Source organism: Leucobacter sp. WKLB1, assembly GCF_059696215.1.
The window spans coordinates 2,915,618-2,972,681 of record NZ_AP046115.1 but is presented as its reverse complement, the minus strand read 5'-3'; the positions used below and the strand labels follow the sequence as shown (position 1 = coordinate 2,972,681).

At 68.3% G+C, this 57,064-nt stretch carries 51 protein-coding genes (2 of these 51 cut by a window edge); 27 read left to right on the top strand and 24 right to left on the bottom strand.

Annotation, left to right across the window (positions count from 1 at the left end; all coding sequences use genetic code 11):
* On the bottom strand, window positions 1-1,692 hold the 5' portion of the coding sequence (locus ACZF5Y_RS13620; protein ID WP_497533211.1) for a phospho-sugar mutase. The gene continues 165 nt to the left of window position 1, outside the view; 1,692 of the gene's 1,857 nt are visible here — the first part of the coding sequence; the start codon lies at window positions 1,690-1,692; the stop codon falls past the left edge of the window.
* On the opposite strand from ACZF5Y_RS13620, the gene ACZF5Y_RS13615 reads away from it, so the two are divergent.
* Complete coding sequence (locus tag ACZF5Y_RS13615; RefSeq protein WP_497533209.1) at window positions 1,691-1,924, top strand: DUF8730 family Cys-rich protein; 234 nt, start codon at window positions 1,691-1,693, stop codon at window positions 1,922-1,924. The two genes, ACZF5Y_RS13620 and ACZF5Y_RS13615, sit on opposite strands and share 2 nt — an antisense overlap.
* Window positions 1,925-1,936: 12 nt before the next feature.
* Here ACZF5Y_RS13615 and ACZF5Y_RS13610 read toward each other — a convergent pair whose 3' ends face one another.
* The 8 genes from ACZF5Y_RS13610 to ACZF5Y_RS13575 form a co-directional block, all read right to left on the bottom strand.
* Window positions 1,937-2,245 carry a putative quinol monooxygenase gene (locus ACZF5Y_RS13610; RefSeq protein ID WP_497533207.1) on the bottom strand — a complete coding sequence of 103 codons (309 nt, stop codon included), beginning with the start codon at window positions 2,243-2,245 and terminating at the stop codon, window positions 1,937-1,939.
* A 1-nt stretch (window position 2,246) separates the two neighbouring features.
* Entirely contained in the window at window positions 2,247-3,119 is an 873-nt protein-coding gene (locus tag ACZF5Y_RS13605) for a class II fructose-bisphosphate aldolase (RefSeq protein WP_497533206.1), read from the bottom strand.
* Window positions 3,116-4,435, bottom strand: a complete 1,320-nt coding sequence (locus tag ACZF5Y_RS13600; RefSeq protein ID WP_497533204.1) for a four-carbon acid sugar kinase family protein — start codon at window positions 4,433-4,435, stop codon at window positions 3,116-3,118. The genes ACZF5Y_RS13605 and ACZF5Y_RS13600 overlap by 4 nt, the downstream gene beginning before the upstream one ends.
* A 57-nt stretch (window positions 4,436-4,492) precedes the next feature.
* Complete coding sequence (locus tag ACZF5Y_RS13595; protein WP_497533202.1) at window positions 4,493-5,827, bottom strand: MFS transporter; 1,335 nt, start codon at window positions 5,825-5,827, stop codon at window positions 4,493-4,495.
* A gap of 63 nt (window positions 5,828-5,890) precedes the next feature.
* A complete protein-coding gene (locus tag ACZF5Y_RS13590; RefSeq protein WP_497533200.1) occupies window positions 5,891-6,634 on the bottom strand; it encodes a FadR/GntR family transcriptional regulator in 744 nt (247 codons plus the stop codon).
* Window positions 6,635-6,712: 78 nt separating this feature from the next.
* Window positions 6,713-8,083 (bottom strand): NAD(P)H-dependent oxidoreductase, encoded by a 1,371-nt coding sequence (locus tag ACZF5Y_RS13585; RefSeq protein ID WP_497533199.1) that lies wholly within the window; start codon window positions 8,081-8,083, stop codon window positions 6,713-6,715.
* Between the two features lie 354 nt (window positions 8,084-8,437).
* Window positions 8,438-9,667 (bottom strand): flavin monoamine oxidase family protein, encoded by a 1,230-nt coding sequence (locus ACZF5Y_RS13580; RefSeq protein ID WP_497533197.1) that lies wholly within the window; start codon window positions 9,665-9,667, stop codon window positions 8,438-8,440.
* 160 nt (window positions 9,668-9,827) lie between these two features.
* A complete protein-coding gene (locus ACZF5Y_RS13575) occupies window positions 9,828-11,231 on the bottom strand; it encodes an MFS transporter (protein WP_497533196.1) in 1,404 nt (467 codons plus the stop codon).
* 265 nt (window positions 11,232-11,496) lie between these two features.
* Here ACZF5Y_RS13575 and ACZF5Y_RS13570 point away from each other — a divergent pair, with 265 nt between their 5' ends.
* From ACZF5Y_RS13570 to ACZF5Y_RS13530, 9 genes are all read left to right on the top strand, one after another.
* Window positions 11,497-12,075 (top strand): helix-turn-helix domain-containing protein, encoded by a 579-nt coding sequence (locus tag ACZF5Y_RS13570; protein ID WP_497533195.1) that lies wholly within the window; start codon window positions 11,497-11,499, stop codon window positions 12,073-12,075.
* A gap of 230 nt (window positions 12,076-12,305) precedes the next feature.
* On the top strand, window positions 12,306-13,250 hold the full coding sequence (locus ACZF5Y_RS13565; protein ID WP_497533193.1) for an ABC transporter substrate-binding protein: 945 nt from the start codon (window positions 12,306-12,308) through the stop codon (window positions 13,248-13,250).
* 11 nt (window positions 13,251-13,261) lie between these two features.
* On the top strand, window positions 13,262-14,143 hold the full coding sequence (locus ACZF5Y_RS13560; RefSeq protein WP_497533191.1) for an ABC transporter permease: 882 nt from the start codon (window positions 13,262-13,264) through the stop codon (window positions 14,141-14,143).
* Window positions 14,143-14,949 carry an ABC transporter permease gene (locus ACZF5Y_RS13555; protein WP_497533189.1) on the top strand — a complete coding sequence of 269 codons (807 nt, stop codon included), beginning with the start codon at window positions 14,143-14,145 and terminating at the stop codon, window positions 14,947-14,949. The genes ACZF5Y_RS13560 and ACZF5Y_RS13555 overlap by 1 nt, the downstream gene beginning before the upstream one ends.
* On the top strand, window positions 14,933-15,955 hold the full coding sequence (locus ACZF5Y_RS13550) for an ABC transporter ATP-binding protein (protein ID WP_497533187.1): 1,023 nt from the start codon (window positions 14,933-14,935) through the stop codon (window positions 15,953-15,955). Before ACZF5Y_RS13555 ends, ACZF5Y_RS13550 begins: the two co-directional genes overlap by 17 nt.
* Before the next feature lie 78 nt (window positions 15,956-16,033).
* Complete coding sequence (locus tag ACZF5Y_RS13545) at window positions 16,034-17,404, top strand: NAD(P)/FAD-dependent oxidoreductase (RefSeq protein WP_497533186.1); 1,371 nt, start codon at window positions 16,034-16,036, stop codon at window positions 17,402-17,404.
* Window positions 17,405-17,445: 41 nt separating this feature from the next.
* On the top strand, window positions 17,446-17,808 hold the full coding sequence (locus ACZF5Y_RS13540; protein ID WP_497533185.1) for a cupin domain-containing protein: 363 nt from the start codon (window positions 17,446-17,448) through the stop codon (window positions 17,806-17,808).
* Window positions 17,809-17,812: 4 nt separating this feature from the next.
* Window positions 17,813-19,036, top strand: a complete 1,224-nt coding sequence (locus ACZF5Y_RS13535; RefSeq protein WP_497533183.1) for an NAD(P)/FAD-dependent oxidoreductase — start codon at window positions 17,813-17,815, stop codon at window positions 19,034-19,036.
* A gap of 86 nt (window positions 19,037-19,122) precedes the next feature.
* Window positions 19,123-20,739 (top strand): amidohydrolase, encoded by a 1,617-nt coding sequence (locus ACZF5Y_RS13530; RefSeq protein WP_497533181.1) that lies wholly within the window; start codon window positions 19,123-19,125, stop codon window positions 20,737-20,739.
* Between the two features lie 40 nt (window positions 20,740-20,779).
* On the opposite strand, the gene ACZF5Y_RS13525 is transcribed toward ACZF5Y_RS13530, so the two are convergent.
* From ACZF5Y_RS13525 to ACZF5Y_RS13515, 3 genes are read right to left on the bottom strand one after another with little or no spacing between them, the layout of a single operon-like run.
* Window positions 20,780-22,087 (bottom strand): flavin monoamine oxidase family protein, encoded by a 1,308-nt coding sequence (locus ACZF5Y_RS13525; protein WP_497533179.1) that lies wholly within the window; start codon window positions 22,085-22,087, stop codon window positions 20,780-20,782.
* Window positions 22,088-22,142: 55 nt separating this feature from the next.
* Window positions 22,143-22,967 carry a purine-nucleoside phosphorylase gene (locus ACZF5Y_RS13520; RefSeq protein ID WP_497533178.1) on the bottom strand — a complete coding sequence of 275 codons (825 nt, stop codon included), beginning with the start codon at window positions 22,965-22,967 and terminating at the stop codon, window positions 22,143-22,145.
* Window positions 22,968-22,998: 31 nt separating this feature from the next.
* The gene (locus ACZF5Y_RS13515) at window positions 22,999-25,719 is read right to left on the bottom strand and encodes an aminotransferase class I/II-fold pyridoxal phosphate-dependent enzyme (RefSeq protein ID WP_497535339.1); all 2,721 of its coding nucleotides are present in this window, start codon (window positions 25,717-25,719) and stop codon (window positions 22,999-23,001) included.
* A 315-nt stretch (window positions 25,720-26,034) separates the two neighbouring features.
* Between ACZF5Y_RS13515 and ACZF5Y_RS13510 the strand changes: the two genes are divergently transcribed.
* The 3 genes from ACZF5Y_RS13510 to ACZF5Y_RS13500 are packed head-to-tail and all read left to right on the top strand — an operon-like array spanning window position 26,035 to window position 28,388.
* Window positions 26,035-26,520: an SIP domain-containing protein gene (locus ACZF5Y_RS13510; protein ID WP_053387183.1), complete on the top strand. Its 486-nt coding sequence runs from the start codon at window positions 26,035-26,037 to the stop codon at window positions 26,518-26,520.
* A gap of 37 nt (window positions 26,521-26,557) precedes the next feature.
* A complete protein-coding gene (locus ACZF5Y_RS13505) occupies window positions 26,558-27,991 on the top strand; it encodes an NAD(P)H-quinone dehydrogenase (RefSeq protein WP_497533176.1) in 1,434 nt (477 codons plus the stop codon).
* Window positions 27,992-28,004: 13 nt separating this feature from the next.
* A complete protein-coding gene (locus ACZF5Y_RS13500; protein ID WP_497533175.1) occupies window positions 28,005-28,388 on the top strand; it encodes a cupredoxin domain-containing protein in 384 nt (127 codons plus the stop codon).
* On the opposite strand, the gene ACZF5Y_RS13495 is transcribed toward ACZF5Y_RS13500, so the two are convergent.
* The 6 genes from ACZF5Y_RS13495 to ACZF5Y_RS13470 form a co-directional block, all read right to left on the bottom strand.
* On the bottom strand, window positions 28,346-29,899 hold the full coding sequence (locus ACZF5Y_RS13495) for an amidase (protein ID WP_497533174.1): 1,554 nt from the start codon (window positions 29,897-29,899) through the stop codon (window positions 28,346-28,348). The two genes, ACZF5Y_RS13500 and ACZF5Y_RS13495, sit on opposite strands and share 43 nt — an antisense overlap.
* A 10-nt stretch (window positions 29,900-29,909) precedes the next feature.
* Complete coding sequence (locus ACZF5Y_RS13490; protein ID WP_497533173.1) at window positions 29,910-31,196, bottom strand: M20 family metallo-hydrolase; 1,287 nt, start codon at window positions 31,194-31,196, stop codon at window positions 29,910-29,912.
* Complete coding sequence (locus ACZF5Y_RS13485) at window positions 31,193-32,635, bottom strand: MFS transporter (protein WP_497533171.1); 1,443 nt, start codon at window positions 32,633-32,635, stop codon at window positions 31,193-31,195. Before ACZF5Y_RS13485 ends, ACZF5Y_RS13490 begins: the two co-directional genes overlap by 4 nt.
* Before the next feature lie 95 nt (window positions 32,636-32,730).
* A complete protein-coding gene (locus ACZF5Y_RS13480) occupies window positions 32,731-33,687 on the bottom strand; it encodes a LysR family transcriptional regulator (RefSeq protein WP_497533170.1) in 957 nt (318 codons plus the stop codon).
* Between the two features lie 88 nt (window positions 33,688-33,775).
* The gene (locus ACZF5Y_RS13475) at window positions 33,776-35,125 is read right to left on the bottom strand and encodes a class I SAM-dependent RNA methyltransferase (protein ID WP_497533168.1); all 1,350 of its coding nucleotides are present in this window, start codon (window positions 35,123-35,125) and stop codon (window positions 33,776-33,778) included.
* Between the two features lie 52 nt (window positions 35,126-35,177).
* Window positions 35,178-35,450, bottom strand: coding sequence for a GlsB/YeaQ/YmgE family stress response membrane protein (locus ACZF5Y_RS13470; protein WP_497533167.1), 273 nt, complete (start codon window positions 35,448-35,450; stop codon window positions 35,178-35,180).
* A 153-nt stretch (window positions 35,451-35,603) separates the two neighbouring features.
* Here ACZF5Y_RS13470 and ACZF5Y_RS13465 point away from each other — a divergent pair, with 153 nt between their 5' ends.
* Window positions 35,604-36,251, top strand: coding sequence for a Maf family protein (locus tag ACZF5Y_RS13465; protein WP_497533166.1), 648 nt, complete (start codon window positions 35,604-35,606; stop codon window positions 36,249-36,251).
* Window positions 36,252-36,288: 37 nt separating this feature from the next.
* Here ACZF5Y_RS13465 and ACZF5Y_RS13460 read toward each other — a convergent pair whose 3' ends face one another.
* Window positions 36,289-37,977, bottom strand: coding sequence for a PucR family transcriptional regulator (locus ACZF5Y_RS13460; protein WP_497533164.1), 1,689 nt, complete (start codon window positions 37,975-37,977; stop codon window positions 36,289-36,291).
* A gap of 160 nt (window positions 37,978-38,137) precedes the next feature.
* On the opposite strand from ACZF5Y_RS13460, the gene ACZF5Y_RS13455 reads away from it, so the two are divergent.
* The 4 genes from ACZF5Y_RS13455 (at window position 38,138) to ACZF5Y_RS13440 (ending at window position 43,091) form a co-directional block, all read left to right on the top strand.
* Complete coding sequence (locus ACZF5Y_RS13455) at window positions 38,138-39,622, top strand: CoA-acylating methylmalonate-semialdehyde dehydrogenase (RefSeq protein WP_484502147.1); 1,485 nt, start codon at window positions 38,138-38,140, stop codon at window positions 39,620-39,622.
* A gap of 12 nt (window positions 39,623-39,634) precedes the next feature.
* Window positions 39,635-41,023 (top strand): aspartate aminotransferase family protein, encoded by a 1,389-nt coding sequence (locus ACZF5Y_RS13450; RefSeq protein WP_497533162.1) that lies wholly within the window; start codon window positions 39,635-39,637, stop codon window positions 41,021-41,023.
* A 132-nt stretch (window positions 41,024-41,155) separates the two neighbouring features.
* Window positions 41,156-41,623: a hypothetical protein gene (locus ACZF5Y_RS13445; RefSeq protein WP_497533160.1), complete on the top strand. Its 468-nt coding sequence runs from the start codon at window positions 41,156-41,158 to the stop codon at window positions 41,621-41,623.
* Entirely contained in the window at window positions 41,550-43,091 is a 1,542-nt protein-coding gene (locus ACZF5Y_RS13440; RefSeq protein WP_497533158.1) for a hypothetical protein, read from the top strand. Before ACZF5Y_RS13445 ends, ACZF5Y_RS13440 begins: the two co-directional genes overlap by 74 nt.
* 27 nt (window positions 43,092-43,118) lie before the next feature.
* On the opposite strand, the gene ACZF5Y_RS13435 is transcribed toward ACZF5Y_RS13440, so the two are convergent.
* Entirely contained in the window at window positions 43,119-43,787 is a 669-nt protein-coding gene (locus ACZF5Y_RS13435; protein ID WP_497533156.1) for a dihydrofolate reductase family protein, read from the bottom strand.
* 161 nt (window positions 43,788-43,948) lie between these two features.
* On the opposite strand from ACZF5Y_RS13435, the gene ACZF5Y_RS13430 reads away from it, so the two are divergent.
* The 8 genes from ACZF5Y_RS13430 to ACZF5Y_RS13395 all read left to right on the top strand — a co-directional run bounded on the left by ACZF5Y_RS13430 (window position 43,949) and on the right by ACZF5Y_RS13395 (window position 52,426).
* Window positions 43,949-44,410: a MarR family winged helix-turn-helix transcriptional regulator gene (locus ACZF5Y_RS13430; RefSeq protein ID WP_497533155.1), complete on the top strand. Its 462-nt coding sequence runs from the start codon at window positions 43,949-43,951 to the stop codon at window positions 44,408-44,410.
* Window positions 44,407-45,792 (top strand): MFS transporter, encoded by a 1,386-nt coding sequence (locus ACZF5Y_RS13425; protein WP_497533153.1) that lies wholly within the window; start codon window positions 44,407-44,409, stop codon window positions 45,790-45,792. The genes ACZF5Y_RS13430 and ACZF5Y_RS13425 overlap by 4 nt, the downstream gene beginning before the upstream one ends.
* 144 nt (window positions 45,793-45,936) lie before the next feature.
* The gene (locus ACZF5Y_RS13420) at window positions 45,937-47,100 is read left to right on the top strand and encodes a nucleoside hydrolase (RefSeq protein WP_497533151.1); all 1,164 of its coding nucleotides are present in this window, start codon (window positions 45,937-45,939) and stop codon (window positions 47,098-47,100) included.
* Window positions 47,084-47,962 (top strand): histidine kinase, encoded by an 879-nt coding sequence (locus ACZF5Y_RS13415; RefSeq protein ID WP_497533149.1) that lies wholly within the window; start codon window positions 47,084-47,086, stop codon window positions 47,960-47,962. The genes ACZF5Y_RS13420 and ACZF5Y_RS13415 overlap by 17 nt, the downstream gene beginning before the upstream one ends.
* Window positions 47,963-47,970: 8 nt before the next feature.
* Entirely contained in the window at window positions 47,971-48,906 is a 936-nt protein-coding gene (locus tag ACZF5Y_RS13410) for an energy-coupling factor transporter transmembrane component T family protein (protein ID WP_497533148.1), read from the top strand.
* Window positions 48,899-50,422 carry an ATP-binding cassette domain-containing protein gene (locus tag ACZF5Y_RS13405; protein ID WP_497533147.1) on the top strand — a complete coding sequence of 508 codons (1,524 nt, stop codon included), beginning with the start codon at window positions 48,899-48,901 and terminating at the stop codon, window positions 50,420-50,422. Before ACZF5Y_RS13410 ends, ACZF5Y_RS13405 begins: the two co-directional genes overlap by 8 nt.
* Window positions 50,423-50,450: 28 nt before the next feature.
* Window positions 50,451-51,209 (top strand): dienelactone hydrolase family protein, encoded by a 759-nt coding sequence (locus ACZF5Y_RS13400; RefSeq protein WP_497533145.1) that lies wholly within the window; start codon window positions 50,451-50,453, stop codon window positions 51,207-51,209.
* A 92-nt stretch (window positions 51,210-51,301) separates the two neighbouring features.
* Entirely contained in the window at window positions 51,302-52,426 is a 1,125-nt protein-coding gene (locus ACZF5Y_RS13395; RefSeq protein ID WP_497533144.1) for a magnesium and cobalt transport protein CorA, read from the top strand.
* A gap of 72 nt (window positions 52,427-52,498) precedes the next feature.
* On the opposite strand, the gene ACZF5Y_RS13390 is transcribed toward ACZF5Y_RS13395, so the two are convergent.
* From ACZF5Y_RS13390 to ACZF5Y_RS13380, 3 genes are all read right to left on the bottom strand, one after another.
* A complete protein-coding gene (locus ACZF5Y_RS13390) occupies window positions 52,499-53,200 on the bottom strand; it encodes a CE1759 family FMN reductase (protein ID WP_497533142.1) in 702 nt (233 codons plus the stop codon).
* 48 nt (window positions 53,201-53,248) lie between these two features.
* Complete coding sequence (locus tag ACZF5Y_RS13385; protein WP_497533140.1) at window positions 53,249-53,704, bottom strand: MarR family winged helix-turn-helix transcriptional regulator; 456 nt, start codon at window positions 53,702-53,704, stop codon at window positions 53,249-53,251.
* 70 nt (window positions 53,705-53,774) lie between these two features.
* Window positions 53,775-54,962, bottom strand: a complete 1,188-nt coding sequence (locus tag ACZF5Y_RS13380; RefSeq protein ID WP_497533138.1) for a CE1758 family FMN-dependent luciferase-like monooxygenase — start codon at window positions 54,960-54,962, stop codon at window positions 53,775-53,777.
* A gap of 124 nt (window positions 54,963-55,086) precedes the next feature.
* Between ACZF5Y_RS13380 and ACZF5Y_RS13375 the strand changes: the two genes are divergently transcribed.
* A complete protein-coding gene (locus ACZF5Y_RS13375; RefSeq protein ID WP_497533137.1) occupies window positions 55,087-55,911 on the top strand; it encodes a lytic transglycosylase domain-containing protein in 825 nt (274 codons plus the stop codon).
* A gap of 118 nt (window positions 55,912-56,029) precedes the next feature.
* Here the strand turns inward: ACZF5Y_RS13375 and ACZF5Y_RS13370 are convergent, their stop codons facing one another.
* Window positions 56,030-57,064, bottom strand: partial view of a pyridoxal phosphate-dependent aminotransferase gene (locus ACZF5Y_RS13370; RefSeq protein WP_497533135.1) — the 3' portion only. It continues 171 nt past the right edge of the window; only the last 1,035 of its 1,206 coding nucleotides appear in the window; its start codon lies beyond the right edge, outside the window; the stop codon is at window positions 56,030-56,032.

Here is a 57,064-nt window from a genome sequence, read left to right as displayed (position 1 = left end):
GATCATGACGCGCGAGCCGTCGGCGAGGTCGTAGCGGAGCACGTCGGCGGGAATCTCAGCCGCGCCCGGGGTGAGGAGGTCGTGCGCCGCAGTGACGGCGACGCCGCCAAAGTCCGTCGGCGGGTGCTGCCGGATGCGCGCGGTGAGCGAGGAAGCCGCAGGCATCGACGGCAGCCGGAGGGTGACCTGCCCGCTGGCGAAGTGCCCGAAGCGCTCGCTGGCATCGTCGAGCAAGTCCCAGATCGTGCGACCCGCGGCGGCGAGCTCGCGCGCCATCGCGATCGCGTCGGCACTCGCCGAGATCCCGTCTTTGTCGCGCACCGTGCGCGGGTGGGTGAGATAGCCGAGCGCCTCTTCGAATCCGAAGATCAGCCCCGGTACGCGGGAGACCCATTTGAACCCGGACAGCGTCTCGGCGTAGGTGAGCCCGTACGCCTGGGCGACCGCGCGCAGTGCGGGCGACGACACGATCGTGCACGCGAGCGCGCCCTGCGCCGTCGTTCCCAGCTGCGCGGCCGAGGTGGTGGCACGCTCGGCCGCCCGCCACCCGAGCAGCAGCCCGAGCTCATTGCCTGTCAGCATGCGGTAGCCAGAAGGATCGTCCGAATGCGGTGCGGCGATCGCCAGGCGGTCGGCGTCGGGGTCGTGCGCGACGATGAGATCGGCTCGAGCTGCACGTGCCGTGCGCGTCGCCAAATCGAGCGCGCCCGGCTCTTCGGGGTTCGGGAAGTCGACGGTCGGAAATGCGCCGTCGGGGTGCAATTGCTCGATCACCGGGATGACGCGGGGGAGACCGGTCGCGTTGAAGACCCGCTGGGCGACGGCGGCGCCGACGCCGTGCATCGCCGTGTAGACGATGCGCAGATCAGTGTCAGAGCCCAGGGCGATACCCGGAGCGTCCGGGCGCTGAGGCAGCCCGGCGAGCACCGCGGCGGCGATCTCCGAGACGTAGGCGTCGGCGACGCCCGACCCCAGCGTCGAGAATCCGAGTGATCGCGGCAGCTCACCGACGGGTGTCTGCGCGATGCGATCGATATGCGCAGCGATCGCGGCGTCGGTTGGAGGCACGATCTGCGATCCGGCGTCGTCATCACCGAGATACACCTTGTAGCCGTTGTCGCGCGGCGGGTTGTGGCTCGCGGTGATCATGATGCCCGCCGAGACATCGAGGTGCCGCACCGCGAACGCGGTGAGCGGCGTTGGACCGGCCTCGGGCAGCAGATACACCTGCAGGCCCGCGCCGCTCATGATCTCTGCGGCATCGCGCGCGAAGATCGCGGAGCCCACGCGGCCGTCGTACCCGATCACTACGGAGGGCGCGTCGGTCGAGCCGCGTCGAGCCGCCGCATCGCGAAGATACGCGGCAAACCCCGCGCTCGTCTGCGAGACGACGACACGGTTCATGCGCTTGGGGCCGGCGCCGAGACGACCGCGGAGCCCGGCGGTGCCGAACGCGAGCCGACCGCCGAACGCCGCTTCGAGCTCGGCGGCGGCCTCGGCCGACCCGGCGGAGGCGCGCTCCACGAGGCCGCGCGCCTCGGCTCGCGTGCCCGCATCGATGTCGTGCTGCGCCCAGGTCGTCGCCTCGGCGATCAGCGCCTCGAGTGCGGCGTTCGTCTCGCTCGACGAGCGCGTCGCGCCCTCGGCCTCACGCGCCTCGCGGCGCCGCGATCCTGCCCCCGACTGCCTCATGCGGAGTCTCCCTTCACCCGGTGCATACCGAGTTCAAGCTACCACTCTGCTCCGCGTGCGAAAATGGAAGCACGGCGCCGCGAAGCGCAGTGCCCGACGAAAGGAATCGCCCATGTGCTCACCGATCCGTTGCTCGACGTGCAGCAAGGTGACGTGGCAGGGCTGCGGCTTGCACATCGAAGAGGCGCTCGCCGGGTTCTCCGCAGAGCAGCGCTGCACCTGCGAGCGCTAGCTCCTCACCGCGTCAGAGCGTTCCGGCGGTTCCGCCGCTCGGCAGCGCCGTCATGCGCGTGACGACGACGGGGCGCGCGAGCAGCCCGTCGATATCGGCATTGAGCACGCCGATCGCCGTTCCGATGGCGTGCGCATCGAGTTCTGCGGCGCTGCTCCATTTCTCGAGCATTGTCACGGTGCCGTCTTCGGCGTCGTGGATCGCGTAGAGTTCGCATCCCGATTCCTCGTGCACCGCTGCGATGCCGCGCTGCATGGCGGCGACGAGATCCGACTTGCGGCCCGGGGTGGGGTGGAAGACTGCGGTGACGATGACGGTCATTTCAGTGGTCTCCTGATGGGGTGATGGGACGGGATGTGCGCAACGCGGCAAGTGAATCAGCGACGAATGCGGAGACGGCTTCGGCTGCGGCTGCGGTGAGGCTGGCGACGTCGTCACCAGCGAGGCGCGCGGGGACGAGACCGGCAGACACGGCGTCGAGCAGGCGGCCGCGCAGTTCAGTGTTGACATTGACCTTTCCGACGCCTCTGGCCGCCGCGGCGCGCAGGTCGGCCGTCGAGATGCCGGATGCGCCGTGCAGCACCAGTGGCACCTCCGTGGCCTGCCGAATGCGTGCAAGACGGTCGTGGTCGATGCGCGGTGCTCCACGATAGGCGCCGTGCACGTTTCCGATCGACACCGCGAGCAACTGGGCTCCCGACTGCGCCACGAATCGACCGGCCTCGGCAGGGTCGGTGAACTCCGATGCATCGGCTTCCAGCTCGATCGACCGATCTTCATCGCCGGCGAGCGCGCCGAGTTCGGCCTCGATCACGGTCTGCTGCGGCAGCCGTGACCGCATCCCAGTGACGAAGGCGGCATTTTCGGCGGTACTCAGGGCGGACCCGTCGACGAGCACCGCGTCGGCTCCCGCCGCGACGGACCGCGCGATCAGATCGCCGTCGGTCGCGTGATCCAACTGCACGCAGACCGCGACCGACGCGGCATCCGCCATGCCGCGCAGCGCGGAGATCAGCGCGGCGCCCCGCTCTCGCCCCGCGGCGACGGGAGGCACGAGCAGCACGACGGGGGTGCCCGCGCGCTCGGCGCCGCCGATGATCGCATCTGCGGTGGCGAGGTCGTAGCAGGTGTAGGCGCCGAGCGCTCCGTGATCAGCAATCGCCGCACGCGCGAGGGCGTCGAGGCGAGCCCTCACGCGTGCAGGCCGACCGCGTCGAGCACGTCGAGCAGTGCGTCGGGGCCGCCGACATTGCCCGGCACGACCACATACCGCAGGCTGCGCCCATCGCGGCCGATCATCTGCCACACGGAGATTCCGGGGAGCACCTGGCCGAGCACGCGTGCGCGCCGGGCCCCCAGCCCGCTCGTCGCCACCTCAGCCGAGGTGATGCCGCCCTTCGAGATCACGGTCGTGACATGCGGCTGCAGGTCGCTGACGGCGGTCGTCAGCGCCGTCATGACGCGCTCGCCGTGATCGAGCGTGCCGTGCGCCGCGGAGCGCTTGCGCTCGGTCATGACGAACGCGAGCGGGCGCGAGGCGAGCGCCGACTCGGCCGCGGCCGCGGCTGCGTGCCCGGCGGTGGCGGCGTCGTCGAGCGCCAGTTCGGTCGATACGATTGCGGGATCGCCGAAGCGGTCGATCACGCCGGCGATCTGCGCACTCGCACCATCGGTGTGCGATCCGCAGACGAGCAGCACGTTGCCCGGTTCGCGCTCGATCGGCGTTGGGAGCAGCCCGGCACTCACTACGCCGGCCAACTCGGCGGCGAGTGGAGACGCCGAGCGCACCACGATGCGGGCTCCCGCGTGGGCGGCGGCGTCGGTGGCCAGTGCGATGAGGTGGATGTCGCCATTGGTGACGGCATCGGGAATGACGACCGAGCCGGGGGCGGCCGACGTGAGGATGTCGGCGAAGCGCCCCTCACGGACGTCGGCCAGTGTGGCGGCCACTGCTGGGCGTGACGACTTTTCGGTGACGTAGTCGGCGAGCACGCCGGTCGAGAACGGGAACACGGGATCTGCCGCGTATTCGCTCTCGTGAGCGGGGACATCGACGCCGTCGATGCGCACGTAGTGCACGCCGTCGCGCGTCGTGCGCCCTCCATCGGGGAACGACGGGACGAAGAGCATCACCGAGCGATCGTCGAGCAGCACCTCGGTCTCTGCGAACACGTGACCGCGCAGCGTCGAGTCGCCGCGCAGCACGAAGCGCACCTCGGCGCCGAGCCGCTCAGCCGCAGCGAGTCCGTCTGCGCGCACGCGCTCGACGAACGCGACCGCCTCGTGCTCAGGAAGCGCGCGACTGTTGGTCTGCACGTACACCGCGTCTTCGCTCGACAGCACGTCGAAGATGGCGTCGGCGTCGCTCTGCAGCAGAACGGTCGCGTCGGTCACCGACTGCGTGCCGGTCGGGTCGTCGTCGAGCACGATGGTCTTCATGGGGTCCTTCTTCGCTGCTGGGGTGCGGAACACCGCCTCGGGGATGCCCGAGGCGGAAGCGGCCGGGTGCATTCCCGTGCCTGAGGGCCCTGGTGCGGAGCCTGCCCGCTCCGCACCAGGGGGATCGGGCTACTTGCCCGCGATGATGGCGTCGACTTCAGCGCGTTCGCGCTTGCCCCAGGTCTCCTTGGTGACGAGGGCGCCGATGAGGCCGAGCACGCCGCAACCGGCGTAGACGAGGGCGACGCCGCCCCACCCGAGGGGAATGGCGATGGCCGCGGCGATCATCGGGATGAAGCCCGAGATGGCTGCCGAGAACTGGTAGCCGATCGATGCGCCGGAGGTGCGGGTGTTCGCGTTGAAGAGCTCCGAGAACCAGGCGCCCTGGGTGCCGGCGAGCGAATCGTGCACGATCGCCATACCGAAGATGTAGACGAAGACGATCAGGTAGGGAATGCCGGTGTTGACCAGGAGGAACATCGGGAACGCGAACGCGATCAGCGCGAGCGTGCCGAAGATGTAGACCGGACGGCGACCGATGCGATCGGAGAGCGCACCGAAGAGAATCGTCGTGCCGAGGCCGAGCGCGGCGGCGATGATGAGGCCGGTGAGCGCGATCGCGCGCTCGGTAATGGGCTGATCGCCGCTCGTCAGGTACGACAGCATGTAGGTCACGATGACGTAGAAGCCGCCCGACTCGGCGAGGCGCAGCGCGATGACGCGCAGCACGGTGCGCCAGTCCTTGCGGAAGACCTCGATGATGGGGTTCTTCACCGTCTCACCGGCGGCCTTGACCTCTTCGAACTCGGGGGATTCGGAGACCTTGGCGCGGATGATGAGGCCGGCGATGATGAGCACGGCCGAGAGCAGGAAGGGCAGACGCCAGGCGAGCTCGCTGTCGAGCGTCGACGACCACAGGAAGACGAGGTTCGCGAGCAGCAGACCGAGTGGCACACCGGCCTGGGGAATGGCGGTGTACTTGCCGCGCTTCTTCCACGGCGCGTGCTCGAAGGTCATCAGGATCGCGCCGCCCCATTCGGCACCGAATGCGATGCCCTGGATGACGCGGATGAGGGTGAGGAGGATCGGCGCAAGGAGGCCCACCTGCGCGTAGGTCGGCAGCACGCCGATGAGCACCGTCGAGATGCCCATGAGCAGGAGTGCGCCGACGAGCACCGGTTTGCGGCCGATGCGGTCGCCGAGGTAGCCGCCGATGAGGCCGCCGAGGGGGCGCATGGCGAAGCCGATCCCGAACGTACCGAAGGCCAGCAGCACACCCATGACCGGATCTTCTGCGTGGAAGAAGGCGTCGTTGAAGTAGAGCGCGGCTGCGGTGCCGTAGGCCAGGAAGTCGTAGTTCTCGATCGTCGTGCCGACGGCACTGCCGATCGCGGTGCGCATCTTGTCGGGCGAACCGTCGCGTGCGCGATCGCGCGCTGGCGCGGTGGTCGTGGTGGCGGTCATTCGGTATCTCCTTTGATAGTGAGCCGGTCGGCTCCTGTGCAGTACAGGTGCCGACCGCTTGACTCACGTCAGGGAGGCACCCTCGTCACGAAGGTTGAAGTTGTAGAAATCTGCGATGTGGCGGCGAACGAGCTGTTTCGCCCCGTTCGCGTCACGATCGGTGATGGCCTGGAGGATGGCCCGGTGCTCCGACCGGACCGTCTTGGCGGTGTGCCGCCAATCTTCGAGTTGCGCGTAGACCTCGACCATCTGGAGGTGGATGGCCGATCTCAGCGAGCCCATGAAGTGAGCGGTGAGGCGGTTGCCCGCGGACTGGGCGATTCTCAGATGGAATAGGGCATCGAGCCGGTTGAATTCAGCCGAATCGATGTCGCTGCTGTCCATCTGGTCGAGGATCGCGGCGAGCTCGTTGAGGTCAGCGTCTTCGGCGCGATAGGCGGCTTCCTCCACGCTCCATGACTCGAGAGTCATGCGGGTCTCGAGAATCTCTTGCCAGCTGAAATGCGCGAGCGCGATCTCCAGCTTGAGGAGGTTCACCAGGCCACCGCCCGGCGAGCCCTCGAGCACCGCACCCCCGTCGGCTCCACCGCGGCGGATGTCGACGACCCCGAGCGCTTCGAGCACTCGGAGCGACTCCCGCAGCGACGGCCGAGAGACCCCCAGGGAGGAGGCCAGCTCCCGCTCGCTGGGGAGCCGGTCTCCTGCCTTCAGTCTCCCGTCGAGGATTCGCTCCTCGATCTGGCCCATGACCTGTTCGTAGGTGCGGATGCGCTGAACTGGTTCCCATCCATCGTTCGCGTCGGCCACGCAGGGACTCCTTCGATTCCTGGTTGCCGAAAGTGGCAACCGTTCGCGAACCCATCGTAGTCAACGCTCGGATCGCGACTAGTTCGCAGCGGTGTTCAGTGCGGCGTGCTCGGCGCGGAACTCGGTTTCGAGCTGGCGACGGATCTGCACTGCGAACTGAGACTCGTCGAGCTCGACGTCGTTCCACGACACGATCGCGTCCTTGGGGACATCGCGGATGAGCTTCGCGCCGTGCGCGAGGCCGAGGGGCAGCGCGTGGTGCTCCAGCGACTTCGATGCGGGAGCGAGCTTGCCGAAGACGGTGTAGCCGCCCTCGCCGTCGAGCGTCTCGCCAGCGCGCAGATCCTTCTTCGCAGTCGTGACCACGTCGCCGCGGAAGCCCGTCGGTGCGCCGGTGGCCTCGCCGCGAGTCACCGCAGCGGCGATCGAGACGCCGAGCTCCAGTCCGATCATGTGGTACGGGCGGTAGAGCGAGCCGTAGCGACCGGTGGCATCGGTGTGCACGCCGTACTCGGCGAAGCACTGCACGGCGTAGTCGGTGACCGCCTCGAAGGTGACGTAGACGCCCCAACGCAGGTTGTCGGGGACCTCGGTGCCGTCGCGGTACATGCTCGATGCGATTTCAACCGTGCCGCGGCGGCTCAGCGAGCCTCCGAGCGCCTGCTCGCGGAAGACCGTGGGCAGATCATCCTTGCTGGCGGCGGGGAAGAGCAGGCCCTCTTCCTGCGGCAGCAGACCGGTACCGTTGGCGACGGCGGCCATTTCAATCGCCGACTTCGTGCCGTCGAGGAACGAGTTGAACATCTTCGGGTTGTAGTCGCCCGACGCGAGCTGCTCGTCGGTGAAGCCGTAGTAGTCCCACACGGTGTCGGGGGTGGAGTAGTTGTACTCGGGGAGGTACTTGGTGCCCTTGCCGGCAGCAACGACGTCGAAGCCCACCATGCGGCACCAGTCGACGAGCTCGCAGATCAGCGCGGGCTGGTCGCCGTACGCCATCGAGTAGATGACGCCCTTCTCCTGCGCGCGGCGCTGCAGGATCGGCCCCACCATGCAGTCGGCCTCCACGTTGACCATGACGACGTGCTTGCCGTGGTCGATCGCGGTGACGGCGTGGTAGGTGCCGACGAGCGGGTTGCCGGTGATCTCGAGGATGACCTCGACGGCTGGGTGGGTAATGAGCGCCGTCGAATCATCGATGACGGCGGTGCCGCCAGTGCGCACGGCCTCGTCGAGCGACGCTGCGGCGTAGCGCTCAGCGGGCCAGCCGGTGCGATCGAGCGCTGCCTTCGCCTTGGGGACGTTGATGTCGGCGACGCCGACCACGTGGATTGTGGGGGAGCCCACGGCCTGCGTGAGGAACATGGATGCGAACTTGCCGGCGCCGATGACGCCGACCCGAACGGGTCCGGATGCAGCGGTGCGCTGCTGCATGAGGCTGAAGAGATTCATCGTTGGACTCCTTACCGTCGCCGAAGCGAAATGCTGTTCGATGAGGCGGAAAAGTCGTCTCGATCGCTCGTTGGTCAATGGTCAAACCATCGATCACTGATGTTAGGTGATGGTCTGACCATCAGCAAGATGTCGAAAGTGTTGCGAATGCGTTTCCGGCAGAAAGACGCGGATCTCTCGCAAAAGTTGTCCGGGGGTGTGCGAAGCGAACGGATCTTGCCAATGTCCGAACATATGTGGTCGCGGGGAGGTGATGAAGCCCCCGGTGTTGTGCGGAGTGGAGGTCTGCGCAGACACGAAAACGGGCCCGGTGCACCTGATGCGGTGCTCCGGGCCCGGAGTGTCTCGGCCGAACTATTCGGCGAGCACGACGCTCAATGCGGTTGCCGCGCGATACCCCGACGCGACCGCGCCCGAGAGCGATTGCGCGAGGCCGGTGTGCTCGCCGGCGATGGCGACGCGGCCGGCGGCTTGTTCGAAGACGCGCGCGTCGTCTTCGCTCCAGTCCAGGCCGGGCGCGGTGTATGAGCCCTGCGTCCACGGGTCGTCGGCCAAGGTGGTCAAGAGCACATCTCCGTCGATCTCGAGCTCGGGGCGCATGCTGCGGAGCGCCGCGGTCCATCCCTGCGGCCCGTGCTCGACATCGAGCGCATCGAGCGCGAACGGGCCGCCCGCGAACGACGAGAGCGCGTTGATGCGGTGCTCTCCGTCTTGCGAGAGGGATCGCCAGGACCACCAGGTGTGGTCGGGGTTTTGAAGCGCGATGTCGTCATCGACGCGCGACAACGGCACGCCGAGTTTCGCGGCCACGCCCATGAATCGATGGTCGAGCGCTGTCTGCTGGTCTGCGGGGAGCGCGAAGCCGAGATCGAGCGTGCGAAGTATGGGGAGCGGAACGGCGATGACCGCTGCGTCGCCGTCGAGGCGGGACCCGTCGGCGAGGTGCACCTGCACGCCCGAAGCCGACTGTTCCACGCCCGTGATGGGGTGCTCGCGGCGCACGCGATCTCCGAGTCGACGCGCCAGCTCGATCGCCAGCGATTGGTTGCCGCCGAACAAGCGGCCCCCGTCTTCGATGTAGCCGTCGACCGTCGATGACTCGTGCAGCAGCACGGCTTCGGCGCTCACGCGCGAGGGGTCGGCGGCGGCGGAGGTCGTTGTTCGGCGGTAGACCGGGTCGAGTCGATACTCGTTCCCGAGCGCCTCCGCGAATGCGCGCTCCAGTGATACCCGCTCTTCTCCATCGGCGAGCATGCGCTGCAGGGTGGCGGTAATGCGCGCGGTGGTGCTGCCGAGCTCGGCGAAGTCGATGATGAGGCCGTTGACGGTGCGCCGACCGTAGCGCACGTTGTGGGAGAGGATCGGAACCCCGACTTCTGCGGCCAGTCGCCTGATGGGAAATTCGGTCGGAAAGATGTACTCGCCGCCGCGTTCGGTGATCTCGCCGTTGCCGAGCCGCTCGGACCAGGTACGGCCCCCGACCCGGTCGCGTGCCTCGAGCACTGTGCACCGGTGCCCCGACTTCTCGAGTTCCCAGGCAGCGGTGAGGCCTGCCAGGCCGGCTCCGATGACGACGACGTGCATGTCGATTCCTCCTTGAATCGTGACGCGTTTCGCTGAACGTTCTGTTCAGTGGTATGCGGCTCACTGTACAGTCGGCGTTCTGCATCCGCAATGACGAACGCCCGCGGGGCCACCGGTTCGGCGGCTCCGCGGGCGTTCTCGCTCGTGCGGGGCGGTGAGATCAGGCCTCGATGTCGACGCCCTTGGTCTCGCGGGTGAGGAGCAGTGACACGAACGTCACCAGCGCTGCCGCTGAGAGGTAGATGCCGACGAGCAGCGGGCTGCCGTCTGCGAGCCCCCACAGCCACACGGCGACGATGGGTGCGAGGGCGGCGCCGAGAATCGACGACACGTTGTAGGCGACGGCCGAACCGGTGTAGCGCACGTTGGTCGGGAACATCTCGGGCAGGAACGCGCCCATCGGCCCGAAGGTGAGCCCCATGAGGGTGAAGCCGAGTGCCAGGAAGAACATGACGAGCGGGGTGCTGCCGCCACCGAGCAGTGGCACGAACGTGAACCCGAACACCACGATTGCGGCGGTGACCACGAGCAGCGTCTTGCGTCGGCCGAAGCGATCGGCGAAGGGCCCGGAGACGAGCGTGAAGATGCCGAAGAAGATCACGCCGAAGACGAGCATCAGGATGAACTCGTTGTAGGTGTAGCCGAGGCCCGGCACGTAGCTCGCAGCGTCGAAGGGCGTACCGGCTGCCTCGGCTGCCTTCTGGGCGGCTTCGGCGCCTGGGCGGGTGCCGTAGGTCAGCGTGAACGAGGTCATGAGGTAGAAGAGCACGTAGGTCGCGAGCATCGCAAAGGTGCCGAGGATCAGGCCCTTCCAGTGGAAGCGGAACGCGGTGGCGATCGGCATGCGCTTGACCTCGCCCGTCTGCTTCGCCTGCTCGAATGCCTTCGATTCGACGAGCTTCAGGCGCACCCAGAGGCCCACGATCACCATGACGGCGGAGAACAGGAACGGGATTCGCCAGCCCCACTCAAGGAATGCGGTCGAGGGCTGGCCGGGGTTTGCCGGGTCGGCGAGCAGGTGATTGATCACGAAGAACAGCATGTTCGCGATGATGAAGCCGATGGGGGCACCGAGCTGCGGGAAGGTGCCGTACCAGGCACGCTTGCCCTCAGGGGCGTTCTCGGTCGCCACGAGGGCGGCGCCCGACCACTCGCCGCCCAGGGCGAACCCCTGTGCGAGACGCATGATCAGCAGCAGGGCTGCGGCCCAGGCCCCGACCTGCGCGTGGGTGGGGAGAATGCCGATGGCGAAGGTCGCAATGCCCATGGTGATGAGCGAGGCGACCAAGGTTGTCTTGCGGCCGAGCCGGTCGCCGAGGTGCCCGAAGAAGATGGCGCCGACGGGGCGCGCGAGCATGGCGGCGCCGAAGGTCGCGAACGAGGCGAGCAGTGCCGTCGTCTCGTTGCCGGTCGGGAAGAAGAGGTGCGGGAACACGAGTACGGCGGCGGTCGCGTAGACGTAGAAGTCGTAGAACTCGATCGTCGTGCCGACGAGGCTCGCGAGAATGACGCGCGCCGGCGTATTGCGCGGCTGGGTCGGGGCAGAAGAAGTGGTGGCTGACACGGTATGGCTTTCAGAGCGATTGCGTAAGTGCGTGCAGCTCAGTCCCGGATCAGGCTCAGTGCGCGACGTCGGGCGTGTGTGCTTGTGGCAGACCACGCCATGATACGCGCGATTCACGTCGAATTCACATCTGGGGGTCCCGCCGCATCACGTTTGCATCACGTGCTTGCAGGAGTGGAGTCGCGACTGTACAGTGATGCGAAAGTCACTGAACATGATGTTCAGTATCCGCGACGATGCGGTGCAGCGGTTCGAGGAGGAACCCATGACGTCAGATCACGCGCTCGAACTCGGCAAGCGTGTCGCAGCGCTCCGCGAGGTTCGGGGAATGAGTCTCCGCTCGCTCGCCGCCGCCGCCGGAGTCAGCTCCAGCTTCCTCAGTCAACTCGAGAATGCGCGCACCAATGCCAGCGTCGCGTCGCTGCGCAAGATCGCGGTGGCACTCGGCGTCTCGCCGGCGCAGCTGCTCGACGACAAGCTCGTGCACACACGTGGCGTGCTGCGCGCGGCGGACCGCCCGACCTATCCACTGGAAGGCGCTGACAAGTACGTGATCTCGCTCCCGCCGCTGCGCAATCTCGAGATTTACGCGGGTCACTTCGAACCCGGGAGCTCGACGGGAGCCGACCCCTACACCCACGGTCAGTCCCAGGAATTCCTCCTCGTGACCGCGGGCGAAGTGGAGCTCGAACTCGGAGACGAGCGGTACACCCTGCGCGAGGACGACTCGATCGAGTTCTTGAGCTCCGTGCCGCACCGCGTCGCCAATGTTTCGGACGCCTCCGCGAAGGTGATCTGGATCAACAGTCCGCCGACACCCGTGGAGGACGCGCACGGCGACTGACGCACGACCGCACCACCCCTGCTGCACCGACATGACCATCAATGGAGAGGCCACATCATGAAGACAGGAATCATTCGGAAGTTTACGACCGGCGTCGCGATGCTCGGAGCCGGAGCGCTGCTCGTCGGCTGTTCGGCCGGCGGCCCGGCCGCCGATATCGATCTCGGCGATGGCCCGGCTGAGGCCGGCGTCGTCAAGGAAGGCGCTCTCGACGGCCCAACCTCACGTTCGTGTCGTGGGGTGGAGTGTTCCAGGAAGGCCAGATGGAGGCTGCGGGCACGCCGTTCGCGCAGGCATCGGGAGCAAACGTGCTGGAGGACGGCCCGACGGAGTACGCGAAGGTCAAAGCGCAGGTCGACAACAACGCCGTGACCTGGGACGTCGTCGACACCGACATCATTTGGGCGCAGAAGCAGTGCGGCGAAGACGGCCTGCTGCAAGACATCGACACGAGCATCGTCGACGTGTCGAAGGTGCCGGAAGGTCTGGTGGGCGACTGCTACGTGCCGGCGATGCAGTACGGCTACGTCATCTTGTACAACGCAGACAAGTACCCGACGGCTCCGACCGGCTGGGCCGACTTCTACGACACCGAGAAGTTCCCGGGCAAGCGGGCGATCGCGGGGTTCGAAGACATCGGGCCGGGCGTGTACGAGGGCGCGTTGCTGGCCGACGGAGTCGCTCCCGACGACCTGTACCCGCTCGACATGGATCGCGCCTACCAGGGGCTCGATAAAATCCGCGACAGCCTGATCTACTGGAAGACGGGTGCCGAGTCGCAGCAGATGATCGAGTCGGGGGAGGCCGATATGGCGCTCGTCTGGTCGGGTCGCGGCTACGCCGCTGTGGCGAACGGCGCGAACTACAAGCCGATCTGGAACCAGGCACTGCAGATCACCGAGGCGCTGGGTGTGCCGAAGGGTGCCGCGAACCCGCAGGCGTCGATGGCGTTCCTGAACTACTACCTCGGCAAGGAGCAGCAGGAGAAGCTCACCGAGCTCACCTCGTACTCGCCCGTCAACACCGATGCGCAGCCGAACCTCGACGCGCTCGGCAAGGAGTTCCTGACGACCGAGCCCGCGATCGCCGAGCAGATGGTCGCAACCGACGCGAAGTGGTGGGCCGAGAACTACGACTCCGAGCTCGAGCGCTGGATGACCTGGCTGCAGGGATGAGCTGGTAACCCGTGACCACCACGAACCTTCCCGTGGTGCGCGCCGCGAACACCTCGCGGCGCGCACCCTACCGGGCGCTGCTCCTGCTGCTGCCCGCCTACGCGCTCCTCGTCGGGGTGTTCGCGTACCCCGTGTTCGAGAGTATGTGGCGCAGCGTGAGCGAACCCGAGCTCGGTTTCGGCAACTACTCCTGGGCGCTGCAGAACCCGCAGAACCTCGAAATATTGGGTCGTACCTTCGGCAACGCGTTTCTCGCGACCGTGATCTGCCTGGTGCTCGCCTACCCCTACGCCTTCCTCATGACGGTCGTCGGCCCGAAGGCGCGCATGGTGCTGGTGGTCATCTCTCTGATCCCGTTCTGGACGTCGCTGATGATTCGCACGTTCGCCTGGATCGTGCTGCTGCAGGATTCGGGCGTCGTGAACTCGTTTTTCGAGATGCTCGGCCTCGGGCCCTTCCAATTGATCCGCAGCAACACCGGCGTGCTCATCGGGCTCAGCCAGGTGCTCATGCCGTTCATGGTGCTGCCGCTCTACGCGGTGATGAACGGCATCGACGGGCGCCTCGTCACCGCGGCTCGCTCGCTCGGTGCGAAGCCGTCGGTCGCCTTCTTCCGCATCTTCGTGCCGCTGTCGATCCCCGGGATCGCCGCGGGCTCGCTCATGGTCTTCATCCAGTCGCTCGGGTTCTACGTGACGCCCGCGCTGCTCGGCTCGCCGTCTGACAGCATGCTCGCACAGGCGATCTACGCGCAGGTCAGCAGTCTGCTGCAGTGGGGTCGAGGCGGGGCGCTCGGCGTGATCCTGCTCGTGGCGACGTTCCTGCTGCTCGGGCTCGTGGGTTTGATATTGAGATCGGCGCGGCGCCGCGGTCTCGCGGTGGAGGCGTTCTGATGATCAAACTGCACCCCGCGACGCGGGTCATCTTGTGGATCTTCAGCGCGCTCATCGCGCTCTGGCTCATCGCCCCGACGCTCGTCGTGATCCCGCTGAGCTTCACCGGTAAGGCGTCGTTCGTCTTTCCGCCCGACTCGTGGTCGCTGCAGTGGTACGAGTCGTTCTTCTCGAATCGGGCCTGGACCTCCGCGCTGTCGAACTCGCTGCTCGTCGGCTTGCTCGTCGCACTCCTCGCGACGGTGCTCGGTCTGCTCGCGGCGCTCGGCCTGCGGGCGCTCGTGAACAAGCGCCTGTCGACGACGCTGCGCGTCGGGCTCCTCGCCCCGATGGTGGTGCCGGGCATCGTGGTGGCGATCGGCATCTACGCGGTTTTCCTGAAGCTCGGGCTCGTCGGCACGGTCGTCGGGTTCGTGCTGGCGCACACCGTGCTCGCACTCCCGTTCACCGTGATCGCGATCACGGCCGGGTTTGCCGGGTTCGACGACCGCCTCGAACTGGCATCGCTCAGCCTGGGCGCCGGGCAGCTCAAGACGTTCCTCACTGTTACGCTGCCCAACATCGTGCCCGGCATCGTCTCGGGAGCACTGTTCGCCTTCGTGACGTCGTTCGACGAGGTCGTGCTCTCCCTCTTCATCAAGAGCCCGTACCTCAATACCCTCCCTGTACTCATGTACGCGAGTGTCACTCGCGATACCGACCCGACGCTCGCGGCAGCAGCGACCGTCATTCTCGTGTTCACCACCGTGCTCGTCATCGGCGCGCTGGTGCTGACCGGAAGGAAATCCCGTGGCCGTCGAGCATAACCAGCGCGGTGCCGAGATCTCGCTCATGGGCGTCTCGAAGCACTACCCGAAGTCCATCGCCCTCGACGACGTGTCGCTCGAGGTGAAAGCGGGCGAATTCATGACCTTCCTCGGCCCGTCGGGGTCGGGCAAGACGACGACGCTGAACCTCATCGCGGGGTTCACCGACCTCACCAGCGGCTACGTCGAGATCGATGGCGCACGGATGGATGACGTGCCCGTGCACAAGCGCGGCCTCGGCATCGTCTTCCAGCACTACGCCCTCTTTCCGCACCTCTCGGTGCTCGATAACGTGCTGTTCCCGCTGAAGCAGCGCAAGGTGCCGAAGGCGGAGGCCGTGAAGCGGGCTCGCGAGTCGCTCGCGACCGCCGGGCTCGAGGGGTACGAGGATCGCAGCCCGAAGGAACTCTCAGGCGGGCAGCAGCAGCGCGTTGCGCTGGCCCGTGCGCTCGTCTTCGAACCGAAGGTGCTGCTGCTCGACGAACCGCTCGGCGCGCTCGATAAACAGCTGCGCGAGCGCCTGCAGCTCGAGTTGCGACGCGTGCATCGCGAGGTGGGCCGCACGTTCATCTTCGTGACGCACGATCAAGAGGAGGCGTTGACGCTGTCGGATCGCATCGCCGTGTTCAACGAGGGCCGCATCGAGCAGGTCGGCACGTCGAAAGACCTCTACGAGCGGCCCGCGTCACTGTTCGTCGCCGGGTTCATCGGTGAGTCGACGAAGATCACGAGCGACGACGGGCAGACGATCACGGTCGTGCGCCCCGAGCACGGCGAGCTCCACGCTTCGGCGGAGGCCATCGGTGCCGGGCGGCCCGCGGTGCGGGTGACGGTGCGGCAGGCCATCTATCTCGGGTCGGGGTGGAAGTACGAGATCGTGCTGCCTGATGAGTCGACCGGTGTCGTGCGCGGTGCGCGCGGTCTCGATTGGTTGCACGGTGAGAACGAGACGGCCTGGCTGAGCTGGGATCCCGCAGCCGCCTCGGTCTTCCCCGCAGCGCGGTAGCGCGCCCCCTATCACTCCGCGCGGTGCTCGAACGGGCCCCGCGATTTCGCAGCACTGATGCAGAAGGACCGAATACCCATGATCAACGGCAATGTTTCGCACTGGTGGCAGCAGATCGGTCAGCCGACGCCCCGCCCGGAGCTCCCGGGAGATCTCACGGCCGACGTCGCGATCGTCGGCGCTGGCTACACCGGCCTGTGGACGGCTTACTACCTGAAGCAGGCCCGCCCCGACCTGCGGGTCGTCGTGGTCGAGCAGCGGCACGCCGGCTATGGCGCCTCGGGGCGCAACGGTGGGTGGCTCACGAACGCGATTACGGGTGGGCGCGGACAGTACGAGAAGTCCCACGGGCGCGATGCTGCCGAGCGCTTCCAGCGCGCCATGAACGAGACCGTCGACGAAGTGATTCGTGTGACGGAGGCGGAGGGGATCGACGCCGACATCAAGCGCGGCGGCGAGTTCAACGTGGCGTACACGCCGGCCCAGGAGGCGCGCATCCGCGCGTTCGCCGCGTCGGAGCAGTCGTGGAAGTACACCGATCTCGAGTTGCTGGAAGCGACCGAGGCTCAGGCGAAGATCAATGTCGCGGATACGCGTGCGGCCGTGTGGCACCCGCACTGCGCGCGCATTCAGCCGGCCAAACTGGCGTCGGGTCTGGCCGCTGCGGCGGAGCGACTCGGGGTCGAGATCTACGAGCGCACGCGCGTTGTCGAGATCGAGCCGCACCGCCTGCGCACGACCCACGGCACGGTATCGGCGGAGTACATCGTGCGCGCAACGGAGGGCTTCACCGCCAACCTGAAAGGCCTGCACCGGCTCTGGCTGCCGATGAACTCCTCACTGATCGCGACCGAGCCGCTGTCGCGTGAGGTGTGGGATGAGCTGCACTGGAGCGAGGGCGAGGTGCTGGGTGATTTCGCGCACGTCTACATGTACGCGCAGCGCACGGCCGACGACCGCATCGCGATCGGTGGGCGCGGGGTGCCGTACCAGTTCGGGTCGAAGACGGACACGGACGGGCAGACGCCGGCGGTCACCGTCGAGACGTTGAGCGAGATCCTGCACCGCTTCTTCCCGGCTACTCGGGGTGCGGCGATCGACCACGTGTGGTCGGGCGTACTCGGGGTGCCGCGCGACTGGGCGGCGACCGTCGGTCTCGACCGCGAGACCGGGATCGCGTGGGGCGGCGGCTACGTCGGCACCGGGGTCACGTCGACGAACCTTGCCGGCCGCACGATCACCGACCTCATTCTCGGCAACGATTCCGAGATCGCGGGCCTGCCCTGGGTGAATCACCGCGTCCGCAAGTGGGAGCCGGAGCCGCTGCGCTGGTTGGCGACGAAGGGGCTGTACGCGGCGTACGGCATGGCGGATCGTGCCGAGCTCGGTGGTCGCCAGCAGACCTCGCCGATCGCCCACATCGCTGACGTCGTCACCGGCCGGCACTGATCCCGCCCCGCGCCCCCTCTCGAACCACAGGAGATCCCCACATGAGCACCGCCAGCACCATTCGTACTCTCGCCGCCCACGACACCGGCGCCATCGCCCTCGGTGAGCACGCACCGAAACCCACCGCGATCACTCCGGGCCAGACCGAGGCGTTTCTCGACGTCTGGACCGAGGGCCGCATCAGCACCGGGCTCTGGGAGTGCACGCCCGGTGATTTCACCGCAGAGCGTCTCGGCTACTCCGAGGTGTGCACGATCCTCTCGGGGCGCGTGACCGTCGAGGTTGCCGGGTCCGAGCCCGAGGAGTTCGGCCCCGGCGACGTCATGGTCATGCCCTCCGGCTGGGCTGGAGTCTGGCGCGTCCATGAGCCGCTGCGCAAGCACTTCACGACGATTGACGACTGACATCGTGGCTGCAGTCGATTCGGGATCGGCGATCGTCGTCGGCGGGGGCGCCTGGGGCCTCCCCGCCGCGCTTCGGCTGCAGGATTGCGGCTGGCGCGTCACGCTCGTCGACCGCTTCGCGCCGGGTAACCCGTCGGCCTCCACCGGCGGCAGCACTCGTTTGTGGCGGCTCGCAGACACGCAGCCGTGGCGCGCCCGGTCGCTGGTCGCGGCGCGCGACGCGATGGAACGGCTCGGCGAACGGCTGGGGGCACCGGTGTTCCGCCGCACCGGGGTACTGTGGCGCGATGACGCCTCCCTCGCGGATGTGGGGGCGTCGCTCGCAGCGATCGGGCAGCCGGTCGAGCGCATCGCGGCCGATCGCGTTTCGGAGGCATTCCCCGGGCTGCGGCCCGACGGTCGCGACGCACTCTGGATCGGCGAAGCCGGAGTCGTGCACCTCGACCGTCTGCTCTCGGGCGCGCTCGGCTCCTTCATCACCGCGGGCGGCGAATACCTGCCCGATACCCGCGTGATCGGAATCGCGCCGGGGGCGACGTCGGCGCGCGTGCGCTTTGCCGACGGTACCGAGCGCGCAGCCGACCAGGTGCTGATCGCTGCGGGGCCGGGCACCGCCGAACTGCTGCCCGGGCTCGATCTCACGCTGCCCCTCACGCCCTACATCGAGCAGGTGGCGTACGTCGGCGATCCCGAACTCGCGACAAGAACAGCCGGGGCGTCGCACCCGGCCCCCGACCTGCCGAGCCTCGTCGATTGCATGCCCGCGGCGCCCGACGCAACAGGTGCGTATTCTGCCGGCGTCTACGCAATGCCGAATGGTGCCCGCGGCTATAAGATCGGGCTCGACCGCCCACTCCGGGCGCTGCGTGGCGGGTCGCTCGGCGATGATCTCGATCGCACCGCCGACCCCGAGCGTACCGAAGCGATCCGCGCACGGGTCGCACGAGACCTCACCGCCATCGTGCCGCGCGTGCTTGGCACGCAGGTGTGCACCTGGACCGACTCGGGCGACGGCGATTTCATCGTCGGTCGCACGCACCCGAGTGTCGTGCTCGCGTGCGGCGACTCGGGAGAGGGCGCGAAGTACGCCGCGTTCATGGGTGAGCATCTCGCCGCGCTCGTCAACGGAGCCGACACCGACGCCGAGCTCGATCGGCACTGGCATCCACGGCGCTTCGACGGGGCATCCCCAGCGCGTTCCGGATACAGTGCGATCGGGCGGCACTGACGCACACCCCCGACCATCGATTTCCGACCCCGCACATGGCCCGACGCCGGGCCGGGCGGCGCACCTCCCCGCAGAAACGGAGCACCATGGACCACCACGGAGGCGATCTCGCCCTCATCGGCGCACACCTGCGCACCCAGACCGCAGTCGACGGCCCTGCCACCGCCCTGCTGATCCGCGCCGGGCGCATCGAAGCGCTCGGCACTGACGCTGAGATCACCGAGATTGCCGAGTCGCTGGGCGTCGAGGTGCGCGACGTCGCCGGAGCGACCGTCACCCCCGGCCTCTTCGACTCCCACACCCATCCGCACTGGGCCGCCTCGGTCACGGCCGGCATCGACCTCGGCGGGCTCGAGACCGTCGACGCGCTGCGCGCCGCCATCGCCGCCGAGCACGCGCGCCTGCCCGAGGGCGCCTGGCTGCGCGGCTGGAACCTCGAGTACGAGGCGTTCGAGCACACCGGACTGCGCGGCGATCTCCTCGCCGACGCCGCCCCGGGCCGACCCGTCGTGCTCATCTGCTACGACCTGCACACCGCGCTCGCGACGGCTCCCGCGCTCGCCGCAGCCGGGGTGACGGGTGCCCGCGCGTTCGACGACGCGAGCGAGGTCGTGGTCGATTCCGACGGTACCCCCACCGGCGAACTGCGCGAACCCACCGCCTACAACCTGGTGTTCGACGCCGTGCCGCAGCCCGACCACGACGATGAGCGCGATGCCCTGCGCGACATGTTCCGGCGGCTCACCGCAGTCGGGCTCACCGGCGGCGCGATTATGGATGGCAAGGATCGCACGGTCGAGATGCTCGCCGAGCTTGAAGATCGGGGCGAGCTCGATCACCGCCTCACCGTGCATCACTGGCACGCGGTGGGCGACACCGACGCCGACGTGCAGCGCGTGATCGGGGCGAAGGATCGAGCCGGCCGCCTGTGGGCGACCGGCGCCATCAAGCTCTTCAGCGACGGCGTGATCGACACGGGTACCGCCTGGCTGCACGCGCCCGACGCGTGCGGTGACGGCAGGGTGCCGTTCTGGCCGTCGTGGGAGCGCTACGGCGAGGTGGTGCGGGCGTATCACGACGCGGGCATGCTTATCGCGACGCACGCCGTCGGCGACTACGCGGTGAGCCGCGTGCTCGACGTGTACGCGACGCTGCCCGAGCGGCCGGGGCTGCCGTTCCACACGATCGAGCACCTCGAGGTGCTCTCGGACGCCGATGTGCAGCAGCTGCGGGGGAGTGGCGTGACCGCCTCGATGCAGCCGCTCCACATGCAGTGGCGCGCGCCCGACAACAGCGATGGCTGGGCCACGCGTCTCGGCACGGACCGCCACGACACCGGGTATCGTGTGCGCGACGTGCTCGACGCCGGCGTCACACTCGCGCTCGGATCTGACTGGCCGGTGGCGCAGTACGACCCGCGACTCGGCATGGCGTGGGCGCGCGGGCGGCATACGCCGGGCGATCCGTCGGCGAACGTCTTCGAGCCGTCGCAGCGGCTGACTGGCGAGGAAGCGCTGCTCGCCTACACGCTGTGGCCGGCGCAGGCCCGCGGACATGTTGATCGCGGCACGCTCGAGCCGGGCGCCGTGGGAGACCTCACGGTGTGGGCCGCCGACCCGGTCGAGGCTGATGTCGACGCGCTTCCCGAGCTGCCGATCGTGCTGACCGTCGTCGACGGCCGCGTGGTGCACGCGGCCGGGTAGCACGGGAGCGAAGACCGGCGGGTGCCGGGGCTCCCGCCGGTCAGCCGCCGGCGAGTTCCCGCCGCACCCGCCGTGCCTCGCGCAGCCCGCTCTCGATCGCACCATCGATGAACCCGCCCCAGAGGTTCGCGTTGTCGGTGGTCGCGAAGTGGAGCGCCCCCTGCGGCTCCTGCAGCTCGAGCAGGTCGCGGGTGAGCTGCGCCGGGCGATGCGTCATCCAGGTGTTCTGCGAGAGCGGGTCGGTCATCCAGTCGTGGGCCGTGGCGCCGGTGACGGTGATGCCGGGGCGGAACACGTCGACCGCGGCCTGCACCGCCTCGAGATCTTCGAGGTTGATGCGCTCGTGGTCGGGGCCGAACGCGACGAGCAGGGTGAAATCGCCATCCGCGTCGCTTCCGTAATACTCAGCCTTGAGCACCGAGAGCGGATCGTGCTGGCTGGCGTAGGCGAAGAAGCGCGGCACATGTCCCCGCGCACGAATCCAGGCCTTCGTACCGCGTGACGCGACTCGCTCATCGCCGAGGCGCCGCCAGACGTCGGGCAGCGGGGGCGTGAATGCGATGGTCGAGATGGCGTTTGCGGGGAGCGTGCTGATAACGCGACGGCTGCGGATCAGCGAGCCGTCGGCGAGTTCCACCGTCGCGGCTCCGTCGGCCTGAGTCACCGCGGCGACGGTCGCGCCGAGTCGGATATCGCCGGGGACGTCTCGCGCGATCTCCGCCGTGAACACGCTCATGCCGCCGACGACCCGATAGGTGGCCGAGGCCTCGTGCATGAGCTGCCAGTGGCCTCCGGTCGCCGCGACCCAGCGCAGCGCGCTGGCGAGGCCGACCGTGTCGAGCGGCGCATTGACGTGCCCGACCCAGACCGACTCGTTGGCCGCCCGCGCCTCGGGATCGAGCCCGAGTGCGTCGATGCGATCCTGCACACTCAACCCGTCGAGGTCGCCGATCGAGCCGACCGTAGGCGCGACCCCTCGGGGGATCGCGTCGCGCACATCGTCGATGATGCGCTGCTGGCCGTCGTCGATGAGCGTCATGAACTCCTCGAGCGTGCCCTGACGCGGCGTACCATCGGCGCCCTGCCAGTAGGCCTCGTCGGCCCGTGGGCTGCGCTCGATGTCGCGGTCGTACCGCGTGAGCTCGGCCCAGGTGTGCGGCTGCACCCAGTGCACCCACGTGCCGCCGAGTTCGAGGTCGTGCCCGAAGCGGTGGTCGGTCCAAGTGCGCCCGCCGACACGGTCGCGTGCCTCGAGCACGATCACCGAGTGCCCGGCCCGCCCGAGCTCGCGAGCAGCCACGAGACCGGCGAAGCCCGCTCCGATGATGACGACGTCGACCGATTCCATGCGCTCCTCCTCGAGTGCCGCGCGAGACGCGCTGCCCCGAGCCTAGCCGCGCGGCCTACAGCTGCGCGACGACGCGCGAGAGCAGTTCGGCGAGGCGCGGCTCGGCGGCCTTCCCCTCGGCGAGCACCTCGGCGTGGCTCAGGGGATCCCCCATGCCCGCGGCCGGGTTCGTGATGAGCGACAGGCCCAGCACCTCCATGCCCGCCTCGCGCGCGGCGATCGCCTCGAGCGCGGTCGACATGCCCACGATCTGGCCGCCGATGGTGCGCAGGTAGTGAATCTCGGCGGGGGTCTCGTAGTGCGGCCCGGGCAGTTGCACGTAGACGCCCTGTTGCAGCGACCGCTCGACCGAGCGCGCGATGTCGCGCAGCCGCGAGGCGTACAGGTCGGTGAGATCGATGAAGTTGGCGCCCTCGATGGGTGACACGGCGGTGAGGTTCAGGTGATCGCTGATGAGCACGGGTTCACCGGCCTTGAACGCCGGGTCGACGCCGCCGGCACCGTTCGTGAGGATCATGATCTGCGCTCCGGCAGCCGCCGCAGTGCGCACGCCGTGCACGACTGAGCGCACGCCGCGACCTTCGTAGTAGTGGGTGCGCGCCCCGATGACGAGGGCGTGCTTGCCGCTGGCCAGGCGAATGGAGCGCAGCGTGCCCGAGTGGCCGGGCACCCCCGAGACATGGAACCCGGGCACCTCGGTCGCGGGCACCACCGCGACCGTCTCGCCGATGACGTCGGCGGCCTTGCCCCAGCCGCTGCCGAGCGTCAGCGCGATGTCGTGGCGCTCGACGCCGGTGAGGCGAGCGATGGCGTCGGCGGCCTCGGTGGCGAGGGCGACGGGTTCGGAGGCTGCGGCGGTCTCAGCTGGTGCGTTGCTCATGCGCACCAGCTTAGGCGGCTTGAGGCGCCTGTCACGCCTCCGGGCGGAGGATGCGGTAGCCGCGGCGCGCGTCGTATCCGTGGATCTCGCGCGTATCGAGCACCGCCATGAAGTCGAGCACCTCGCCGGTGATGACCTGCCCCGGCACGAGCACCGGGAACCCGGGCGGGTAGGGCGTCACGAACCCGGCCGAGACCGGCGCATCACCACCGTCGGCCGCAGCACGCTCGACTCGGGCACGCAACTCGGCGGGCAACACGTGCTCGACCGCGCCGCGCTTCTGCCCGAGGAAGAACGCGGTGCGCACATCACCGTCGGGCAGCGCATCCGCATTCGTGTATTCGGCCGCGAACTCGCTGAAATCGGGCAGGGGCGGCATCGGGGTCTCGACGACCGGGCGGTCTTCGGGATCGTGCTGGGCCTGATCCTCTTCGAACCGCTCCGCGAGCTTCACGAGCACCTCGATGAGGTACGCGATCGCGCTGCGCGAGGTGCCGATGTTCGTCATGAAGAGCACCGTGTTGCGACTGGTCTTGTTGACCTGGATGCCGTATCGATCCATCAAGTACTCGTGCTTGAACGTATCGCCGTCGACACCCGTGCGACTGATCTCGATCGTGATGCGCGACGGGTCGACCACGAACTCGTCGGTCGCCCACGCCTGCCACATCGACGCGAGCCCGTCGCGCAGCGGCATCGGCCTGCCCGACTCGCGATTCGCTGCGGGCACGAGGTCGTGCGCGGTCAGCACGCGGAACGTGCGGCGCAACAGCGGATGGCGAGCGATCGCCTGCGACAGGCTGGTCGCGAGATCGAGCTGACGCTGCACGAGCTCGAAGCCCTCGAGTTCGACCTGACGGCGGCCGATATCGAGCGACGATAGAATCTGGTAGTTCGGCGACGTCGACGTGTGCGTCATGTACGCCTCGTGGAACGGCTCCTCCGCGTCGCGCACCCAATCCTGGTCGTACACGTGAATCATGGAGCCCTGGCGCAGCGCCGTCAGCGTCTTGTGTGTGGACTGGGTCGCGTACACGCGAATGCGCGACGTCGGGGCCGGGATCAGCCGCTCCTGAAGCCACACCGCGTCGGGCGCCGGCGTGCCGTCGATCTGGAACAGGCGCTCCTGCTGCGCACGGTACGCGGCGGCGTGCGCAGTCGTCTGCAGCTGCTGCTCCAGGCGCTTCGCCGCGGCCATCGCCGTGCGGCGGCGGGTGACGGGGTGGAACGCGCCGAATGCGAACCAGGCCTCGTCCCAGAGGAACACGAGGTCGGGTTTGATCGCGAGGCACTCGGCCATCACGCGCTCCGGGTCGTACACGATGCCGTCGAAGGTGCAGTTGGTGAGGGTGATCATGCGGACCTCGTCGAGGCGACCCGCCGCACGGTAATCGAGCAGGAGCTGCTTGATGCGGTCAATTGGCACGGCCCCGTAGAACGCGAAATCGTTCAGCGGGTACGCCTCAAGGTATGCCGGTCGGGCACCCGTGAGCATCACCGCGTGGTGATGCGACTTGTGGCAGTTGCGATCGACGAGCACGACGTCGTCGGGGGCTGTGAGTGCCTGGTGCACGATCTTGTTCGCGGTCGACGTGCCGTTCGTGACGAAGAACGTATGCTTCGCGCCGTATGCGCGAGCGGCGAGCTCCTGTGCCTTCTTGAGCGTGCGCACCGGCGCGAGCAGTGAGTCGAGGCCGCCCGAGGTTGCGCTCGTCTCGGCGAGCAGCAGGTTCAGGCCGTAGAAGTCGGCGAGGTCGCGAATCCACTTCGACGACACCACCGAGCCGCCGCGAGCGACGGGGAGCGCGTGGAACACCCCGACCGGGCGGCGGGCGTGATCCTGAATCGCGGAGAAGAAGGGGGTGTCGTAGAGGTGCGAGATGCGGCGCAGCAGCGTGAGATGCAGTTCGAGCTGATCCTCGCGACGGAACACGCGGCGGAACCGGCGGGTGAGCGCGCCCGCGAGATCCTCGATGTGCGCGCCCGCGACGAGATAGAGGTCGAGTTCGGGGCGGATCGCCGCAAGCGTGTCAGCGATGCCGAGCACGCGCTGCACCGACGCGAGCGAGCTGCGCGCGGGCGCCGAGCCCGGCACGACCTCGGCACGCGCGAGCCGAATCGAATCGTGCAAGTCGCGGCTGAGCTTCTGCCGGGTGCGCTCGCTGAAACCGGGGCGCACGACCACCGCGAGGATGTTCGGGTTGGTGAGTACCGCGGCGACCGCGTCATCGGCAGAGGGCACCACGACGTAGTCGTAGATGAAGTCATCGGCGGGCCCGCGCAACTTGAGGCCTTCGGCTCGAAGCGCGTCGCGATCCTGCGTCGTGGTCTCATCGATCACGAGCACCTCGAAGCGCGGTCGGGGGTCGGCGTCGATCGAAAGCTCTTGCCGCTCTTGCTCGTCCAAGAACTCGTCGCGGCCCTCGTCGGGCACGGTGTCGTGGCGCAGACGGTTCACGACGCGGCCGATGCGGTCGAGCGCGGTGCGGTAGTCGCCGGCTTCGAGCAGCTCGCCGATCGCCTGCACGTAGCGCTGCCCGAACCCGGCCCAGTAGAGCTCGATCGTTTCGAGGGCGCGGAGATTGCGCTGCACTTCGCCGTCGGCCGCGAGGGTCTCGGCGGTATCGGAGTCGGTCGCGAGCCGCTTCACCGCGAACTTCAAGTACTCCCAGGCGTCGCTGCGCATGCGCCACGACGACGCGGGCATCCCCGGGTCGCGCTCAAGTTTGCCCTGCGCGTGCGGCACGTGCATCTGTGTGCTCGTGCTGCTGCGCATTCCGATCGATGCCATGGTCGCCCCTCCGTCGAACGTCGGCGTGGCGGTGGAGTCGATCCTCGTCATGTGCAGCAGCCCTTCCCACTTCATCGTTCGGTCGCCCGGGCGCAGCGCTGCTGTCAGCGTCTGGACCCCATTGAGACAAAATCTTATGCGACGAGTGATGCGTGACACGGCACATGACGGTGTGCGCGGTTCGGTATGCGAGACGTGCCACGCGTCGTTCGAGCTTCGGCGACGAATTTGCTGTGAGATCTTCCGACCAAAGTTAGGTTGCCCTAAGATGAACACGTGAACTTCTCCGAACCATCCGATTTCTCCGAGTCCGTCTCGGTCATCGATCCCGACGGGATCGACTGCGTGCTCGCCGCCGGCGACGCCTCTGACCTGACGCAACTCGGCGAATGGCTGCGCGAGCTGCCCGACACCGCCTACGGGCGCGTGTTCATCGAGGTGTTCTCGGAGATTCAGATCGAGACGCTGCCGACCCCGCCGCACGTGGGCGTGACGTGGTTGTGCCGCGAGCAGCGCGAGCAGAGCCCGAGGCCCGGTCTCGGCCGCCGACGCGGCGAAGCGCTCGCAGGAGCGGTTGACGCCTGGTTCGACGAGTGGCTGTGGGCCGACGGCGAAGCCGTGCGCAACATTCAGCTCTGGATGGGTGCCCGTACGAGTTCGGTGATGCAGACCTACTGGATGAGCCTCGACCGCCGCCTGGAAAAGCGCTGGCCCGGGTACTGCGATCGCGAGTGCGGCCGCCGCTGCGAGCGCGGCGAGTAGCTGCGCCCGGCACCGCCCGGCCCCGTAGACTTGACGCATGGCGAAAGCGAGTGAACGCAAGCATCGGATCGCGGTAGTCGGCGGCGGACCCGGGGGGTATGAGGCGGCTCTCGCCGGTGCTCAGCTCGGCGCTGAAGTCACGCTCATTGAGCGGGCGGGAGTCGGTGGTGCCGCGGTGCTGACCGATGTCGTGCCGTCGAAGAGTCTCATCGCCACAGCGAGTGCGGCGCAGAGCGTGCGCGACTCCGGCAAGCTCGGCGTGCAAGCGTTCGTGCCCGGCGGCGACGGCAAGCCCGTGCGCCCCGAGATCGCCGTGAACCTGGCCGCGGTCAACAAGCGCCTCATCGCCATGGCGGGCGCACAATCGGTCGATATGCTGCGTTCACTCGAAGACGCCGGCGTGCGCGTCGTGCAGGGCGAGGGGCGGCTCGACGGGCACAACGCCGTGCTGATCTCGACCGCCGCGGGCGGCACCGACTTCGACCGTATCGAGGCCGACACTATCGTCGTCTCGGTGGGGTCGAGCCCGCGCGAACTCGATTCCGCGAAGCCCGACGGCGAGCGCATTCTCACGTGGAAGCAGCTCTACGATCTGCCGTCCGTTCCCGAGCACCTCGTCGTCGTCGGCTCGGGGGTGACCGGTGCCGAGTTTGCAAACGCGTACCGCACGCTGGGCTCCGAGGTCACCCTGGTCTCAAGCCGCGAACAGGTGCTGCCGGGTGAGGATCGCGACGCGGCGGGCGTCATTGAGCGCGAGTTCACCCGTCTCGGCATGCACGTCATGTCGAAGTCGCGCGCCACGTCGGTGACCCGCACCGAGCACGGCGTGATCGTGGAGCTCGAAGACGGCCGCACCATCGAAGCCACGCACTGCCTCATGGCGGTCGGGTCGATCCCGAATACCGCGGGCTTGGGGCTCGAGAAAGCCGGCGTGGCCCTGACCGAAAGTGGGCACATCCGTGTGAACAAGGTCGCGCGCACCAACGTGCCGTCGATCTACGCGGCGGGCGACTGCACCGACTTCTTCCCGCTCGCCTCGGTCGCCTCGATGCAGGGGCGCACGGCGATCATGCACGCCCTCGGCGACTTCGTGCGACCGATCGACCTGCGCAATGTCGCCGCGAACGTGTTCACGTACCCCGAGATCGCAACTGTGGGGTGGAATGAGCAGACGCTTGCCGAGAACGAGGGCGTCGCAAAGGCGATCTCGCACACGATCCCGTTGAGCGTGAACCCGCGCGCCAAGATGATCGGCTTCACCGACGGTTTCGTGAAGCTCTTCGCCTGGAAAGCGTCGGGCACCGTGGTCGGCGGCGTCATCGTGGCGCATCGGGCCAGCGAGCTGATCTTCCCGCTCGCGCTCGCGGTCGAGCATCGCCTCACCGTCGACCAGGTCGCCTCGGCATTCGCTGTCTACCCATCGATGACCGGTGCGATCACCGATGCGGCGCGCGCGCTGCACACGCACTGATCGGCAGCTGCGCATGATGCAGAAATACTCGCGTCGCCGTGTGCTGCGGGCCGCCGCGGGGGTATTCGGGATCGCCGCCGTCGCTGTGCTCAGCGCATGCGCCCCGAGCAAGCCCGCACCCGTACCCTCGGACGAGAACGTCAAGGCCGTCGTGACCGTCACCGTGAGCGACAATCGCTACGAACCGGCCGAGGTCGAGATCGCGCCTGGTCAGGCCGTGCGCTGGCAATTCGTCGGGCCGGGGGAGCACGACGTGGTCGCCGACGACCGCAGCTTCGTCACCGAGCTGCAGCAGGAGGGCACGTACACGCACGTCTTCGACGACGCGGGGGAGTTCGCGTACCTCTGCTCGATTCACCCCGAGATGCGCGGCGTCGTGCGCGTGGTGGCTCCGTAGGGAAACTCGAGCGCCGGCAGCAACTCCTCAATCGCGGAGCCCACGGTGAAGACGGGCGCCTCTGCGAACGGGTGGCCGACGATCTGCACGCCGGTGGGCACGCCGCTCGGCGAGAGGCCGCTCGGCACCGCGAGTACCGGTACCCGGTTCGCGATGTTGAACGGGCTGGTGAGGTGGGCCTCCCAGTAGTGCTCGAGGTGCCGCGCTGGGCCGGTGTCCTCGACGACATCGATACCGTCGAGATAGTCGCCATCCGCATCGAGCATCTCGACCGCCTGGGTCGGCGTCACGAGCACGTCCACGCGAGACATCGCTTCCGCGAGCTCGGTCTGCACCTCGGCATCGAGCGCGAGCGACTCAGGGAGCGAGACACCGCGGGCGGCTCGCTCCGCGTCCGCGATGAACTGGCGCGTGTAGGCGGCGAGCTCCGATTCCGTGCCACGGGTGATTGCCGACATGGCCGGCCCGAGAATATGCCCGAAGTGCGCGAACGCGACGCGACGCAGGCGTTCCGTGTTCCACGGAAGGCGCACCTCGACGATTTCGGCTCCGGCTGAGGCGAGTGCCTCGGCCACGCGCACGGTGCGGTCGCGGATGGACACCGCGACCGGATAGTCGCCGAGCGTGAGCGACAGCCCGATCCGCATGCCGCGCACACCATCGGCGCCGCGGAGCGCTGCGATGAGATCGTCCCCGCCCTGCGGTCCCCATGACGCATGATCGATCGGGTGCCGTCCGCTCATCACCTGGCTGAGCAGAGCGGTATCGGCGACGGTGCGGCCCATGGGGCCATCGCCGCGATAGGTGTCGGCGGCGAGCGGAGGCAGACCGGGAATCCGTCCGTACGGTGCTTTGTACCCCACCGTGCCGGTGAACCCGGCCGGAATGCGCGTGCTTCCCGCGATATCCGAAGCCGTCGCGAGCGTCGTCATTCCCGCCGCCAGTGCAGCTCCTGCACCGCCCGACGATCCGCCGGGTGTCGCGGCGAGGTTCCATGGATTGCGGGTGACCCCCCACATGGGCGAGTGTGTGGTCGTCGCGCACGAGAACTCCGGCGAGGTCGTTCTCCCGTGAATCACCCCACCGGCCGCGAAGATGCGGGCGACTACCGGGTGATGCGCACTTGCGCGCTGCCCGCGGCAGGCGACGAGACCCTGTTCGAGCGAGCGTCCCGCGATGCCGTGCTTCTCTTTCGTCGCGACGGGGATGCCGAGCAGCGGCGGCAACGGTGCGTCACCCGGACGCCAGCGCGCGTAGGCCTCGTCGGCTGCGTGCGCCTGTGCTCGGGCTTCGGGCTCCAGGAGCTCGGTGAACGCGTTCACCTCGGGGTTGCGTGCCGCGATCTGGTCGAGCGTCGCCTGCAGCAACTCGCTCGGCGCGAGATCGCCGCGCACAAAGCGGGCACGCGCGGTGTGCGCGTCAAGGTGCGCGAGCGCAACGGACGCGTCGTCGCGGGAGTCCGCAGTGCTCAGCGACGCTGCGAGTATCGAGGCGGAGCTCGTGGCAGTCATGGTGCTCCCTTCAGACTCGGGTCGACGAGGTGGCCACGGCGAGCGATGACGCATCGTGCGGCGCGTCGTTCAGGGCGCCGTGCACGAGGCGTCGCGCGACCTCGCTGAGCATGCGCACACCCGCGACCATGTCGGCATCGGTGGTGAACTCTCGCTCGCAATGGCTGACGCCGTCGACAGAGGGGATGAAGAGCATCACCGTGGGCACGATGCGGTTCATCGCCACGGAATCGTGCCCGGCCATCGTGCGGATGCGACGGGCGCCGAGACCGAGCTCGGCCGCGCACTCCTCGGCGAGTGCGATGCCCGCCTCGGGATAGTGCTGATTGTCGCGGACATCGAAGTCGCGTGCGTGCACGGTCAGGCCGAACGCGGATTCGACGGCGGCGATGTCGCGGAGCAGCTGATCGCGGGCGGCGAGGACGACGTCGCGGTCGTCCGCACGCAGGTCGGCGACGAGTCGTACGCGTCGTGCGACCACGATCGGCGAGTTCGGTTCGAGCGTCAGCTGACCGACCGACGACACGAGTGTTTCGGGAGCGAACAGGCCAGTGACCTCGTGCACCTTCGTGATGATCTGCGCGGCACCGAGCAGGGCGTCGTGCCGATCCGCCATCGCCGTGGCGCCGGTGTGCGACTGCTCTCCGATCACCTCGATATCGAGCTTTTGGGTGTACCAGCTGCGATCCACCGCACCGATGGTCAGCGCGTCGCGCTCGAGCAGCCGGCCCTGCTCGATGTGGATCTCCGCGTACGACGCGATCTCTGGGCGTTCGTCATCGCCGAGATAGCCGATACCCGAGAGCGCCTCGCGCACACTGATGCCCGCCAGGTCGCGCACCTCCAGCATTTCCGCCTCGTCCTTGATGCCGGCGAAGACCGAACTCCCCATGATGGAGGGGGCGAACCGGCCGCCTTCCTCGTTGAACCAGTTGACGACGGCGAGATTGAAGCGCGGAGTCACCCCCTCCGATGCGGCCTGTTCGGCAACGCGTGCCGCGGCGTGCAAGCCGGCGATCACCCCATAGGCGCCGTCGAACCGGCCGCCGAGCGGCTGGGAGTCGAGGTGCGAGCCGAGCAGCACGAAGGGAGCGCCCGGCGTGAACTCGATCAGTGCGAACTGGTTGCCGATGCCGTCGACGCGCACCTCCCACCCGCGCGCCACGGCGAAGGCGTGGAACCACTCGCGAGTCTCGCGATCCTCAGCTGTCGCGGCCTGTCGATCGACACCGCCGGCTTCGGTCGCGCCGATCGCGGCGACGGAGTGGAAATCTGAGAGAAATGCGTGATCGGTCATCGGGTGACTCCCATCGTGGTCGTTCGCTTGAGCGGGTGCGTTTCGGGGATGCGTGTGCAGACGAGCACGAGGAACACCGCCGCCGCGGCGACGGCCATGTAGACGCCCGGGCTGGCGGAAAACCCGGTGGACTGGACGAGCCAGGTGCCGATGAACGGTGCGGTGCCGCCGAAGATCGCATAGCCGACGTTGTAGCTGACGGCCGCCGAGGTGAAGCGGGTGCGCGTCGTGAAGATCTCGACGAAGAAGGTGTAGCAACCGCCGCCGTAGATGCAGACCGCGCCGACGAAGATGAACTGCCCCAGGATGGCGAGTGGAAGTGACCCCGACGTGACGAGCATGAATGCCGGAACCGCGATGATCGCGATGGCAGCCGCGCCTGCGATGAGCATCGGCTTGCGCCCGACCCGATCGCCGATCATGCCGCCGACGGGCAGCAGGAGCGCGTACAGCAGCATCGCTGCGCCATTGGCGAGCAGCGAACTCTCGCGCGACAGGTCGCCGGCGGTCTGCACGTAGGCCACGAAGTACCCCGACAGGAAGTAGAAGCCCATGGCCGTGAGACCCATGACCATGATCACCTGCAGCATTTTCAGCCAGTTCTCGCGGAATGCGTCGCGAATCGGTGTCGGCTTTGCAGCGGTCTCTTCCTGTTCGGCCTGCACTTCTTTGAAGGCCTCCGACTCTTCCGTGTGCGAGCGGATCCAGAGCCCGAAGACCGCGAGCGGCAGGGCGAGCAAGAAGGGCACGCGCCAGCCCCATCCCTCGAACGCATCCGCGGGCATGCTCTGCGACAGCGTGAGGATGAGCGCGCCGCCCACGACGGAGGGCAGTGCCGTGGCGGCGAGGGTGATGTTCAACCAGAGTCCGCGGCGATGCTTCGGGGCGTGCTCGAACACGAAGGCCGGGGCGCCGACCGACTCGCCACCGGCTGAGAACCCTTGCAGCAGACGGCAGATCACGAGCAGGATTGGCGCGGCGATGCCGATCTGGGCGTAGGTGGGCAGCAGGCCGATGCCCGCGGTCGCGACGCCGATTGTCAGCAGCGTGACGTACAGCACCGGTCGCCGGCCGTAGCGATCGCCCAGCGCGCCGAAGAAGAGCCCGCCGAGCGGACGGATGAAGAACGCGACGCCGAACGCGGCGAACGTCGACAGGAGGCCGATCGCGGGGTTATCGGAGGGGAAGAAGAGTGTGGCGAGTGTGAGCGCGGAAAGACCGTACAGGCTGAAATCGTAGAACTCGATGAACTGCCCGACGCCTCCGGCGAGCAGCACTTTCAGTCGTTTGCGGTCGAGGTGTTTGCGCTCGGCGATGGTGAGCGGTCCCGTCGGCAGATTGACGGGATCGATGCCGGGTCGAGCGTCGTGGGGATAGGCCGGAGCATCGGGTGCGTGCTCGGTGGTCAGCGTTGGGCGGTCTTCGGAATTCGGCGTCATTGCGTCCTCCAGGATGGTCCCGGCCGGGTCGGATCGAATCGCTGCAGCGGCGGTGGCCGGGTCTCCCCATCCTCCGAGTGACTGGGGTGCGGCGTCTAATGAGAATGTTCGTTGCGGGTGATCGAGTCACTCGATGACCCTGCGGCATTTGCGTAGATCTCGCGGCAGGTCTCGATGAATGCCCGAGCTTTGCGCGTCGGCGAGATATCGCGCCGCTGCACCAGCGAGACCTCGGTCGGCGGAAACTCATCGGAAAGGCGTAGCGGCACGACCCGCTTGCCCGAGTAGGTCAGACTCTGGTCGAGCCACTGGTTGAGAATGGAATAGCCGTGACCGCGCGCCACGTACGATCGCACGGTCTCGTACCCGAGCGACACGTGACGAATGCGGGGTTCGATGCCCAACTGTTGGAAGAGGCGTAAGTAGTAGTCGCCGGTGTGCGGCAGATTCAGCAGAATCAGCGGCTCGTCGGCGAACTCGCGCAGACTGACCACGCTGCGCCCGGCGAGCGACTGCGCGCGAGCCTCGGGCACGATGATATGGGGCGGCACCCGATCGATGACGGTGCGCGCGAAGCGGTGGTCGACGCCGAGGTCGTACATCAGCGCGACTTCGCAGCGACCGTCGTGGAGGGCGTCTTGCAGGCTGCCCTGATCGCCCTCGAAGAAGGTGAGATTCACGTCGGGGTAAGCGAGTTCGAAGCGGTCGAGAATCTCAGGGGCTCGGAACGGGGCGAGCGGCGCGTAGATTCCGACAGTCAGGTCGCCGGAAAGCGCTGCGTTGGCGGATCGCACGGACGCGGTGAGCAGCTCGGCCTCCTCAAGCAGTGCCGGCCCGCGCGCGAGCAACGCGCGACCCGCCGATGTCAGCTGCAGTCCCTTCCCGCGGTCGCGCGTGAACAGCTCGACGGCGAGTTCCCGTTCGAGCTGCGCGATGGCGCTCGAGAGGGTCGACTGGGTCACATTCAGCTCGGCCGCTGCCGCGGTCATGTTCTCCAGGCGTGCGACCGCGTTGAAGTAGGTGAGTTGGACCAGAGTGAACGCCGTCGTCATGCGTCCATGATCGCAGCACGATGTTTCGGCGCGATGCCGGGCGGCGCGCACGCGAACCTGCGAGTGCGCGCCGCCCGGGGTTATGACGTCACGCGCGCTGGAACACCGCGAGCGACTCGAAGTGGTGGGTGTGCGGGAAGATGTCGAACGCGCGCAGCCCGGTGAGCTCGTAACCGGCGTCGCGCAGCGACTTCGTGTCGCGGGCGAGGGCGACGGGATCGCAGGCGACATAGACCACGTTCGCGGGCGCGAGTTCGACGAGCTGCGCGGTGACCCCGTTGCCGGCGCCCGAGCGGGGCGGGTCGAGCACGACGGTGCCGCGGCGCAGACGGTCGCGCACCGGCGCCGATGCCTTCAGGAGCTCGGCAAGGTGTCGATCGACGCGGGCCGTGTGGGCCAGCGCGCCGACGAGTTCCGCGAGGTTCTCCGCAGCGTCCTCGGTCGCGGCGGCCTCGGCTTCGACGGTCGCGATCTTCACGCCCGGGCCGGCGGCCTCGGCGACCGCGGCCGCGAGCAGGCCTGCACCGCCGTACAGGTCGAGGTTGCCGGCGGCGGGGTCGAAGCGGCCCTCGTCGATCAGGTCTGCCACGGCGTCGCGCACGGCGGTGAACAGCACGGCGGGAGCCGCACGGTGCACCTGCCAGAAGCCGCCGGCCCGCACCTGGAACTCGCGATCCTCCACGAACTCGCGAATCGTATCGCCCGCGCCGGCGCGCTGCTTTTCGCCCGCGAGCGTCAGCAGCATGCGCGGTTCGGCGCCCGACGGTGCGATGAGATCGATCGTCTCGACGCCCTGCATGAGGTCGGTGAGCGGCGCGATCTGATTCACCTCGTGCGTCGCGAGCGGCAGCGATTCGACGGGAATGACGCGGCGGCTGCGGGCGGCATACGGCCCGACCGCGCCGGTCTCGGGGTCGACGTGCAGGCGCACGCGCGTGCGGTAGCCCAGACCGGTGTCTGCACCGTCGGCGTCGTCGGCGTCGTCGGTGATGAACTCGGGGGCCGGCTCGACGATTTCGGCCAGGGCGCTCGCGAGATCTTCGCCGTCTTCGGTGGCGAACTCGACGCCGCCGAAGCGGCGCATCGCGTCGGTGAGCACCTCGGCCTTGAGTGCGCGCTGGCGATCGAGGGAGATGTGCCCGAATTCGGCCCCGCCCGCCCGCTCCTCGGGGGCACGAGAGATGCCGGCTTCAGCCCAGATGTGGGTCTGGCGATCGGGCGACGCCTCGAGCACCTCGACGGCGGTCGCCCGGGCGAACGACTTCTTGCGGGCATCGGTGACGAGGGCGCGCACGCGCTCGCCCGGGATCGCGTCGGCGACGAACACCACGCGCCCCTCGTGCCGCGCGACGCCGACACCGCCGTGGGCGATGCCGGAGACGACGAGGTCGACCTCGGCGCCGGGAGTGAGCGGGGCAGAGCTGGTGGATTCAGTCATGCCCTTATTCTCCCATTGCCCGAGGTCGACCTCGTGCGAATGCGAAGCGTAGCTACGCGTTCGCGCTCTTGTTGCGCCCGGTGATGAAGCCCCAGATCAACAGCACGACGACCGATCCGCCGATGGCCAGCAGCCACGTCTGAATCGAGAAGAATGCGCCGAGGTCAGCGTTGAAGATGAGCCCGCCCAACCAGCCGCCCACGAGTGCGCCAATCACACCCAGAATGAGGGTGGCGATCCATCCGCCGCCCTGGCGTCCCGGCAGGATGGCCTTCGCAATTGCACCGGCGATCAGGCCCAGCAGCAAAAATCCGAGGAAACCCATGAGAGAACTCCTTCCGTTCACGGGGCAGCACGTTGCAGCCCCATGTCACGACGGTATTCCCTTTCGTTCCACGTGGAACAGGGGGTTGTCGTGCGTGATCTGCAGGGTGTACCGCGCGGCTGCGCCCCTCATGCACGCCCTAGACTCGCAGGCATGCGCCTCGCCCTCGCTTCGACGTCTCCAGCCCGCCTTTCCGTACTGAGGGGCGCGGGTATCGAGCCGGTGTGCTTCTCGCCGGAGGTCGATGAAGAAGCAGAAGTCGTCGCGCGCGAGGCCGAACTCGGTCGCGAGCTGGCTGCACCGGAACTCACGGAGTACCTGGGGCGGTTGAAAGCGGAGGACGTCGTGCGGCGATTCGGGCCGCAGGGCACCGGCGAGATCGACGGGCTCGTGCTCGGCGGCGATTCGATGTTCTTGCTCGATGACGAGATTCTCGGCAAGCCGCACCTGCCCGAGGTCGCGCTCAAACGTTCACAGCAGCACCGCGGGCGCACCGGCGTGCTGCACTCGGGCCACTGGCTGATCGACTGCACCGGCGGTGCGGTGCGCGGCGCCGCAGGTTCGGTCGACACGGCGAAGGTGACGCTCTCCGCCGATCTCACCGACGCCGAACTCGCGGCCTATGTCGCGACGGGGGAGCCGCTCGAGCTCGCCGGCGGATTCGCCATCGATGGCCTCGCCGGGGCGTTTATCGAACGCATCGAGGGATCGCCCAGCTGTGTCATCGGCCTGTCGCTTCCGGCGCTGCGCCGACTCGTCATCGAGCTCGGCCACGACTACCCGAGCCTCTGGAACCGGTGACTCTTCGCTTCGAAGCTGCGCGCCACACGCCGCACTTCTACTCGGAGCGGGCGAGCAGCGCGACGGTGAGAGTCGCGATCGTGGTGCCGTTGGCAAGGTCGACGCCGAGCAACTCTTCGATGAGCGCCAGGCGCTGGTAGAACACTGAGCGTGAGAGGCGCGCGCGCTGCGCGGCGAGCGAGCGGTTGGTCGGGTGCTCCAGGTACGCGCGCAGCACCTGGAGCAGATCGCCGCTGTGCCCGGGGCCGGTAGCCGCGTCGTGGGTGATGAGCGGGCCGAGCGCGTCGCTCACGAACTCTTGCACCTCCGGGCTGGCTGAGAGCCCGCGCACGAGATAGGCCAGTGCCTGCCGCTCGGCCTGCTGCACGGTGACCCGTCCGACTGCGGCGGTGGGGGCCAGACGGCCCGAAGCGCGCACGCGCTCAAGCGACGTGATGAGCGATCGCAGTCCCCGGCCCGGTGCTCCGAGCCCGAGGTGCGCGCGCCAGGTATCCGGAGTCGGTGTGGGCACGAGCATTTCGAGTTCGCGCGCGAGTCGGGCGGCGAGCGGTGGGGCCGCGGCGCCCTCGACCGATTCGGCGACGCGTTCGTCGCCGAGGGGGAACGAGAGGAGCGCGAGCAGCGGTGTGCGACCCGGTTCGGGTTCGACGCCGAGTTGCCCGGCCGGGTCGGGGACGAGGATCACCCGGCCCTCGGGGGCGACCGCGCGACGGAGCGCGGTCTCGAGTAGGGCGCGCTCGAGCGTGCTGTGACCCCCGAAATCGCCGGTGCCGCGCACCGTGGCTCCGAGCGTGATCCGCTCGCGAATCGGCAACCCGGCGGCCGCCAGCTGCGCCCCGAGCTCGACCTCACTGCGGTATCGCCCCGTCAGCAGGGCGTCGAACAGACGCTTCGAGCTCAGCTGCAACCACTGCTCGCCGTCGGGGTCCGCGAGCTTGCCGAGCGCCAGCGCGAATGCGCCGAGTTCGAGCACCGTGCGCCGGCCCGCGGGGTGCGCGGGGCCAGCGAGCGCCGACAGTCGCCCCCACCGTTTCCCCTGCGCTTCGACCCACACCGATTCGGTGTCGGGGGGCAGTTGCGCGGGCGCGCTCGCCGCAGCCCAGGGTGCGAGCGCCACCTGTGGTGCGAGATCGCCGCCGGCCCACGCCACCACGCGACCGGCGGAGTCCTCGAGCACGACGGGGGCGTCGAGGCTTTCGGCAAGGCGCTCCACCACATAGTCGACGGGGCTGCGATTGAGGCCGAGCTCGGTCAACATGCTGTGGACCTCGGCGCGGGCGGCGAGCGCCTCCGTCTGCGCGGCGAGCACGCGCTGGTGCACGCGCTGCGTGATCTGCACGAATCGCACCTCGCGGTGCAGCACGATGAGCGGGATCGCGTGCGCCTCGCAGACCGCGACCAGTTCGGTGGGAGCCGCGTGGATATGCGCCCCGAACTCGAGCACGATGGCAGCGGGGTCTGCGGCGACGACCTCTGCGGCGAGGGCCGTGAGCGCCGGGTGATCCGCCGGCCAACCGGCTCCGGTCGACAGCAGCAGCTCGTCGCCTTCGAGCAGTGCGAAGGCCCCGGCGCCCGCGACGACGTGGGCCCAGCGAATCGGTCGCTCGAGTCCGGCGGCGCCCGCAACGAGCTCGGGGGCGCCCGCCTGCACTTCGACGAGTGCGAGGGCTTCGGCGACGGTGACCGCCGGTGCGTCGGCCGGCTGCGAATCGGGTGTCTCACGCATATCGAACACAGTGTATGGCAGTCGAGTGAATCGTGGATGGTTTGGGGGTCGCCTGGTCGAGCCTGCCCTGCAACACTGGGACGCAGCGGGATCTGCCGATCCCGAACATATTGCCCGAATCGCCGGGTGATATGCCGAATCACAGGAAAGAGGACGACGGATGGCACGCATTCCCCACGTCATCGGTGGCGAGAAGATCGACGCCGCAGAGCGCACGCAGCCGGTGTACAACCCGGCGACCGGCGAGGCCCAGCACGAGCTGAGCATCGCGTCGGTCGAGACCGTCGAGCAGGCGATCGCCGCGGCGAAGGCGGCGCTGCCGAAGTGGCGGAAGACGAGCCTGACGAAGCGTGCCGACGTGTTCTTCAACCTGCGCCAGCTGCTGAAGCAGCGCACCCCCGAGCTCGCCGCCATCGTCACGAGCGAGCACGGCAAGGTGCTCTCCGACGCCGCCGGCGAGATCGCGCGCGGTCTCGAGAACGTCGAGTTCGCGTCGGGTCTGCTGCACCTGCTGAAGGGTGAGCGCGACGAGCAGGTCTCCACCGGCGTCGACGTGCACTCGATCAAGCAGCCGGTCGGCGTCGTCGCCGCCATCACGCCGTTCAACTTCCCGGTCATGGTGCCGCTGTGGATGATCGCGAGCGCAATCGCCTGCGGCAACACCGTCGTGCTGAAGCCCTCCGAGCGCGACCCCTCCGCATCGGTATTCATCGCCGACCTCTTCCGCGAGGCCGGTCTGCCCGACGGCGTGCTCAACGTCGTGCACGGTGACAAGGTCGCCGTCGACACGCTGCTCGACAGCCCCGACGTCAAGGCCGTCTCGTTCGTCGGCTCGACCCCGATCGCTCGTTCGATCTACCAGCGCGCAGCCGCCAACGGCAAGCGCGTGCAGGCACTCGGCGGAGCGAAGAACCACATGCTGGTGCTGCCCGACGCCGACATCAACGTCACCGCTGACGCCGCCATCTCGGCCGCGTATGGCTCCGCAGGCGAGCGCTGCATGGCCGTCTCGGTCGTCGTCGCCGTGGGCGATGTCGCGGATCGCCTGATCCCCGAGCTCACGAGCCGCATCGCGGGCCTCAAGATCGGTGACGGCACCGATCCGGCCTCCGAGATGGGCCCGCTCATCACCCGCGAGGCCAAGGAGCGCGTCGAGGGTTACGTCGCCGGTGCCGAGGCCGAGGGCGCGACGGTCGTCGTCGACGGCCGCGAGGCGAAGTTCGAGGGCAACGGCTTCTTCACGGGCGTTTCACTGATCGACCACGTCAAGACCGACAGCAAGGTGTACCTCGAGGAGATCTTCGGGCCGGTGCTCGCGATCGTGCGCGTCAACACCTACGAAGAGGGCGTCGAGCTCATCAACTCGCACCAGTTCGGCAACGGCACCGCGATCTTCACCCGCGACGGCGGCGCAGCTCGCCAGTTCGAGTTCGAGGTCGAGGCCGGCATGGTCGGCATCAACGTGCCGATCCCCGTGCCGGTGGGCGCATTCTCGTTCGGTGGCTGGAAGGATTCGCTCTTCGGCGACTCGCACATCTACGGCCCCGAATCGATCAACTTCTACACCCGCTCGAAGGTCGTCACCACGCGCTGGCCGAATGCGGACCAGTCGAAGATCGACCTCGGCTTCCCGAGCAACCACTAAGGAGCGACGCACATGTCAGACTTCATCGATCTGCACGGCGCCGAGCAGAGCTTCGGCGACACCGACGCGCAGCGCGAGGTGCGCGCCAACGACCGCCAGTACGTCTTCCACTCGTGGTCGGCGCAGGGGGCCATCAACCCGCTGCCCATCGCCAAGGGTGAGGGCGTGCGCTTCTGGGATTACGACGGCACCGAGTACCTCGACTTCTCGGCGCAACTCGTCAACCTGAACCTGGGTCACCAGCACCCGGGTCTCGTCAAGGCGATTCAGGATCAGGCCGGGCGTCTCGCCACGATTCAGCCGGCGATGGCGAACGACGTGCGCGGCGAGCTCGCGAAGCGCATCGTCGAGCACTCCTTCGAGGGCGCGCGCTCGGTGTTCTTCACCAACGGCGGCGCCGACGCAGTCGAGTACGCGGTGCGCATGGCGCGCCACCGCACCGGCCGTCAGAAGGTGCTCGCCCGGTACCGCTCGTACCACGGCTCCACCTCGACGGCGATCACCCTGACCGGCGAACCCCGTCGCTGGGCGAACGGCACGCTCGATGCCGGCGTCGTGCACTTCCACGGCCCCTACCCCTACCGCTCGGTCTTCTACTCGGAGACCCCCGAGCAAGAGACCGAGCGCGCGCTCGCGCATCTGCGTTCGACCATCGAGCTCGAGGGGCCGAACACCATTGCCGCGATCATTCTCGAGAGCGTCACCGGCACCAACGGCATCCTGATCCCGACGCCCGGCTACCTCGCCGGCGTGCGCGCGCTGTGCGACGAGTTCGGCATCCTGATGATTGCGGACGAGGTCATGGCCGGCTTCGGTCGCACCGGGCACTGGTTCGCGTTCCAGGCGTTCGATGTCGCGCCCGACCTCGTGACCTTCGCGAAGGGCGTCAACTCGGGGTACGTGCCTCTCGGTGGCGTCGTGATCTCCGAGGCCGTGCACCAGACCTTCGATCAGAAGCCGTTCCCCGGCGGGCTCACCTACAGCGGGCACCCCCTCGGCGCCGCCGCCGGCGTTGCCACCTTCGACATCTTCGAAGAAGAAGGCATCCTCGAGCGCGTGCGCGATCTGGGCGAGCGGGTCGTCGGCCCGCGTCTGCGCGAGATCGCCGAGAAGCACCCGTCGGTCGGCGAGGTGCGCGGCACGGGTCTCTTCTGGGCGATCGAGCTGGTGAAGGATCGCGACACCCGCGAACCTCTCATCCCGTTCAACGCTGCCGGCGAGGCGGCTGCGCCGTTCAACGCTGTGGTCGCCGCGTGCAAGCAGGCCGGCCTGTGGCCGTTCGCCGCCGGCAACCGCCTGCAGGTCGCTCCGCCGCTGATCATCTCGGAAGAGGATCTGGTGAAGGGTCTCGACATCATCGACGAGGCGCTCAATGTCGCCGACGGGTACGTCGGCAAGTAACCACGCGGTGCACGCTCAGCGCCCGTCGGCCCTTGGTCGGCGGGCGCTGTCGTGTATTGGGCGGGGTACGAAGAGTATGCTCGTGCTGTTCGCGCTGGAGGGACAGCGCGGTGCAATCGATTCGGGGGAGACATGAATCAGAAGCGACGCTGGCCGGCGATCGCGGTGCTGCTGATCGGCATCGTAGGGATCGGCCTGCTGTACCTGGTGCCGGGGACGGCCGACTTCGGAAAAGACGATTCCGGGCAGCGGATCACCGCGACCTGTCGGGCGTTGGGCCCAGGCGTGGGAAGCGGGCCCAGCTCCGTGTTCACCGAGGACACCGTCTCGACGAGCGAGGCGTTCAAGCGCTACAAAGACGAGAATCAGGGGACGTCGGGGCAGAGCGGCTACGAGTACTTCCTGAACGTGCAGATCGGAGTGAATCACGCCTGCGATCAGGTGCGCGGCAACCAGCAGGCGGCGCTGACACTGGCCATCGGTGCGCTCGTCGTCTTCGTCGTGCTTGCTCGGCGACGCATCTGTGGTGATCGGTCTGCAGCAGGTCGCATGCCCGTTGGCATTGACTCGGAAGCGCAGAAGGGCGGCGAGAATGAGTAGCCTGGACACTCTCGTCAACGAGCTCAAAGACGCTGCCTGCGACGCATGGATGCGCACTCAGAGCGGCAAGTTCACGTTCTTCGGGCTCGGCAACTGGGTCATCATGGACGGGTATTACGAGTGCGCGACCGAGACGAACACCGAAACGGTGGTGCGACCGAGCGGCGGAGCCGGCGGTGGGTACTACACCAACACCGCAGCGGGAACCGGCATGGCGGGTCACTCTGATACTGCGCACTACACCAGTACGTTCAACCGGATCCGGGCAGACATCGATGCTGTGATCGATCCGTGGCGCACGCTTCCTGATGCGGGTGGTATCGGGGATCTGCTGCAATCGTGCAATACGGCGTGCTCTCACTTGAGTGTTGATGAGCGGTACCAGTCGCCTGCCGGAGGAACGTATTCGAGTGGGGGTGAACTCTCGAGCGCCTTCGGCACGATGGAGCGCAACCTGGATGGTCTGACTGGCGCGACTGGTCAAAAATTCGCCATGAGGTACCTCGACCGTCTGCCAACCATCGTGACGAATGCCGCCGGTCTCGCTGAAACGCTGTCCGGCGTGATGTATGGGCAGCACGAGATTTGGTCGGCCGTTCCCACTGATGTGCGTTCCATCGTCATGATGGGACGGGATCAGATGCGGCACGCGAGCGACGGTGCCGACCAGCCGAAGCCTTACGAGCTCGCCGTCGTCGGGTTCGCCGCAGAAGTGGTCAAACTGTTCGTGCCCGGAGCGATCGCTCGGGCTGCGAGTCTCGGCACCGCCGCCATCGGCGCAGCGGAGAAGGGTGATGTGCTCGTCGAGACCGACGGCGGCAATTACGACGACGCCTTCTCAAGTTTCAGTCGCGCGATGAGCTCGCTGAACTCACGAATTCGCGACGAGGAGCAGGCGCTGCGCACCATCCTGTATGCAGTGATCGACCACGCGATGAGTCAGGAGAATCGCGACGATTACGATCTTCCTGATGGAGCCAACGACCTGCCGCAGCAAGCCGGCACGAGTCAGGGGTGGGATCAGCAGAAGATCGAGGCGATGGCAGGATTGGCGCTTCCGGCTCTTGCGGCAGAACTCGATGCGGTAGCTGACAACGTGCAACAGGTCGTGAGTGTTTCTCACGTGGACAGGGACGCGTCGATCGGGCTCGGCGCCTCCGGGCCGCATTCGACGGTGCAGCGTTTCGGGAAACTGGTGCACGATGTTCTCGAGGAGGCGGCTGCCGACGCGCTCGATGGATCCGTGCAGTTGTACCGAGCGCTGAGCGATTTCCAACAGACGGAATCGGACATCGTCGCGCTGCTCAACCAGCTCAATGGCGACCTGCTCGGAGCCCGTGACTACGGAGAAGATCTCGGGGGCGACATTGCGAATGTGCGCGACGATGAGCCCGAAGATTCGCCGGTTGACACCGATGCTGCCGCAGCTGAAACCCTGCAACGGATCCGCGAGATCATGGGGGGATGACCGTTTCGCATCGCGCGTGCCGCTCGTCTACGCCGGGTCGGCAGGATCCTCCATCACCCCGGCCTTCGGCGACCCCGGCGCGAGTGCGTACCGCAGTTGCACCGCGCCGGCGCTGCCGCTCTTCGGGGGCTCGATGAGTCGCAGGTTGGTGGGCACCGAGCCCCGCGGAAACACCGTTCGGCCCTCGCCGAGCACGATCGGGTAGACCCACAGGCACAGCTCGTCGAAGAGGTGCTCGGCGATGAGCGTCTGCACGAAGTCGATGCTGCCGACGACGTGGATCTCGCGGTGTCGCGCGCGCAGGTCGCTGAGCTCGGCGGCGAGGTCGTCGCCCACCCGGGTGGTCTCGTGCCAGGGCGCCGACACCTCGGGATTGCGCGAGGCCAGGTACTTCGGCACCGCATTGAACGTGCGCCCGACAGGGTTGTCGGCGTGCACCGGCCAGTATGACGCGAAGATGTCGTAGGTGCGTCGGCCGAGCAGCAGCGCGTCCATGCGATCGACGTAGCCGAGCACCTCGGTGCCGACCATGTCGTCTTCGATGGGTGCTTGCCAGCCGCCGAAGCGGAACCCGCCGCTCGGGTCTTCGTCGGGGCCGCCCGGCGCCTGCGCAACACCGTCGAGGGTGGTGAACAGGTCGATCACAATGCGCCCGGCGGGCGCCGCGTCGGGTGATGCGGGATCGTTCGCGTGCATACTGGCTCCTTCGCCGTGCGCGGTGCCGCCGCGCGTTCCCCGCAGGCGGTCGCCCGCTGCGCAGCATCCTCCTCGTCGCAGCGGGCGGTGTCAATCGGACGTTGAGTTCGCATACGGATATGCTTCGTAGTGCGATGTAATCAGTGCTAGGGTGATCCACTGTGAGTCACGAACGGAACGCAAATCGATCGGATGCCGATGTGCTGGCGCTCGATCTCACACGCATCACCGGCCGATTCGCGCGCATCGCCGGTCGCGTGGCGGGCGGTGGGTACTCGCTCGTCGCGTGGCGCGTGCTCAGCGAACTCGAATCGTCGAGCGGTTTGCGCATCAGCGCGCTCGCCCATCAGCAGCGGGTGGGTCAGCCTGCGATGACGGGCCTCGTGCAGCGGCTCGAGGGAGAGGGGTGGATCGACCGCGCGCCCGATCCGGCAGACGGCCGAGCGACGCTCGTGTCGATCACCCCAGCCGGACGCGTCGCGCTCGACGCCTATCGCGCTGCAGCCGCCGACCGCGTGCGCCCGCACCTCGACGCGCTCTCCGACTTCGACCGCGCCACACTCGCTCGCGCTGCGGAGCTGATGGATCAGCTCGGAGATCGCATCGACGATCCTTCCGGGTGACGCCGCCGCGATCCCGCACCGCACCGCACACCATAGATTTGCGCCGCACGCGCACCACACCTCAGGAGCCTCTCACGTCCACCACCACTCGCCCCCGCACCGAACCCGCACAGGCCAAGCCTTCGATTCTGCGCCAACCGACCGCTGTTTGGGCCATCGCGTTCGCGTGCGCGGTCTCGTTCATGGGCATCGGCCTCGTCGACCCGATCCTGCCCGCCATCAGTCATGAGCTCGGCGCGAGCCCCAGCCAGACCATGCTGCTCTTCACCAGCTACCTCTTCATCACCGGCGCCGCGATGTTCTTCACGAGTTGGGTGTCGAGTCGCATCGGCGTGAAGCGCACGTTGCTCGCCGGCCTGGTGCTCGTCGTGGTCTTCGCCGCGCTTGCCGGAGCGTCGGGCACCGTCGACGCGATCATCGGGTTCCGCGCCGGGTGGGGGCTCGGCAACGCGCTCTTCATCTCAACCGCACTCGCCGCAATCGTCGGTGCCGCATCGGGCGGCGCGCGGCAGGCGATCGTGCTCTACGAAGCCGCGCTCGGCATCGGGCTCGCGGTCGGGCCGCTGGTCGGCGGCGTGCTCGGCACGCTGTCGTGGCGCGGGCCGTTCTTCGGTACGGCGGCGCTGATGGCGATCGCCCTCATCGCGATCGTGGTGCTGTTGCGGCAGTCGAAGCGCACGGACGCCGGTGCTGCCAGCGCTGCGCCGGCGGTCGAAAAGGTGTCGATCCTCGCCGGATTCCGCGCCCTGCGCAATCCGGCCCTGCGCTCCCTCTCGATCGTGGCACTCTTCTACAACTTCGGCTTCTTCGTGCTGCTCGCGTACAGTCCGTACCCGATGGAGGCCGCGGCGAAGGCCGTCGGCCTCGAATTCGGTGCGCACGAACTCGGCCTCGTGTTCTTCGGCTGGGGGCTCGCGCTCGCCATCACCTCGGTGCTCGTCGCCCCGGTGCTGACCCGTCGGCTCGGCCTGCGCCCCGTGCTCTTCGCGATGCTGACCGCGCTCACGATCTGCCTGGCGCTGCTCGGCGTCTTCGTCGACTCGCTCACCGGGCTCGTCACCGTCGTGATCATCAGCGGACTGCTGCTCGGCGTCATGAACACCGCGCTGACCGAGGCGGTCATGGAGGCGACGGATCTGCCGCGCAACGTCGCCTCGTCGACGTATTCGGGCGTGCGCTTCATGGGTGGCGCGATCGCTCCTGCGGTTGCGGGGCCGATCTCGGAGGCGCTCGGTTCGGGGATGCCGTACTGGGTCGGTGCCGCGTCGATCATCGTCTCCATGGTGGTGCTGGCGGTCGCCGGGCGTCACCTGGCCCACATCGGTCACCCGCACGAGAGCGCCGTCGAGGAGGCGGGCGACATCTCGGTCGGCGACGCGTAGGCGGCGTCCGTGCTCAGCACCCAATCTGCAGTCAGCGGACTCTGTTCACGGGTTTTCGATCCTCTGAGTGCAGATCGGGTGCTGAGCGCCGGGTGCTGAGCGTCGGGCAGCGCCACTGTCGGCGGCGTCCGTCACAATAGAGGGATGGCCGAGAACCCCATCCCGCTCTTCCTCGACTGCGACCCCGGCATCGACGATGCGATCGCGATTGCGTACCTGCTCTGCCAGCCCGACGTCGAGCTGGTCGGGCTCGCGGCGAGCGGTGGCAACGTGTCCACCGCGCAGGTCGTCGAGAACACCCTCGGCTGGCTCGAACTCGCGGGCCGCAGCGATCTGCCGGTGCACCGCGGCGTCGAGCTGCCGCTTGGTGGGGTGCACGTGCTCGATGCCCTCGCGGCCGAAGCCGGCGAGGGCGGGGGAGCTCCGGGAGATAGCGCTACCGGTGAGGCATCGTCGGGGGACCCCGAGTACGCGGAGGTCACCCACGGCGATACGGGTGCCGGGTATGCGGTGCTGCCCGAGCCCCGCGCGGGCGTGAGCGAATCGTCCGCGGCCGAGGCCTGGGTCGCCGCCGCGCGTGCGCACCCGGGTGAGCTCATCGGTGTGGTGATCGGCCCCGGCACCAACCTGGCGCTGGCGCTCGAGATCGAGCCTGATCTGCCCCGCCTGCTCAAACGGCTCTTCGTGATGGGCGGCGCCTTCAACTACCGGGGCAACACTAGGCCCACCACCGAGTGGAACGTGACGTTCGATCCCGAGGCCGCCGCGCGTGTGTTCCGAGCGTTCGGCGACGCGCACGTCGCCGGCGATGCCCCGTTCGCACCGGTGATCGGGCCGATCGAGGCGACCGAGATGGTCGAGATGACCCCCGACCGCCTGCAGCGAATCTTGGAGGGCGCAGACGCCGGGGCCGGCCCCGAATGGCACGCGACTCTGCACCAGCTCGGCGACGCGCTGCGCTTCTACTTCGAGTTCCACGAAGCCGACGGGCACGGCTACCTCGCGCACATCCACGATCCGTTCGTCGTCGCCGTTGCCGTCACCTGGGCGCGCGAGCAGCGCGCCGCGCCGCCCGAGTCGCGCGAAACGGCCGAGCCTGGCAGACTGCCCTGGGCCGAGAGCGCGTTCGCGCCCGTCGACGTCGAACTCACGGGCACACTCACGCGCGGCGAAACCGTCGCCGATTGGCTGGGCCGATGGAACCGACCGGCGAACGCCGAGATCATCCGTCGCGTCGATGCCGCACGCTTTCTCGACCACCTCACGGAAACCCTGATGAAAGGACCACATCATGAACGCACGCGATAGCGTGTCTGGGCAGGGGCTCGTCAGCACGACGAGTCCCGGAGAAGCTCGCCACCACGCCCCCAAGTGGGCATACCTGCTCACCGCAGCGGGGTCGCTCGTCATCATCGCGACCTACCTCACGGTGCTCTTCACCCAACCGCCCACACTCGGGCAAGATCTGGGCAACACCACCCTCTGGGTGATGCTCGGTTACCTCGCCGGCGCCGTACTCATTGCCGCCGGTACGCTGCCGCTCATTCCGCGCAGCATCTTCGCGCTCATGCCGATCGCCATCGCCCTGAACATCACGATCGGGCAGATCGTCGGCACGCTGACGCCCATCCCGCTCTACCTCGACTCCTTCGGCTCCGTGCTGGTCGGCGTGCTCGCCGGCCCCGCAGCCGGTGCACTCACCGGGGTGCTCAGCAACGTGATTTGGGGCGTCGCCATCAACCCCACCGTCATCGCCTTCACCGCGGGTGCCGCCTTTGTCGGAGCTGCCGCCGGCTGGGCCGCACGCCTCGGCGCGTTCCGGGCGATCTGGTCGGCTGTCATCGCAGGCGCGATCGTCGGTGTTCCCAGCGGTGCACTCGGTGCTCCGGTCGCCGCGTTCCTCTTCGGAGGCGGGCTCGGTGTCGGCACCGGCAGCATCGTTGCGACGCTTCAGGCCGCGGGTCTCGAGATGCTCAACGCCACCACCGTGCAGAGCCTCACATCCGACACCGTCGACAAAGCGATCATCTTCCTGCTCGCCTTCCTGGTGCTGCGCACGCTGCCGAAGCGCATCGTGCGTCGATACCCGCTGGCGATGCGCTCGCTCGCGCCGCGTCGTACTGCGGCGCCGCCCGCGCCGGTCGCCGCAGAGTCGCCCGCAGCAGTCTGACGCCCCGCGTGCACGGTCGCTCGGAATCGCGCCCCGCACCGGCACCCGCATTTGCTTCGGCGGACTCGGGTGCCGGTGCGGGGCATCGGGCGACCCCGCACCCGGGTGCGGGAGCAGCGGCACGGCGGGTGATCCCGCACACCGCCGATTCGCGCCGGGCGGCCCTGCTGCACCCTGCTACCGAACTCGTGCTGCTCGTTTGCGCACTTCTCGTGATTACGGGCATCCCGTCTCCGATCGTGCCGGCTGCGATCCTGTGCATCGCAGCCGGTGTCGCCGTCGCATCGCCGCGCATGCGTTTTGCGCGCTGGCTCACGACGCTCGCCGTGCTCGCCGTACCCATGCTCGTCATGGTCGGTGTGATTCAGGGGCTTTTCTACCCCGGTGACGACCTCGAGGTGCTGTGGCGGTGGGGTGCGGCGTCGCTCACCGTCGAGGGGCTCGCGGTCGCACTGCAGCTGTGGCTGCGCGTCGCCGCGATGATCGCCGTGTGCGCGCTCTTCGCATTCGGTTCTGACTCCGCGCGCACCTTCGACGGCATGATCGCACTCCGCGCGCCGCTCGGCATCGCCTACGTGTGCGCCACGGCACTCAGTCTCGTCCCCCTGCTGCGCGCGCAGGTGTCGCACGCGCTCGAAGCTCGCGCCGCGCGCGGGTGGGACACGACGCGACTGCGCACCCGCCTGCGCCTGCTCCCCGGCATCCTCGCCGGCCTGGTGACCGCGGCGCTCGTGCAGCTCGACCAGCGCCACGACACGCTGGAGCAACGCGGATTCGGCCGTGTGAAGCGGCCCGCCGCGCTGCAAGATCACTCGGACGGGCAGACGCAGCGCGCGATTCGGTGGATCGCGCCCGCGATGAGCGTCGTGCTCGTCGTGCTCTCGGTGGCCGGCGTCGTGCACCTGCCGACCGCCTCCGAACTGCTGGGGGTGCTCCGTGGGTGACTCGACTGCGCCCCGCGTTCCAGCGCGTGCGAGTGAGCTCGCGCTCGTGCTCGATCACGCAGGCTTCCACTACTCCGACGAGCCCGCACCCGCTCTCAACGGCATCGACCTCGTGCTGCGGCCCGGCGAGATGCTCGCCGTGCTCGGCCCGCAGGGCGCCGGCACGTCGACGCTCTGCCGTCTGGCCGCAGGGCTGCTGGCCGACCGCGGCGCGGCGAGCGGCACGGTGGCGCTGAGCGGATCCGCTGCCATGCTCGGCGATGACCCCGAGGCCCAGCTCACCGGCATGACCAGCTTCGTCGACGACGAGGTGCGCCTTCCCGTGCGATTGTCGGGCAGCACGCGCCCGGTTGACGTCGGCGCCGCGCTCGAGGCCTTCGGCATGGCGCGGCTGTCCGGTCGCCGCCTCGATGCGCTGTCGGGTGGCGAGCGCCAGCTGGTCGCGCTCGCGAGTCTCATGACACTCGACCCCGCGGTGCTCGTACTCGACCAGCCCGCACTGTCGCTCGACCCGAGCGCGCGGCTGCTGTTGCGGCAGGCGCTCGCGCGATACTGCGCGCGCGGCGGCGCGGTGCTGCTCGCGGGGCACCAGTACGACGAGCTCGCGGCGGCGGCGGATCGTGTCGACTTTCTGCGCGCGGGGAGTCTCGCGAGCGGTGCCGCGCCCGTTGCAGTCGACGACGCGATGTTGAGTTCGCACGGGGTGTGGAACGCGCTGGGGGCGGATGAGCCTGCACCGGCGCGCATGTCGAAACCTGCCCCGGTAACGGTCTCCGAACCGGTCTCGGTGCGCACCGCGCTGCGGGTGCGCGATCTGAGGGTCGAGCGGGGCGGGGCCCCGGTGCTCGTCGGGGTCGACCTCGATGTCGCAGCCGGGGAAGTTCTCGCGGTCGTGGGCGCGAACGGCGCGGGCAAGTCGACGCTGCTACGTGCGGTTGCCGGGCTGCTGGAGCGATCCGCGCGAGTGACCGGGCGGGTGAGTGTGGGAAGTGTCGGCGCCGGCGGCACCGGCGCTTCGGCCGCCGGCGCCTCGGTCGCCGGCACCGTGCACGAACTCGGGGATGCGCACGCATCACAGCGCGCCGGATTCGTGGGCTGGGTGGGGCAGGATCCGGGGGCGCAGCTCTCGGCGGCGACGGTGAGTGCGGAACTCGAGCGCGCGGCACCGTTGCCCCGACACCGCCGACGCGATCGCGCCCGGCTGCGGGCTGAGCGTGCCGAGCGATCCGCCACGCTGCTCGAACGTGTCGGTCTTGCATCACAGGCGGCAGAACACCCGTACGATCTCACGCCCGATCAGCGTAAAGACCTCGTCATCGCCTCCGCGCTCCTGCTCGAACCTGGCGTGCTGCTGCTCGATGAGCCGACGCTCGGGCGCGATCTTGCAGGGATGCGCCGACTCGAACGCATCATCACCGACTTCACCGCAGCCGGCGGTGCGGTTGTGCTGACGACGCACGACCTTCGCTGGGCAACGGAGGCGGCGACCGAGGTTCAGCGCCTGGCGCCCCGCTGATACGATGGCCCTCCCGAAAGGCGGGATCATGCACTTCACTGCCACGCACACCATCGACGCGAGCGTTAGCGAGCGCGCCTTCACGCTCGGCGAGTTCTCGGGGCTGCTCTGGACGCCGACGGCTGCGACGCCCGAGGCCCCATCGCCGCTCATCCTTATGGGGCAGCCGGGCGGACTCGGCATTCGCCGCATGTACCCGCGCCTCGCGGCTCGTGCGCGAGCTGCCGCCGAACACGGCTTCGCGTCGGCGGCGATCGAACTGCCCGGTGCCGGAGAACGTGCGGCACTCCCCGATGCTGACCAGGCGCGCAACGACCTGCGCGCAGCGCTCGCTGCGGGGAATGCGCCGAGCGCCGACGTGATCGACCGGCTGATACTTCCGCTCGTCGATCGGGCCGTTCCCGAGTGGCAGCGCACGCTTGACGCGGTGCTTGAGCTGCCGGAGATCGGCGATCGCGTGGGCTTTTCGGGTGGCGTCATCGCGGTCGGGGTGCGACTCGCTGCAATCGACCCACGCATCACCGCTGCGGGCCTGTTTGCCGGCAGCTACGTGCCCCGGCGCACGATGGAAGAGGCACGCGGAGTGACGATCCCGCTCCACGTGCTGCTGCAGTGGGACGATGCGGGCAACGATCGCGGCATGGCACTCGAGCTCTTCGACGCGTTCGGATCTACAGAGAAAACGCTCGCTGCCAACATGGGCGGGCACACGGGAGTGCCGGCGCATGCGGGCGACGATGCGATGCGATTCTTCGTGCGGCATTTGAGCGCTGAGTCGCACGGGTGACGGGCGCGCGAGCGAGTGCGACGCACCGGATGCTGGCGACCTGCAGCTAGGGTGGTGCGGTGCGCACGTGCGTGCGCGATCGGAGGTCGCTCATGTCGATGCAGGAGCGCGGAGCGTCACGTCTCGCGAGGGGCGCGCACGCCGCGACGCGGGCACGCACCGCATCGGGTCGACGCTCCGAACCAGAGGCCGGCGCGCCCCAGATTCTCGTGCACTCGGTCGCTGACGGAGACGTCGGGCCGGTCACGGTCAGCCAGACGTTCGCGCACGCGCTGCAGCAGGCACCCGGCGGGTCGATCGCCCGAGCGATCCTCACTCACCCCGACGCCGATGCGATCGCCGAGATCGCGTCGCTCTGGCAGCTGCACCCCGTGCTCGTCGAAGATCTGCTGCACGCCGGCCAGCGCCCCAAGGTCGAGCGCTACGGCGACGTGCTCTTCATCGTGCTGAAGGCCGCACACTACATCGATGAGCGGGAGGACGTCGAGTTCTCAGAATTCCACCTGCTGGTGCGCCACGATGCCCTCGTGATCATCTGCCAAGACGGGCGATCGATTGACGGATCGCCGATCCCGAATCCCCTCGACATCTCCGCAGGATCTCCCCTCATCAGCCGCGAGTATCTCGATGCGGATCGCCAATTGCTGCGACTCGGAGCCGAAGCGATGGCCTACCGGCTGCTCGACGAGGTCGTCGACCAATACTTCCCGGTGCTCGACGGTTTGCAGATCGACCAGGAGCAGATCGAGCGCCAGGTATTCAGCGGGGACGCCGCCGCGGCCGAGCGCATCTACCACCTGAGCCAAGAAGTGATCGATGTGCTGCACGCCTCCGCTGCGCTCACACGCCTCACCCAGCGCCTGCGTCGCGGCGCCGACCAATACGCGATTCCTGAAGAGCTCCAGTCGTATCTGCAAGACGTGTCGGATCACCTCACGCGCGTCAGCTCCGAGGCCACTGAGCTGCGAGACGCACTCTCACAAATCCTCACCGTCAACTCGACCCTGGTCGCCCAACGGCAGAACGACGACATGAAAAAGATCTCGGGGTGGGCGGCGATCTTGTTCGCCCCGACCCTCATCGCCGCGGTCTACGGCATGAACTTCGATCAGATGCCCGAACTGCACTGGGCCTTCGGCTACCCGCTCGCCGTCGGCGGCATGGTGGGGTTCGCGGCCCTGCTCTACGGGGTATTCCGCTGGAAGAAGTGGATGTAGGGCTGCGCTGCGCTCCGTGGGCTGCCGCTGTGGCGGCAGCGAGCGCGGAGCCCGAACGCGTTGCGTTCGAACTCAGCGCCCGCCAGTCGCGAGGCGCATGAGGTCGCTGTCGAGGTCGATGCCGAGCTCCGTGCCGCCCGCGCTGCCGTAGGAGTGCTGGTAGGCGCCCCACGACTCACCGCGCACCGACTCGCGGAACCCGCCGGCGAGCAGCGCCACGAGCTCAGCGGCGGCGCGCTCGATGCGCGAGCCGAACTCGCGACTGTTCCAGTCGTCGGGTGCCGCGAAGAGGCCGGTCGGCACCGTGATGGTGCGCAGATACGAGAACAGGCCGCGCAGCTGGTCATCGACGACGAGTGCGTGGCGCGCACTCCCGGCGGTCGCCCCGAGCACCACGGGCGTGCCGATGAGCAGATCGTTGTCGAGCACCTGGAAGAAGGCGGTGAACAGTCCGCTCGCCCCTGCCTTGTAGACCGGTGTGGAGGCGACGATCGCGTCGGCGTCGCGCATGATGTCGCTCGCCGCCTGCAGTGCGGGGGAGACGTGCTGCGTCACGAGTGCGGTCGTCACGTCTTCGGCCAGCGCGCGCAGGTCGACGAAGCGGATGCGCAGCTCGATGCCGCGCTGGGCCGCGATCTCGGCGGCCTTGTCGGCGACGCGGTTGGCGAGCATCGTCGTGGTCGACGGGTCGCTGGTGCCGGCGCTCACGACGGCGAGGGTGCGGGGCTGAGCGGCGACCGGCTCGGTGACGGTGCCGTCGAAGGGGGTGGTCATGGGGTGCTCCTCGAGCGTGTTGCGGTGAAGATTGCGGGGGAGGTCGGATCAGGCCGCGTCACCGCCACCGGCGAGTTTGCCGGCGAGGCGACGCAGATCCTGCATCTCATCCGGAGTGAGTGCGGCGCCGAGCTGGCGGGCGACGCTTTTCGCGTGGGCCCGACCGACCTGCTGCTGCAGCGTCGCCCCTGCCTCGGTGAGGCTGAGCAGCACGGCGCGGCCGTCTTGCGGATCGGGCTCGCGGGCGATGTAGCCCCGGGTCGCGAGCCGATCCACCATGCGCGACAGGGCGGGCTGGCTGAGCAGCACCCCGCTCTGCACGTCGCACATGCGCATCGGCTCGCGCCGCTTGGCCAGCGTGTACAGCACGTCGTACTCGCGCATGCTGACCTCCGACCACATCTGTTCGGCGGCGAAGACCTGCATGAGTGCCGAGTGTGCAGACATCACGGATTCCCACGCCTCATTGGCGAGGCGTACGTCGATGCGAGCTGGCTGTTCCATCTCGGGTGCTCCTTCGTGCGTGGTCATGCGGGTCGCCCAGTCGGTACGGCGGGGTGCCGCGGGCGGCGGATCAGCTGATGCCGAATGCCGCGCCCTGCTTGGCCGGGGAATCCTGGTAGGGCGATCCTCCGGTTACATTGTCACCCCGATTGGCGTTCGGTCGCGGCTGACGCGGCGCCTCATCGCCGTACTTGGCGGTGACGAGGCTTGCGTGCGACGGTGATTCGGGCACCTCGGGATCGCGATCCTTCGCCATCTCGGCGCGCAGCACGGGCAGCACCTCTGACCCGAAGAGATCGAGCTGCTCGAGCACGGTCTTCGTCGGCAGGCCGGCGTGGTCGATGAGGAACATCTGCCGCTGGTAGTCGCCGAACACCTCGCGGAAGCCGAGGGTCTTGTCGATGACCTCCTGCGGGCTGCCGACGGTCAGCGGGGTCTGGCTCGTGAAATCTTCCATGCGCGGACCGTGACCGTATACCGGAGCCTCGTTGAAGTAGGGGCGGAATTGCGCCACTGCATCCTGCGAGTTCTTCGCCATGAATGCCTGGCCGCCGAGGCCGACGATCGCCTGCTTCTGCGTGCCGTGGCCGTAGTGCTCGAAGCGCTCGCGGTAGAAGCGCACGAGGCGCAGGAAGTGCTCGGAGGGTGCGAAGAGGTGATTGGCGAAGAAGCCGTCGCCGTAGAAAGCGGCCTGCTCGGCGATTTCGGGAGTGCGGATCGAGCCGTGCCACACGAACGGCGGCACATCGTCGAGGGGGCGCGGCGTGCTCGTGAAGCCCTGCAGCGGAGTGCGGAAGTTGCCGTCGTAGTCGACGACGTCTTCGCGCCACAGGCGATGCAGCAGGTTGTAGTTGTCGAGTGCGAGCGGCAGAGCCGAGCGAATGTCTTTGCCGAACCAGGGGTATACGGGTGCCGTGTTGCCGCGACCGAGCATGAGGTCCATGCGCCCGCCGGCGAGGTGCTGCAGCATCGCGTACTCCTCGGCGATGCGCACCGGGTCGTTCGTGGTGATGAGCGTGGTGCTCGTCGACAGCTTCAAGGTCTTCGTCATCGCCGCGATGTAGGCGAGGAACGTGGTGGGGCTCGAGGAGAAGAAGGGGGCGTTATGGTGCTCGCCGACGGCGAAGACGTCGAAGCCGACCTCTTCGGCATGCACGGCGATCTGCGCGAGACCCTGAATGCGCTCGGCCTCGCTCGGCGTCTCGCCGGATACCGGGTCGCGGGTGACGTCGCTGACCGAGAAGATCCCGAATTCCATGATGTGACTCCTGTGTATCGTCGGGTGCCGTGCGGGGGACGGAACCTCGTGTGCGTCATTTGTATGCGCTTGCATGTAAATGTAACACGGGTCACGCGGTTTCATTCCCGATACCCTGAAATCAATGTCTGAACTCCCTCGAAACGCGCGCGATCGCGCCGGATCGCCCGGCCGCCGCACCCTCTGGTACGCCGTGGGCGGTGCCTCGCTCGCCGGGGCGCTTGCCGTCGGGGCTGCGGCGATCCTGTTCGCAACGGGGGCGTTCGCCGGCGCCGATATGCCTGCGGCCGCGCCCGATGCCGGTGGAAACGGCGACGCGTCGCAGTCCGTGGAGTCTTCCGGTACGGGAGATTCCACCGCACCGTCAGCACCGTCGACCGGACTCCCGGTCGCCGACTCCGCCTGGGTGACCCGCATGTCCGCCGCGAGTGGGGTACCCGAACGCGCCCTCAGTGCATACGCGATGGCCGAACTGACGCTCGCGCAGGAACAGCCCGGGTGCCGTCTCGGCTGGAACATGCTCGCCGGCATCGGCAAGGTCGAGTCAGACCACGGCCGCATCAACGGCTCGCGCATGCTCGCCGACGGCACCACCACGCCGCGCATCATCGGGGTGCCCCTCGACGGCACCAAATTCTTGGCGACCCCCGACACTGACGGAGGTGCGATCGATGGCGACCCCAAGTGGGATCGTGCGGTCGGGCCCATGCAGTTCATTCCGAGCACCTGGGCGATGTTCGGTCGCGACGGCAACGGTGACGGCCGCATCGACATCGATCAGATCGACGACGCGGCGCTGTCGGCCGCAACGCTGCTGTGCGACCCCGGTCTCGACCTCACGGTCGGTGAGAACTGGATCGCCGCTCTTGACGGCTACAACCCGAGCGCCTCGTACAACAACGATGTGGCGGACGCTGCGGAGTTCTACGCACAGCTCGGGTCGGGCTGAGGGAGCGCGGCCTGGGTCTGACCGGTGTGAAACCGGTATCGACCCTGACGCTTGAGGGCGGTGCCAGATCGGGTGATCCGGCACCGCCCTCAGGCTTTGGTGCAGCGAGTGCTCGTGCTTACGCCTCGCTCAGCAGCGACTGGATGCGGCGCACGCCCTCGAGGATCGCGTCGTCGCCGAGCGCGTAGCTGAAGCGCAGGTAGCCGCTGGGGCCGAAGGCCTCGCCGGGTACCGCTGCGACCTCGACCTCAGACAGGATGAGGTCTGCGAGCTCGAGCGACGTCGTCGGGGTGACCCCGCGGTAAGTCTTGCCGAGCGCGGCGGTGACGTCGACGTAGGCGTAGAAGGCACCCTCGGGCGTCGGGCAGTTGAAGCCGGGCACCGCGTTGAGCTCGGCGACGATCAGCTTGCGGCGGCGATCGAAGGCGAGGCGCATGTCTTCGATGGGCTGCTGCGGGCCGGTGAGCGCCGCGATGGCCGCGCGCTGCGCGATGTTGTTGACGTTCGAGGTCAGGTGCGACTGCAGGTTCGAGGCGCCCTTGACGATGTCGGCGGGAGCGATGAGCCAGCCCAGACGCCACCCCGTCATGGCGTAGGTCTTCGCCACGCCGTTGACCAGGATCGTGCGGTCTTGCAGCGCCGGCACGGCCTCGACGATCGAGACCGCGCGCACGCCGTCGTAGGTGAGGTTCTGGTAGATCTCATCCGCGATGATCCACAGGCCGTTCGCGTCGGCCCATTCGCCGATCGCCCGGGTCTCTTCGGGGGAGTAGACCGCGCCGGTCGGGTTCGACGGCGACACGAAGAGCAGCACTTTCGTGCGCTCGGTGCGTGCGGCCTCGAGCTGCTCGACGGTGACCTTGTAGTGCTGATCGGCGCCCGCGAACACCTCGACGGGCACGCCGTCGGCGAGCTGGATCGCCTCGGGGTACGTGGTCCAGTACGGCGCCGGCAGCAGTACCTCGTCGCCCGGATCGAGCAGTGCTTGGAAAGCCTGGTATACCGCCTGCTTGCCGCCGTTGGTGACGACCACCTGCGACGGCTCGATGGCCCAGCCCGAGTCGCGCGCGGTCTTCTCGGCGATCGCCTGCTTCAGCTCGGGCAGACCGGCGGCCGCGGTGTAGCGGAAGTTCTTCGGGTCATCGAGTGCTGC

Coding starts and splice junctions, on each gene's coding strand:
- ACZF5Y_RS13615 (WP_497533209.1), top strand. CDS start 1,691: ATGCGGAGTCTCCCTTCACCCGGTGCATACCGAGTTCAAGCTACCACT.
- ACZF5Y_RS13610 (WP_497533207.1), bottom strand. CDS start 2,245: ATGACCGTCATCGTCACCGCAGTCTTCCACCCCACCCCGGGCCGCAAG.
- ACZF5Y_RS13600 (WP_497533204.1), bottom strand. CDS start 4,435: ATGCACCCGGCCGCTTCCGCCTCGGGCATCCCCGAGGCGGTGTTCCGC.
- ACZF5Y_RS13595 (WP_497533202.1), bottom strand. CDS start 5,827: ATGACCGCCACCACGACCACCGCGCCAGCGCGCGATCGCGCACGCGAC.
- ACZF5Y_RS13585 (WP_497533199.1), bottom strand. CDS start 8,083: ATGAATCTCTTCAGCCTCATGCAGCAGCGCACCGCTGCATCCGGACCC.
- ACZF5Y_RS13580 (WP_497533197.1), bottom strand. CDS start 9,667: ATGCACGTCGTCGTCATCGGAGCCGGCCTGGCAGGCCTCACCGCTGCC.
- ACZF5Y_RS13570 (WP_497533195.1), top strand. CDS start 11,497: ATGACGTCAGATCACGCGCTCGAACTCGGCAAGCGTGTCGCAGCGCTC.
- ACZF5Y_RS13555 (WP_497533189.1), top strand. CDS start 14,143: ATGATCAAACTGCACCCCGCGACGCGGGTCATCTTGTGGATCTTCAGC.
- ACZF5Y_RS13545 (WP_497533186.1), top strand. CDS start 16,034: ATGATCAACGGCAATGTTTCGCACTGGTGGCAGCAGATCGGTCAGCCG.
- ACZF5Y_RS13540 (WP_497533185.1), top strand. CDS start 17,446: ATGAGCACCGCCAGCACCATTCGTACTCTCGCCGCCCACGACACCGGC.
- ACZF5Y_RS13530 (WP_497533181.1), top strand. CDS start 19,123: ATGGACCACCACGGAGGCGATCTCGCCCTCATCGGCGCACACCTGCGC.
- ACZF5Y_RS13525 (WP_497533179.1), bottom strand. CDS start 22,087: ATGGAATCGGTCGACGTCGTCATCATCGGAGCGGGCTTCGCCGGTCTC.
- ACZF5Y_RS13520 (WP_497533178.1), bottom strand. CDS start 22,967: ATGAGCAACGCACCAGCTGAGACCGCCGCAGCCTCCGAACCCGTCGCC.
- ACZF5Y_RS13515 (WP_497535339.1), bottom strand. CDS start 25,719: ATGCACGTGCCGCACGCGCAGGGCAAACTTGAGCGCGACCCGGGGATG.
- ACZF5Y_RS13505 (WP_497533176.1), top strand. CDS start 26,558: ATGGCGAAAGCGAGTGAACGCAAGCATCGGATCGCGGTAGTCGGCGGC.
- ACZF5Y_RS13500 (WP_497533175.1), top strand. CDS start 28,005: ATGATGCAGAAATACTCGCGTCGCCGTGTGCTGCGGGCCGCCGCGGGG.
- ACZF5Y_RS13495 (WP_497533174.1), bottom strand. CDS start 29,899: ATGACTGCCACGAGCTCCGCCTCGATACTCGCAGCGTCGCTGAGCACT.
- ACZF5Y_RS13490 (WP_497533173.1), bottom strand. CDS start 31,196: ATGACCGATCACGCATTTCTCTCAGATTTCCACTCCGTCGCCGCGATC.
- ACZF5Y_RS13485 (WP_497533171.1), bottom strand. CDS start 32,635: ATGACGCCGAATTCCGAAGACCGCCCAACGCTGACCACCGAGCACGCA.
- ACZF5Y_RS13480 (WP_497533170.1), bottom strand. CDS start 33,687: ATGACGACGGCGTTCACTCTGGTCCAACTCACCTACTTCAACGCGGTC.
- ACZF5Y_RS13475 (WP_497533168.1), bottom strand. CDS start 35,125: ATGACTGAATCCACCAGCTCTGCCCCGCTCACTCCCGGCGCCGAGGTC.
- ACZF5Y_RS13470 (WP_497533167.1), bottom strand. CDS start 35,450: ATGGGTTTCCTCGGATTTTTGCTGCTGGGCCTGATCGCCGGTGCAATT.
- ACZF5Y_RS13465 (WP_497533166.1), top strand. CDS start 35,604: ATGCGCCTCGCCCTCGCTTCGACGTCTCCAGCCCGCCTTTCCGTACTG.
- ACZF5Y_RS13460 (WP_497533164.1), bottom strand. CDS start 37,977: ATGCGTGAGACACCCGATTCGCAGCCGGCCGACGCACCGGCGGTCACC.
- ACZF5Y_RS13455 (WP_484502147.1), top strand. CDS start 38,138: ATGGCACGCATTCCCCACGTCATCGGTGGCGAGAAGATCGACGCCGCA.
- ACZF5Y_RS13450 (WP_497533162.1), top strand. CDS start 39,635: ATGTCAGACTTCATCGATCTGCACGGCGCCGAGCAGAGCTTCGGCGAC.
- ACZF5Y_RS13445 (WP_497533160.1), top strand. CDS start 41,156: ATGAATCAGAAGCGACGCTGGCCGGCGATCGCGGTGCTGCTGATCGGC.
- ACZF5Y_RS13435 (WP_497533156.1), bottom strand. CDS start 43,787: ATGCACGCGAACGATCCCGCATCACCCGACGCGGCGCCCGCCGGGCGC.
- ACZF5Y_RS13420 (WP_497533151.1), top strand. CDS start 45,937: ATGGCCGAGAACCCCATCCCGCTCTTCCTCGACTGCGACCCCGGCATC.
- ACZF5Y_RS13415 (WP_497533149.1), top strand. CDS start 47,084: ATGAACGCACGCGATAGCGTGTCTGGGCAGGGGCTCGTCAGCACGACG.
- ACZF5Y_RS13400 (WP_497533145.1), top strand. CDS start 50,451: ATGCACTTCACTGCCACGCACACCATCGACGCGAGCGTTAGCGAGCGC.
- ACZF5Y_RS13395 (WP_497533144.1), top strand. CDS start 51,302: ATGTCGATGCAGGAGCGCGGAGCGTCACGTCTCGCGAGGGGCGCGCAC.
- ACZF5Y_RS13390 (WP_497533142.1), bottom strand. CDS start 53,200: ATGACCACCCCCTTCGACGGCACCGTCACCGAGCCGGTCGCCGCTCAG.
- ACZF5Y_RS13385 (WP_497533140.1), bottom strand. CDS start 53,704: ATGGAACAGCCAGCTCGCATCGACGTACGCCTCGCCAATGAGGCGTGG.
- ACZF5Y_RS13380 (WP_497533138.1), bottom strand. CDS start 54,962: ATGGAATTCGGGATCTTCTCGGTCAGCGACGTCACCCGCGACCCGGTA.
- ACZF5Y_RS13375 (WP_497533137.1), top strand. CDS start 55,087: ATGTCTGAACTCCCTCGAAACGCGCGCGATCGCGCCGGATCGCCCGGC.